Annotated in this window: 51 protein-coding genes and 1 pseudogene (2 of these 52 running past the window's edge); 38 read left to right on the top strand and 14 right to left on the bottom strand. The window is 48.9% G+C overall.

The features are described 5' to 3' along the window. From HFE64_07070 to vanR, 3 genes are all read right to left on the bottom strand, one after another. Positions 1-653: the 5' portion of a D-alanyl-D-alanine carboxypeptidase gene (locus HFE64_07070; protein MCI8633223.1), read on the bottom strand. The gene continues 130 nt to the left of window position 1, outside the view; the window shows 653 of its 783 coding nt (coding positions 1-653); the start codon lies at positions 651-653; its stop codon lies off the left edge, out of view. A 305-nt stretch (positions 654-958) separates the two neighbouring features. Continuing rightward, the gene (locus HFE64_07065) at positions 959-2,029 is read right to left on the bottom strand and encodes a GHKL domain-containing protein (GenBank protein ID MCI8633222.1); all 1,071 of its coding nucleotides are present in this window, start codon (positions 2,027-2,029) and stop codon (positions 959-961) included. A 61-nt stretch (positions 2,030-2,090) separates the two neighbouring features. After that, positions 2,091-2,792, bottom strand: a complete 702-nt coding sequence (gene vanR / locus HFE64_07060) for a VanR-ABDEGLN family response regulator transcription factor (GenBank protein MCI8633221.1) — start codon at positions 2,790-2,792, stop codon at positions 2,091-2,093. A 200-nt stretch (positions 2,793-2,992) separates the two neighbouring features. Here vanR and HFE64_07055 point away from each other — a divergent pair, with 200 nt between their 5' ends. The 3 genes from HFE64_07055 to HFE64_07045 are packed head-to-tail and all read left to right on the top strand — an operon-like array spanning position 2,993 to position 7,071. Next, the gene (locus HFE64_07055) at positions 2,993-4,351 is read left to right on the top strand and encodes an MATE family efflux transporter (protein ID MCI8633220.1); all 1,359 of its coding nucleotides are present in this window, start codon (positions 2,993-2,995) and stop codon (positions 4,349-4,351) included. After that, complete coding sequence (locus HFE64_07050; GenBank protein ID MCI8633219.1) at positions 4,351-5,463, top strand: metallophosphoesterase; 1,113 nt, start codon at positions 4,351-4,353, stop codon at positions 5,461-5,463. The genes HFE64_07055 and HFE64_07050 overlap by 1 nt, the downstream gene beginning before the upstream one ends. Before the next feature lie 6 nt (positions 5,464-5,469). Next, a complete protein-coding gene (locus HFE64_07045; GenBank protein MCI8633218.1) occupies positions 5,470-7,071 on the top strand; it encodes an amidohydrolase in 1,602 nt (533 codons plus the stop codon). A 409-nt stretch (positions 7,072-7,480) separates the two neighbouring features. On the opposite strand, the gene HFE64_07040 is transcribed toward HFE64_07045, so the two are convergent. The 4 genes from HFE64_07040 to HFE64_07025 form a co-directional block, all read right to left on the bottom strand. Continuing rightward, positions 7,481-8,299 carry a pyridoxamine kinase gene (locus HFE64_07040; protein ID MCI8633217.1) on the bottom strand — a complete coding sequence of 273 codons (819 nt, stop codon included), beginning with the start codon at positions 8,297-8,299 and terminating at the stop codon, positions 7,481-7,483. Then, the gene (locus tag HFE64_07035) at positions 8,296-9,405 is read right to left on the bottom strand and encodes a glycoside hydrolase family 32 protein (protein ID MCI8633216.1); all 1,110 of its coding nucleotides are present in this window, start codon (positions 9,403-9,405) and stop codon (positions 8,296-8,298) included. Before HFE64_07035 ends, HFE64_07040 begins: the two co-directional genes overlap by 4 nt. 2 nt (positions 9,406-9,407) lie before the next feature. Then, positions 9,408-11,879 carry a glycoside hydrolase family 2 protein gene (locus tag HFE64_07030; GenBank protein MCI8633215.1) on the bottom strand — a complete coding sequence of 824 codons (2,472 nt, stop codon included), beginning with the start codon at positions 11,877-11,879 and terminating at the stop codon, positions 9,408-9,410. Between the two features lie 110 nt (positions 11,880-11,989). Next, the gene (locus HFE64_07025; GenBank protein ID MCI8633214.1) at positions 11,990-12,415 is read right to left on the bottom strand and encodes a hypothetical protein; all 426 of its coding nucleotides are present in this window, start codon (positions 12,413-12,415) and stop codon (positions 11,990-11,992) included. A gap of 128 nt (positions 12,416-12,543) precedes the next feature. On the opposite strand from HFE64_07025, the gene HFE64_07020 reads away from it, so the two are divergent. The 13 genes from HFE64_07020 to HFE64_06960 all read left to right on the top strand — a co-directional run bounded on the left by HFE64_07020 (position 12,544) and on the right by HFE64_06960 (position 28,413). Beyond that, entirely contained in the window at positions 12,544-15,870 is a 3,327-nt protein-coding gene (locus HFE64_07020; GenBank protein MCI8633213.1) for a hypothetical protein, read from the top strand. 19 nt (positions 15,871-15,889) lie between these two features. Further along, positions 15,890-16,900 (top strand): deoxyguanosinetriphosphate triphosphohydrolase, encoded by a 1,011-nt coding sequence (locus tag HFE64_07015; protein ID MCI8633212.1) that lies wholly within the window; start codon positions 15,890-15,892, stop codon positions 16,898-16,900. A 125-nt stretch (positions 16,901-17,025) separates the two neighbouring features. Beyond that, a complete protein-coding gene (locus tag HFE64_07010; protein ID MCI8633211.1) occupies positions 17,026-18,831 on the top strand; it encodes a DNA primase in 1,806 nt (601 codons plus the stop codon). 28 nt (positions 18,832-18,859) lie between these two features. Beyond that, complete coding sequence (gene rpoD / locus HFE64_07005; GenBank protein MCI8633210.1) at positions 18,860-19,933, top strand: RNA polymerase sigma factor RpoD; 1,074 nt, start codon at positions 18,860-18,862, stop codon at positions 19,931-19,933. 39 nt (positions 19,934-19,972) lie between these two features. Further along, the gene (locus HFE64_07000; GenBank protein ID MCI8633209.1) at positions 19,973-20,665 is read left to right on the top strand and encodes an SAM-dependent methyltransferase; all 693 of its coding nucleotides are present in this window, start codon (positions 19,973-19,975) and stop codon (positions 20,663-20,665) included. Then, on the top strand, positions 20,637-21,428 hold the full coding sequence (locus tag HFE64_06995; GenBank protein MCI8633208.1) for a Nif3-like dinuclear metal center hexameric protein: 792 nt from the start codon (positions 20,637-20,639) through the stop codon (positions 21,426-21,428). Before HFE64_07000 ends, HFE64_06995 begins: the two co-directional genes overlap by 29 nt. Before the next feature lie 9 nt (positions 21,429-21,437). Then, complete coding sequence (locus HFE64_06990; GenBank protein MCI8633207.1) at positions 21,438-23,102, top strand: nucleoside kinase; 1,665 nt, start codon at positions 21,438-21,440, stop codon at positions 23,100-23,102. Between the two features lie 38 nt (positions 23,103-23,140). Then, positions 23,141-25,282 carry an AAA family ATPase gene (locus HFE64_06985; GenBank protein MCI8633206.1) on the top strand — a complete coding sequence of 714 codons (2,142 nt, stop codon included), beginning with the start codon at positions 23,141-23,143 and terminating at the stop codon, positions 25,280-25,282. Next, the gene (locus HFE64_06980) at positions 25,279-25,494 is read left to right on the top strand and encodes a hypothetical protein (GenBank protein ID MCI8633205.1); all 216 of its coding nucleotides are present in this window, start codon (positions 25,279-25,281) and stop codon (positions 25,492-25,494) included. The genes HFE64_06985 and HFE64_06980 overlap by 4 nt, the downstream gene beginning before the upstream one ends. A 3-nt stretch (positions 25,495-25,497) precedes the next feature. Beyond that, a complete protein-coding gene (locus HFE64_06975; GenBank protein ID MCI8633204.1) occupies positions 25,498-25,995 on the top strand; it encodes a hypothetical protein in 498 nt (165 codons plus the stop codon). Between the two features lie 126 nt (positions 25,996-26,121). Further along, positions 26,122-26,382, top strand: coding sequence for a YlmC/YmxH family sporulation protein (locus HFE64_06970; protein MCI8633203.1), 261 nt, complete (start codon positions 26,122-26,124; stop codon positions 26,380-26,382). Positions 26,383-26,512: 130 nt separating this feature from the next. Beyond that, positions 26,513-27,685, top strand: a complete 1,173-nt coding sequence (locus tag HFE64_06965) for an efflux RND transporter periplasmic adaptor subunit (protein MCI8633202.1) — start codon at positions 26,513-26,515, stop codon at positions 27,683-27,685. 23 nt (positions 27,686-27,708) lie between these two features. Beyond that, on the top strand, positions 27,709-28,413 hold the full coding sequence (locus tag HFE64_06960; GenBank protein MCI8633201.1) for an ABC transporter ATP-binding protein: 705 nt from the start codon (positions 27,709-27,711) through the stop codon (positions 28,411-28,413). 960 nt (positions 28,414-29,373) lie between these two features. On the opposite strand, the pseudogene HFE64_06955 reads toward HFE64_06960, so the two are convergent. After that, positions 29,374-29,448 (bottom strand): annotated as a pseudogene (locus HFE64_06955) (endoglucanase). Positions 29,449-30,208: 760 nt separating this feature from the next. Between HFE64_06955 and HFE64_06950 the strand changes: the two are divergent. The 3 genes from HFE64_06950 (at position 30,209) to HFE64_06940 (ending at position 33,901) form a co-directional block, all read left to right on the top strand. Continuing rightward, positions 30,209-31,531 (top strand): FtsX-like permease family protein, encoded by a 1,323-nt coding sequence (locus tag HFE64_06950; GenBank protein MCI8633200.1) that lies wholly within the window; start codon positions 30,209-30,211, stop codon positions 31,529-31,531. After that, positions 31,524-32,324, top strand: a complete 801-nt coding sequence (locus HFE64_06945; protein MCI8633199.1) for an HAD family hydrolase — start codon at positions 31,524-31,526, stop codon at positions 32,322-32,324. Before HFE64_06950 ends, HFE64_06945 begins: the two co-directional genes overlap by 8 nt. Before the next feature lie 125 nt (positions 32,325-32,449). Then, entirely contained in the window at positions 32,450-33,901 is a 1,452-nt protein-coding gene (locus HFE64_06940; GenBank protein MCI8633198.1) for an MATE family efflux transporter, read from the top strand. Here the strand turns inward: HFE64_06940 and HFE64_06935 are convergent. Further along, positions 33,898-34,848, bottom strand: a complete 951-nt coding sequence (locus HFE64_06935; GenBank protein ID MCI8633197.1) for an FAD:protein FMN transferase — start codon at positions 34,846-34,848, stop codon at positions 33,898-33,900. The genes HFE64_06940 and HFE64_06935 overlap by 4 nt on opposite strands. A 103-nt stretch (positions 34,849-34,951) precedes the next feature. Here HFE64_06935 and HFE64_06930 point away from each other — a divergent pair, with 103 nt between their 5' ends. After that, a complete protein-coding gene (locus tag HFE64_06930) occupies positions 34,952-35,761 on the top strand; it encodes a polysaccharide deacetylase family protein (GenBank protein MCI8633196.1) in 810 nt (269 codons plus the stop codon). Here the strand turns inward: HFE64_06930 and HFE64_06925 are convergent. Next, complete coding sequence (locus tag HFE64_06925; GenBank protein ID MCI8633195.1) at positions 35,707-36,135, bottom strand: helix-turn-helix transcriptional regulator; 429 nt, start codon at positions 36,133-36,135, stop codon at positions 35,707-35,709. The two genes, HFE64_06930 and HFE64_06925, sit on opposite strands and share 55 nt — an antisense overlap. Before the next feature lie 165 nt (positions 36,136-36,300). On the opposite strand from HFE64_06925, the gene HFE64_06920 reads away from it, so the two are divergent. Next, positions 36,301-37,578, top strand: coding sequence for an MFS transporter (locus HFE64_06920; protein ID MCI8633194.1), 1,278 nt, complete (start codon positions 36,301-36,303; stop codon positions 37,576-37,578). A 367-nt stretch (positions 37,579-37,945) separates the two neighbouring features. Here HFE64_06920 and HFE64_06915 read toward each other — a convergent pair whose 3' ends face one another. From HFE64_06915 to HFE64_06905, 3 genes are all read right to left on the bottom strand, one after another. Next, positions 37,946-38,860, bottom strand: coding sequence for a DUF1002 domain-containing protein (locus tag HFE64_06915; GenBank protein ID MCI8633193.1), 915 nt, complete (start codon positions 38,858-38,860; stop codon positions 37,946-37,948). A 37-nt stretch (positions 38,861-38,897) separates the two neighbouring features. After that, positions 38,898-40,505, bottom strand: a complete 1,608-nt coding sequence (locus HFE64_06910) for a DEAD/DEAH box helicase (protein ID MCI8633192.1) — start codon at positions 40,503-40,505, stop codon at positions 38,898-38,900. Between the two features lie 288 nt (positions 40,506-40,793). Beyond that, positions 40,794-41,270: a peptidylprolyl isomerase gene (locus HFE64_06905; protein MCI8633191.1), complete on the bottom strand. Its 477-nt coding sequence runs from the start codon at positions 41,268-41,270 to the stop codon at positions 40,794-40,796. Between the two features lie 147 nt (positions 41,271-41,417). Between HFE64_06905 and HFE64_06900 the strand changes: the two genes are divergently transcribed. The 13 genes from HFE64_06900 (at position 41,418) to aspS (ending at position 55,069) form a co-directional block, all read left to right on the top strand. Next, positions 41,418-43,721 (top strand): bifunctional (p)ppGpp synthetase/guanosine-3',5'-bis(diphosphate) 3'-pyrophosphohydrolase, encoded by a 2,304-nt coding sequence (locus HFE64_06900; protein MCI8633190.1) that lies wholly within the window; start codon positions 41,418-41,420, stop codon positions 43,719-43,721. 32 nt (positions 43,722-43,753) lie between these two features. Further along, a complete protein-coding gene (locus tag HFE64_06895; GenBank protein ID MCI8633189.1) occupies positions 43,754-44,209 on the top strand; it encodes a D-tyrosyl-tRNA(Tyr) deacylase in 456 nt (151 codons plus the stop codon). Then, complete coding sequence (locus HFE64_06890; protein ID MCI8633188.1) at positions 44,209-44,850, top strand: MBL fold metallo-hydrolase; 642 nt, start codon at positions 44,209-44,211, stop codon at positions 44,848-44,850. Before HFE64_06895 ends, HFE64_06890 begins: the two co-directional genes overlap by 1 nt. After that, the gene (gene hemZ, locus HFE64_06885) at positions 44,844-46,304 is read left to right on the top strand and encodes a coproporphyrinogen dehydrogenase HemZ (GenBank protein MCI8633187.1); all 1,461 of its coding nucleotides are present in this window, start codon (positions 44,844-44,846) and stop codon (positions 46,302-46,304) included. The genes HFE64_06890 and hemZ overlap by 7 nt, the downstream gene beginning before the upstream one ends. Then, a complete protein-coding gene (locus HFE64_06880) occupies positions 46,298-47,128 on the top strand; it encodes a hypothetical protein (protein ID MCI8633186.1) in 831 nt (276 codons plus the stop codon). Before hemZ ends, HFE64_06880 begins: the two co-directional genes overlap by 7 nt. 105 nt (positions 47,129-47,233) lie before the next feature. After that, positions 47,234-47,449, top strand: a complete 216-nt coding sequence (locus HFE64_06875) for a small, acid-soluble spore protein, alpha/beta type (GenBank protein ID MCI8633185.1) — start codon at positions 47,234-47,236, stop codon at positions 47,447-47,449. A 74-nt stretch (positions 47,450-47,523) separates the two neighbouring features. Beyond that, positions 47,524-48,807, top strand: a complete 1,284-nt coding sequence (locus HFE64_06870; GenBank protein MCI8633184.1) for a trigger factor — start codon at positions 47,524-47,526, stop codon at positions 48,805-48,807. A gap of 125 nt (positions 48,808-48,932) precedes the next feature. Further along, positions 48,933-49,520: an ATP-dependent Clp endopeptidase proteolytic subunit ClpP gene (clpP, locus tag HFE64_06865; protein MCI8633183.1), complete on the top strand. Its 588-nt coding sequence runs from the start codon at positions 48,933-48,935 to the stop codon at positions 49,518-49,520. Positions 49,521-49,534: 14 nt separating this feature from the next. Beyond that, positions 49,535-50,839: an ATP-dependent Clp protease ATP-binding subunit ClpX gene (gene clpX / locus HFE64_06860; GenBank protein MCI8633182.1), complete on the top strand. Its 1,305-nt coding sequence runs from the start codon at positions 49,535-49,537 to the stop codon at positions 50,837-50,839. Next, complete coding sequence (locus HFE64_06855) at positions 50,836-51,441, top strand: YihA family ribosome biogenesis GTP-binding protein (GenBank protein MCI8633181.1); 606 nt, start codon at positions 50,836-50,838, stop codon at positions 51,439-51,441. Before clpX ends, HFE64_06855 begins: the two co-directional genes overlap by 4 nt. Beyond that, positions 51,422-51,931 carry a DUF4364 family protein gene (locus HFE64_06850; GenBank protein ID MCI8633180.1) on the top strand — a complete coding sequence of 170 codons (510 nt, stop codon included), beginning with the start codon at positions 51,422-51,424 and terminating at the stop codon, positions 51,929-51,931. Before HFE64_06855 ends, HFE64_06850 begins: the two co-directional genes overlap by 20 nt. A 2-nt stretch (positions 51,932-51,933) precedes the next feature. Continuing rightward, entirely contained in the window at positions 51,934-53,253 is a 1,320-nt protein-coding gene (locus HFE64_06845) for a histidine--tRNA ligase (protein ID MCI8633179.1), read from the top strand. Between the two features lie 19 nt (positions 53,254-53,272). Beyond that, complete coding sequence (aspS, locus tag HFE64_06840) at positions 53,273-55,069, top strand: aspartate--tRNA ligase (protein ID MCI8633178.1); 1,797 nt, start codon at positions 53,273-53,275, stop codon at positions 55,067-55,069. Positions 55,070-55,146: 77 nt separating this feature from the next. Here the strand turns inward: aspS and HFE64_06835 are convergent, their stop codons facing one another. Then, positions 55,147-55,389, bottom strand: coding sequence for an HPr family phosphocarrier protein (locus HFE64_06835; protein MCI8633177.1), 243 nt, complete (start codon positions 55,387-55,389; stop codon positions 55,147-55,149). 139 nt (positions 55,390-55,528) lie between these two features. Here HFE64_06835 and mtaB point away from each other — a divergent pair, with 139 nt between their 5' ends. The 4 genes in view from mtaB to HFE64_06815 are tightly spaced (at most 15 nt apart) and all read left to right on the top strand, a layout consistent with a single transcriptional unit that may run on beyond the window. Continuing rightward, a complete protein-coding gene (gene mtaB / locus HFE64_06830) occupies positions 55,529-56,890 on the top strand; it encodes a tRNA (N(6)-L-threonylcarbamoyladenosine(37)-C(2))-methylthiotransferase MtaB (GenBank protein ID MCI8633176.1) in 1,362 nt (453 codons plus the stop codon). Then, positions 56,883-57,167, top strand: coding sequence for an IreB family regulatory phosphoprotein (locus tag HFE64_06825; protein MCI8633175.1), 285 nt, complete (start codon positions 56,883-56,885; stop codon positions 57,165-57,167). Before mtaB ends, HFE64_06825 begins: the two co-directional genes overlap by 8 nt. Next, on the top strand, positions 57,164-57,592 hold the full coding sequence (gene ruvX / locus HFE64_06820; protein MCI8633174.1) for a Holliday junction resolvase RuvX: 429 nt from the start codon (positions 57,164-57,166) through the stop codon (positions 57,590-57,592). The genes HFE64_06825 and ruvX overlap by 4 nt, the downstream gene beginning before the upstream one ends. 15 nt (positions 57,593-57,607) lie before the next feature. Then, positions 57,608-57,671, top strand: the beginning of a protein-coding gene (locus HFE64_06815) for a hypothetical protein (protein ID MCI8633173.1). The gene runs 296 nt beyond the window's last position; only the first 64 of its 360 coding nucleotides appear in the window; its start codon is at positions 57,608-57,610; the stop codon falls past the right edge of the window.

Here is a 57,671-nt window from a genome sequence, read left to right as displayed (position 1 = left end):
CAAAGACCTGCCTCGTCAGTATAGCCGGTTTTTCCGCCAAGGATTTCCGGGGCAGAAAGCTCTGCATTTTGCATGCTTTCAGAAAGCGTGCTGTAAAAAGTAAAGCCATCTGGGTGCATCTCCGTAGGAGCTACGGAATAATACTGGCTGAGCAGCGCCTCGCGAAAAGTATTATTTTGCAGCGCATAGCGCAAAAGTAGGGCTAGGTCCTGCACGGTGGTGTAGTGGTCTGCGGCATGAAGGCCGGTTGTGTTGGAAAAATGGGTATCGTTCATCGAAAGCTCCTGAGCGCGTGAATTCATAAGCTCGATGAAGGCTTCTTCTGTACCGGCAACAGCTTGGGCAGCGGTCAAACAGCATTCAGCACCGGAAGGGAGCAGGATGCCATAAAGGAGGTCACGCAGGCAGACTTCCTCTCCAGGATCAAAACCAGCTAAGGAAGCATCCTGTGCATATAGATCGTCAAAAATCCAATCTGGAATGACGACGCTCTGATCCAGGTCTTCACCGGATTCTACGAGGAGCAGGGCGGTCATCAGCTTAGTCAGCGAGGCAGGATAGATGCGGCTGTCATCCTGATAGGCAGCGAGGATTTCACCATTTTCAGCATTCAGAAGAATGGAATGGGGGCTGTAAAGCTGCGATAAGTCCAAGGGACTTGCTGCTGGCTCCGGAAGGGCGGAAAGCGAAAGATGGCTTTGGCCTGTGGCCGGAGGAGTATCGGCAGCGGGGGAATGCGGCATAAAAAGCGGCATGAGATAATAGAAAAGCGCTGCTAGGGTGATCAGGGGAAAACCGAAAAAGAAGAGACGACGAAGGAAAAAACGTCGTTTTTTACGCTTGTGTGCCATGTATTGATCAAGGTTCCTTTCATAAAAAATCCGTATGACTGTTTTGAGTATAGCAATCATACGGATTTTTTACTTTAATGGGACCTTGTGAAATCATTAAGATATTGTTAAGGCTGAGCCGGGAGGAGGATATGGAAGGTAGTGATTTCATTTTCGCTGGAGGCGGAAATGGTGCCGCCGTGCAGGGTAATGATCTCTTTGGCGATGGCAAGGCCTAATCCGCTGCCGCCCGTATTGGTGGAGCGGGCTTCGTCTAAACGGAAGAATTTTTCAAAAATGGCTGTCAGCTTGTGCGGCGGAATGGTGCTGCCCTGATTTTGAAAGTCAATACGGACCGTTTGTCCTTCGGCGTATGCGGAAAGCCGAATGGGCGTGTTGGGATAGCTGTAGCTGATGGCGTTTTTCAAAATATTGTTGAATACGCGCGCTAGCTTTATGGAATCGCCATACAGAGTTAAGTTTTCGGAAACATTTAACTGAATCGTATTGCCGTGGGCGCTCAGGAGCGGATAAAATTCATCAGCCATCTGAATCAGCATATAATCGAGATTAATGGTCTCTTTTTCTAATGTGATCTGCTGCAGATTATACCGCGTAATATCAAAGAATTCATTGATAAGGGCTTCCAGCCGATAAGCTTTGGTGAGCGCAATATGGACGTATTTGGCTTTTTGCTCAGCGGGCATGTCACCAGCCTCGTCCAGCAGGCTCAGATAGCCAACGACGGAGGTAAGAGGCGTTTTTAGATCATGCGCCAGATAAGTAATCAGATCGTTTTTACGTGCAGCTTCTTCCTTGAGGAGCTGCTCATGCCGCTGCGAGGAGGCCTTGATCTGCATCATCTGGGCACAGATCTGAGCATATTCCTCTGGCAGGGGGACCTGCTCTGTTTCTTGGTTCATGATCTGGTCAATCAGCTGGCTGATTTTAAAGGTCTGTGTTTTTAAAGAACGCCGCGACTGCCAATAGGAGGTCAGCATCAGCGTACTGAGCCAGCAAAGGACCAGCAGCGGAAAGAGCCGGAGCAGCAAAGACTTAATGGCGCTCCAGTTGGGCTCTGTGACATAATATTCCTTGCCGGGCTCATAGTTATAGCTATAGGACTGAAAATAACGCTCAGAAAGCCAGTCTAAAACAGTACCGTTTAAAACGCTGTCAAAGAGATAGAGGATGCCCATGCAGCATAAAAAGGCAAACAAAAGGATCAGAAAAATGCGCAGCAGGCGAAAAGAGGATGTTTTAGCTTTCAATTTTATATCCGCACCCCCAGACTGTTTTGATGTACTTGGGATTTTCAAAGGAATCCCCCATTTTTTCTCGTAAATGCCGGATATGAACGGTTATGGTGTTATTATTTTTAGTATAATACTCATCCTGCCAGATCTGATGGAATAGATCCTCGGCGCTGACAACGCTGCCCTGCTGGCGCAGAAGAATTTCTAAAATGGAAAATTCAGTTGGCGTTAAGGAGAGGGGGCGTTCATTTAAGGTACATTCATGCGTGCGGCTGTTCAGTACGAGACCGGAGCAGGTAAACACATCCGTATCGGCAGGGATGCCGGATTGATAGCGCTTGTAGCGCCGAAGCTGAGCCTTTACGCGGGCGACCAGCTCCAGAGGGAGAAAGGGCTTGGTCATATAATCATCAGCGCCAAGCGTAAGGCCTGTGATTTTGTCAATTTCTTCTCCCTTGGCCGTCAGCATAATAATGGGGTACTGATAGGTCTGGCGGATTTTTTGACAGAGATCAAAGCCGGTCATATCTGGCAGCATCACGTCTAAAATGGCCAGATCGAGCGAATGGGTATGCTGCTGTATATATTGCAGAGCCTGCGCAGCGGTGTAGGCGCGCAGGACAGTGAAATTTTCATTTTCTAAATATACGGCGATCAGATCCGTAATTTCTTTTTCATCATCTACGATTAAAATGGTGTCGCTCATTTTATATTCCTCCTAGGCTATGTCCGAGTATAGCATATTTTAGTTGCCTTGAAAAGAGAAGAAGAAGAGAAAGAAGGTGCAAATCAAGCTTCAAGCTGAGTTTCTTAAAAATATTTTAAAAACCTCTTGACTTAGAGCTTGCTCTAAGTGTTATACTAGTCAGCGGTGTAAAAATTTGAGTTGATGATAAGGAGGAAAACATGGCATCGAATCATAGTACATTGATGACAGAGGGCTCTATTCAAAAGAAATTGATTGCCTTTGCCATCCCGTTGTTTTTGGGAAACTTATTTCAGCAGCTTTATAATACAGCTGATTCATTGATTGTAGGAAATTTTTTGGGCAGTGAGGCCTTGGCATCGGTTAGCTCCTCTGGCAATTTGATTTTTTTGATGGTTGGATTTTTTAATGGAATTGCCATGGGGGCCGGCGTGGTGATTGCGCGTTATTTTGGGGCACGCGACAGTGAAAACATGCAAAAGGCCATCCATACAATCGTTGCGTTTGGTATTGTTGGCGGTCTAGCGCTGACAGCGCTGGGCGTCTGGCTTGCGCCTCATATGCTGATCTGGATGGGGACGCCGGAGGACATTCTGGCCGGATCCACTTTATATTTTAGGATCTATTTTCTGGGCTCGCTGCCCTTTGTGCTCTATAACTGCTGCGTAGGCATTTTGCAGTCGGTGGGGGACAGCCGTCATCCCTTATATTACTTGATTCTTTCATCCATTGTAAACATTGTTTTGGATCTTTTATTTATCGGCGTATTTCATATGGGCGTCGGCTCTGCGGCGGCGGCAACAGTAATTTCGCACTTTGTCAGCGCGATTATGTGTTTCTGCAAGCTGCTGAGAGCGCCGGAAGAATACCGGGTCGTCCTGAAAAAAATCCGCTTCCACAGATTCCAGCTCAAGCAAATTGTGTATAATGGCCTCCCGACAGGCTTTCAAAATTCCATTACCGCATTTGCCAATGTAGTGGTGCAGTCCAATATCAATTCCTTTGGAAAAATGGCCGTGGCCGGGCAGGGAGCGTACAGCAAGATCGAAGGCTTTGCCTTTTTGCCCATCACCTGCTTTGCAATGGCACTCACGACCTTCATCAGTCAAAATCTGGGAGCGAAGCAGTATGACAGAGCGAAAAAGGGCGCCAAATTCGGTGCGTTTTGCTCCATCATTCTGGCAGAATCCATCGGGCTGATCATCATCTTGCTGGCGCCGCAGCTGATGGCGCTCTTTGACAGCACAGCCGAGGTGGTCGCTTTTGGCGCCGGGCGCGCCCGGATCTGCGGATGGTTTTTCTGTTTCTTAGCGCTGACGCACTGTATGGCCGGGATTATGCGCGGTGCCGGGCGTCCGATGGTATCGATGATGATTATGATGGTCTGCTGGTGTCTGATCCGCGTTACGTTTATCACCATTACCATTCATTTTATCCCTTCGATCAATGTAGTTAACTGGGCATATCCGCTTACATGGTTTTTAAGCTCCGTTGTCTTTTTATTCTACTTCTTTAAAGGAGATTGGATTCACGGGCACGGTGTGAAGACAGAAAGCTGATGAGACTATTATTTTTTCTGATTCCGGCGCTTTTATTAGCGCCGATCATGATCTATCTGTATTTTTATGCTAAGCGGACGCTGCACTTTTGGGGAGCGCCGACAGAAAAAAGGTGGCTGCGGCTGCTTCTCATGGCGGCCTGTTTGCTGCTGGGCATCCTCAGCAGCAATCTGTGGAGCAGCATGGTCATGATCATCCTGCATCTGTTTTTAAGCGGCGTGCTGGTCGACCTGGTTTACTGGCTGCTGCGCCGCCTGGGCTTTAAAAAGGAAAAAATCTACCGAAGCGGACTGCTGCCGGTGATACTCACGCTGGCGGTACTTGGCTTTGGCTACTGGAATATGGGTCATGTTGTGGAAAAGCCGTATACAATCTATACCGAAAAGCCAATTCGTGAAGAAGGCTACCGCATAGCCTTTCTTTCAGACCTGCATTTTGGCCTTTCTATGGATACAGAAAAGCTGGCCGCTTACGCGCAGAAAATTGCTGAGGCTAAGCCGGACATGGTACTGCTGGGAGGCGATATCGTGGATGAGAGCACAACGCAGGAGGAGATGCAGCAGGCATTTCAGATTCTGGGAGCCATTCCCAGCACATACGGCACGTTTTATGTATATGGCAACCATGACCGCGCTTTATACAGCGCAGATCCCTATTATACAGCGCAGCAGCTGCAGCAGGCTATGGCAGGCGCCGGGATTCGCGTACTCTCAGACGAGGCAGTTTCCTTAAACGAAGAATTTACGCTGGTAGGGCGTGAGGAGGTCTCCTATGCGGCCCATGGAAGCGGCGTCCGCGCGCAGAGCGCAAAGCTGCTGGAGGCAGTTGATCCTTCGGATTTTATCTTGCTGCTCGATCACCAGCCGCGGGAGCTGGAGGCAAACCAAGAGGCCGGAGTCGATCTGCAGCTTTCCGGTCACACGCATGCAGGCCAGATCTGGCCTGCCGGGTGGCTGAGTGATCTGTTTCATTTTAATGAGATGACATATGGACAGCGCCAAACGGAAGGCTTTCAGATCATCGTTTCTTCCGGCATGGCCGGCTGGGGCTATCCGATCCGTACAAGCGGCCGCTCAGAATATGTGATGATTTCACTGCAAAAGAAAGGGTAAAGATAGATGCTGGATGTAGTCTTATATAATGGATCTGTGTATTCGATGGAGAATGGGCAGGTGTATGAAGCCATTGGAGTAGAAGGAGATGAGGTGCGCTTTCTGGGAAGCGACGAGGAAGCGGCACGGCTGCCGGCCGGGCAGAGGATTGACCTGCAGGGCTGCGCTGTACTGCCAGGTTTCAATGAGGGTCATATGCATCTGGCTAGCTATGCGTTTACGTATTGTAATGCGCCGCTTTTTGACTGCCGCTCGGTGGAGGAGTGTCAGGAGGCGGTGCGCCTTTATTTGCGGAAGCATCCGGAAGCTTCGTGGGTGTATGCCAGAGGCTGGAATGAGGATTATTTTATGGCAAAGCGGTATCCGACGCGGGCGGATCTGGATGCAATCAGCACCGAAATCCCGATTTTGATGGTGAGGGTCTGCGGACATCTGGGCGTCTGCAACAGCGCCGCCTTTGAGCGAATCCGCGCGCTGAGAGAGGCACAGGAATGGCAGGAGCAGATGCAGGAGGAGAGCGGACTGCTGTATGAAGGGGCCTGCGAGCTGTTTTATCGGATTTTGCCAAAGCCGACGCAGGCCTATGTCGAGGAGCTGCTTTTAGCTGGCATGAAGGCTTTGAATCGCTGTGGAATTACGACCTGCCAGACGGATGATTTTGTGGCCATTCCGGGGGCAGACTGGCGGCAGATGATCGAGGCATATCAGAGCCTAGAAGCCAAGGGACAGATGACGGTGCGTGTGTATGAGCAGTGTATTTTTGAGAATTTGACGGGGCTGCAGGCGTTTTTGCAGGCGGGCTACCGGACGGGGCAGGGCGGAGAATATTTTAGGATTGGACCGCTGAAGCTGATTCAGGACGGATCGCTGGGAGCAAAAACAGCGCTGCTGAGCCGGCCATACAAAGGGAGCAAGGACGAATACGGACTGGCAGTGTTTACCCAGCAGGAGCTGAATGCGCTGATCGATACAGCGCATGAGGCAGGCATGCAGATTGCGGTGCACTGCATTGGCGACCGGGCGATGCAGATGACGCTGGATGCTTTGGAGAGAGCGCAGAAACGAATGCCGCGCAGCGATTGCCGCCATGGACTGGTGCATGTGCAGATTTCGAGCCGGGAAATTTTGGAAAGGATGAGCCGTGACGGAGTCATTGCGTATATCCAGCCGGTCTTTATTGAGTATGATATGGATATGGCAGCGGCGCGCGTGCAGGAGGCACAGCAGGAATGCATCTATGCGTGGAAGAGCATGGAGGAGCTGGGCATTTTGACGGTGGGCGGATCGGATGCGCCGATTGAAAGCTTTGATGTCTTGAATAATCTGTATTATGCGGTGACAAGAGAAAAGCTGGCCGGCGGCCCGAAGGGGGGCTGGAAGCCGGAGCAGAAGGTGACGGTGCCGGAAGCTGTCGCGATGTTTACGACGCATGCGGCAAAGGCCTGTTTTCAGGAGGAGCGGATCGGGAGACTGCTGCCTGGTATGAAGGCAGATTTAGTTGTGCTTTCTCAGGATCCCTTTACGACAGAACCGCATGCTTTGCCGAAGATACAAGTAGAAGCCACGATGACAGGCGGACGGGTCGTGTATCAGAAGGAGAAAAGATAAAGCGGAGCTGTTCGCTGGATGGGTCACAAATGTAGGGTAACAAAAATAGCGGAAGAATTTCCGCTATTTTTATTTCCGAAACAGTACGATACTATGTTTGTGCAGGGAGTGCACGTTACGCAAACCTGGTTTTTTGATTTTTAACGTGTCTTTCGGTGATTAGATCCGTTATGCTGTGCCAATAACAGCGCATTTAACGGGTCAAAATAGAGAATAGAGCCGTTAAATATGGACATAGATGCGATACTTAACGGGCACAATCCTCCAATTGCCCCGTTAAATCATTTCAGATAGGGGTCTGTCAACGGAGAAAAAATAGAAAAGATACGTTAAATAGCTTAAAATAGCTTCTGACAACTTCCCAAGATCCATGTAGGGACGGACCGCTGCGCGTTACGTGCGCCGCCTCCTACATCCTCTCAATGAGCCAAGGCAGGGCCGTTTCAAAGCGAAGTCCATGCCAATGGTTTTGGCCATCCTCACTAAAAAAAGGCTGCGTATTCTGAATGCAGAGCGCCGTGAAATCCGCGGCCAGCGTAAGCGCATGAGGCAGAGGAGAGCCGCGCAGCAAAGCGCCGCAGCATACGCTGGCAAACAAATCGCCAGTACCGTGATAATGCCCGGAAATGCGGGGTTTAAACACGGAGTGATGACTGCCATCCTCACACAGGCACATGGCCCCCAGCGTCTCCTTTTCACCGGCAAGGCCGGTAATCACGACGTTTTTTGCGCCTTGGGCGCGCAGCTCGGTGAGCAGGCGCTCAGGAGGCAGCGAGGGATCATAGGCATATCCGAGCAGAGCGCAGGCCTCAGTCAGATTGGGCAGGATAAGATCAGCACAGCAGCAGAGGGATTGATAGGCTGCGATATAGGCCGGCGTAATGCGGCTGTACAGCGCGCCGTTATCGCCCATGACAGGATCGACAATGAGGCGGGCCTGAGGCTGCTGAGCTAGAAAAGAAAGAACAAAGTCAAGCTGCGTTTGGCTGCCCAGATAGCCAACATATATGGCGTCGAAGTGAAGGGACAGACTTTGCCAGTGATCAGCGGCGGCCTTCATCTGCTCAGTTAGATCCTGAAAAGTAAAATCGGCAAAGCCGGTATGGGTGGATAGGAGCGAGGTGGGCAGCAGCGTGGTTTCAATGCCCATGGCCGAAAGCACGGGCAGCGCAATCGTAGAGGAGCATTTGCCATAGCAGGCCAGGCTCTGAATGGTCAGAAGCTTCATGAGAAGACCTCATCATCCAGCCAGGTGCTGGCGGCCCATTCGCCGTCGTTGACAAAGACCTCTACGGCCTTTTGATCCTCTAAGATCTGAATGCTGCGAATCGCCGGAAATGTTTTAGAAAGGACAGTGCGCCGTCCGTCGGAAAGCAGCAGGCGATTTCCTTGGATGCTGACATAGGGGGAGGCAGTGCGCAGCAGAGACTCCGCTTCGGCAACCGGCCTTGTCAGCAGGCGACCGTTTTCGATCTGCAGCGTGCGGGCAAGAGACAGAGCACCTGCATGAGCAGCTCCGGCAGGCAGCGGCTTTTGCCAGTGATACATCCATCCAATGAGAATCCGGCGGCCGTCTGGAGCGGCTAAGGTCTGCGGCGCATAAAAATCTGGACCAGCCTCGATCTGCACATGCTGCTGGGGAGTAAAATGTACGCCGTCAAAGCTGCCGACCATAAAGTGGGTAGCATATTCCGTCCGGCCCATGTGAGAAAACATCAACACATACTGGCCATCCAGAAAGAAAAAGTCAGGGCATTCAATGACGGTTCCGTACTGGCGGCCCTCTATCAGGATGGACACAAACGCCCAATGGATCAAATCATCAGAGCGAAAGAGAAGCACCTTTCCCATGCCGTCCTGACCGCTGCCGCAGACCATATAGTAATGGCCGTTTATTTCAGTCACCTTAGGGTCGCGAAAATCCCGGTTGCCGCAGGGAGCGCCGCTGTCAATCGGACATGCGCGCAGGATGGGATTGCCGGCATATTTAGTGAAATGGATGCCATCCTCGCTCACCGCCATGGACTGCGTCTGACCAAGGCGCATACCGACGGAGGTGTAAAATAGATACAGCTTGTCATCCTTTACAATGGCCGAGCCGGAAAAGCAGCCGCCGTTATTTTCATACTCCTGATCAGGGCGGAGCGCGACCGGAAGCTCCTCCCAGTGAATCAAATCACGGCTGACCGCATGTCCCCAGTGCATCGGCCCCCATTTAGGCGCATAAGGAAAGTGCTGAAAGAAAGCATGGTACTGTCCGCGAAAATAGACCAGCCCATTCGGATCATTCATCCAGCCGGTCTGCGGTTCAAAATGATGTTCGAATCGTTTCATGATCATCGCTCCCTTCCGATTGAGGCTGCGGTCTGCACCGTCAAATCAGCCATCAGCTGCTCAGCCGTAACCGCAAGATTCTCGGTCTTTGCAGTCAGCACGAGAGGAGCAGCACTGGTCATATCAAAATAATTGTCTGACAGCAGCAGATCATGCGCTGTAAAATCAAGCTCCACACTCTTGGCATAGGAATCAGCCGATACATACAGCGTAAACTGACCGCCCGATCCCTCAATGCGCACCTGAACCGGCGTCTGCTTAAATTGAAAATGCTTAGGTTTGCAAAACAGAAGGGAAGAGTGCGAAATCAGCTGCCCAGCCTGATCATAGAGCGCATAGACCAGCAGGCGCTCTGTTTCCTTTCCTTTTAAGGCCTGCGTGAGATCCAGCTGAGGAAGGTCAGCGGCGCTAAGCGCCAAAATAGACGCCGGCAGCTCGCCCTGTTCATAGACAGTAAAGTCGCGGTCTATTACCTGCCAGCGAACGCTTCCGCTAAAGGCCTCACGGGTTTCGTTGGAGAGGGAAAGCGTCACTAGATAGCCGTTTTCATGCGCGGACAGCAGAACCGGGGCAAAGAAGCGCTTCGCGCTGTACATGAGCGCTTTCCAGCGGCCGTAATAGTCAACCGAGGCCCAGGAAGCCACCGGCCAGCAGTCATTAAGCTGCCAATAGATGGCGCCCATGCAGCGCCCGCGAAAGCGCCGGAAATGCTCAACGCCATAGCGGATCGCATCCGCCTGCAGGAGCTGCGAGGTGTATACGAGCGAGGAAAAATCATAGGGATACAGATATTTATCAGAAGCATATGAAAGAATCTTGGTATTGCCGCTCCGGCATTTTTGATGGCTTTCCATGACCAGAGAAAACGGATTCATATCCTCCGGTTCGGCAAAGGAACGAATCGTTTTCATATTAGGAAAGGCTTCAAAGCCAAATTCAGAGCAGAAGCGGAAATAATACTGGCGATAGCTTTCAAAAGGAATGCTGCCATGCCACGCGCCCCAGTAATGGGCATCCCCGCGGTTTTCGTCCTGAGGGCTGTCAAAGCCGCCGACGGAAGAGGGCGAGGAGGGCCAGTAAAAGATATCAGGGCAGTGCTCTGCACACAGATCCGGCAAAATGTGCTCATAAAGCTGCAGATAATCCTGCTTGGCCAGAGCGCTGTCGCGGCAGCCTTCCCATTCCAGCACGGCCATTTCCATTTCATTGTTGCCGCAAAGAAGGCCGAGGCTGGCATGATCACGCAGCCGGCGGATGTTATCGATAAATTCCTGACGGATATTGTCTGTAAATTCCTGACTGAGCCATACATTCACACAGGCAAACATAAAGTCCTGCCAGACAACGAGGCCGTATTCATCACAGAGATCAAAAAAGTCATCGGAGGGGTACTGTCCGCCGCCCCAAACGCGGATGGAGTTAAAATTCGCCCTGATGCAGCTTTGGATCAGCTTTTCTGTGCGCTGGCGCGATAGCCGGCCAATGAGAGAGTCCTCAGGCACGTAATCGGCACCCATAGCAAACATTTTGAGACCATTTACCACAAAGCAAAATTCATTGCCCCACTTGTCAGCGGCTGTGCTGACAGTCAGCGTGCGCAGGCCGATACGGCGCGTCCAGACGTCCAGCGGCTTGTCCTCCTGCAAAAGCGTTACCGTAACTGTATAGAGCGGCTGCTCGCCATAGCCATGGGGCCACCAAAGCTGGGGATTGGGAATTTCAATTCGCCCCTGACCGGCAGCGGAGAGAAAAGCCTCCTGGCGGCAGCCCGGTCCCTCCACCTGTACGGAAAAGGAGGTTCCCGGAGTGGATTGCTCGGTAGCAATCTGCAGCTCTAAGGCAACAGAGGTGGATGAGGTTCCGGCTGTGCCGGCCTGCGGCGTATGGTGCTGATGGATGCGCACATCCTGAATGCGGTCAGCTGCGTAGCTAATCCAGCTGACAGGACGGAAAAGCCCCATGTCGGGCAGCTTCGGCGCCCAGTCCCAGCCGAACATGCAGCTGGCCTTGCGGATATGGGCAAAGCCATCCATAGTATCAGACTGTCCCCAGACAAAATGACGGCTCTGGCGCTCCTGCATATAGCGAGTCGGGGAATGCAGCACGATTTGCAGCTGGTTCTGGCCGGGCTGCAGAGCGCTGGCAATATCAAATTCCCATGTGCGGTGCATGTTGAAGGCCTGTCCGATCTGCCGGCCGTTTAGAAAAATGGTGGCGATGGTATCGATGCCTTCAAAGCGCAGCTTTTGGAAAGGATTTTTGATAAGCTCGGGCGGTGCTTCAAACGTGGTCTCAAAGGTGTAATCCTGCTCAGAAAGAGCTGTGAGCGCATACTCCTGGTCGCGGTAAAATGGATCCGGGATTTTGCCGGCCTCGAGCAGAGTGCCGTACATGGAAAAGGGAATCCGGCAGGGCAGAGAGCCATAAACGGGATGCTTCATGACCCAGTCGGACAGCATGATGGTATGTTTCATAGATGGATGTCCTCATTTCTGCGCCGCAGCGCATGTTTTTGCTTATTGTAATCGATTTTGCAAGTAAATTCAAGGGCAGGAAACGGGATCCTGCCCTTGCTATGTCAGACCTATTGAACCGTGGCCTTGTCAACGGTCAGCTTCATGGCCTTCAGCAGATGAGCCGCCGTTTCGGAAGAGGCGCTGTCAATCTGCAGGGCCTCCATCTGCGTGCCCTCTGTCAGCTGCTGGCCGATGGAAGCCGCCGTGGGCTGTACCAGCGGATAGACCGATTGGACCGTATCCGGAATGTCATAGCTGACAGCCTCGATACCGGTTTCGCTAAACGTCATCTGTACAGTAATGCAGCCGGTTCCCAGAGGGACGGAGGTTGTATAAGTACCCGGATAATACTCAGTATCAGCGGATGCGCTGCCAGAGGAAGAGCCGCCCAGCAGCTTGGTCAGCAGAATCACCAGCGCAATCAGAACGGCCAGAGCAATGCCGGCGTACATCAGCAGGCGGTTTAGCTTGAGAGACATAATACGAACAGACATAGTTAAAATCTCCTGTTTTATAATCTGCTTCAATATATGAAGAAATAAGCCGGGCTATGCTTGCCAAGCGTCTTAAAAACGTTTATAATTCTCATTACAATGCAGATAAAACGAGAGGAGGGGCCGGATTGCCGCTAGAGCTCATTTTAGGAGCCGCCGCAGGCGGAAAAACGACGAGGCTGCAGCAGGAGATCAGCCAGATTGCTGCAGAGGATGCGCAGCGTCCGCTGATTTATATCGTGCCAGAGCAGACAACGCTCAAGGTGCAGCAGCAGCTGATTCAAAAAATGCCGGGGCGCAGCATGCTGGGCACAGAAATTCTGAGTTTCAACCGCTTGGCGCATCGCATTTTTGCAGAAACCGGCATGCCTCCGGTAAAGCTTTTGGATGACATGGGCAAGTGTATGGTGCTGTATAAGCTGGCCAGAGATCATCAAAAAGAGCTGGTATACTATGGCAGCAGCGTGGGGCAGCAGGGGTTTATTGGGCAGCTTAAGCTTATGATGACGGAGCTGTTTCAATACCGGCTGGATGAAGAGGCGTTGCAGCAGCTGATCGAGCAGCAGCCGCAGGAAAGTATTCTCGCGGCTAAGCTGCAGGATATTGCGCTTTTATGGAAGTATTTTAAAGCCTACGGAGAAAAGCAGACCATCGCCTCGGAAGAGGTGCTGGACCTTTTGGCAGGACGCATTGCGCAGTCGGCTCTCATTAAAAATGCCTGTGTGTTTGTGGATGATTTCAGCGGCTTTACGCCGCAGCAGTACCGGATTCTAACCGGACTGGCCTTATATGCTAAAAAGCTGACGGTGGCCATTACGATAACGCCGGCGGCTTATAAAGCAGTGCAGGCGGCAGAGGACTGGCGGGAGCTGCCGCGGCAATTCTTTTTTACAACGCAGAAGACGGTTTGGAAGCTGCAGCAGATGAGTGAGCAGTACCGGATCCCGCTGCGCGTCAGCTGGCAGCAGGAGGATAGGCGCAGTCAGCAGCTGCAGCACGTGAGCAGAGAGCTTTGCAAAACGGTGCCGGTGCCCTATGAAGGAGAGGAGAGACGCGTGTGCGTGCAATCGGCGGCCAATCAGGCGCAGGAGCTGCAGTGCGTATTGCATGAGATTTTGTATCTGGTGCGTGAAAAGGGGTATGCTTACCGGGATATGGCGGTTGTGGCTGCTGATATCGATCGCTATGCGCCAGCGCTGCGCCGGCAGCTGGAGCTGTATCAGATTCCGGGATTTATTGATGAAAAGGCGGATATTACCGGCAGCCCCTATGTTCAGTGGCTGCATGCTCTGGGAGAGTGGCCGGAAAGCGGTTTTTCAGGCGAGGCGCTGCTGGCCCTGCTGAAAACGGGGCTGACGGAGATTGCGCGGGAGGAGCTGGATATCCTTGAAAATCAGGCGCTTAAGGAAAATTGGCGGGGGGCGCAGCGGATTTTTGAGGCGCTTAGGATGCAGGAGAAGCAGGGCTTAACCGAAGAAGAAGCGGCCTTGTGGAAAACGCCCTATTGCCAATTGGCGGATCAGTTGGAGCAATTTGTAAAAAGTACAAGCGGCAGGCACAGCGCGGCAGAATTTACGAAAGCCTATCAGGCGCTTGCCAGAGCCCAGCATATAGAAGAAAAGCTGGCAGAACAGGCAGAGCGCCTGGAACAGGCCGGGCAGCTCTTAAAGGCGATGGAATACGGAAGGATGTTTGAGCTGATCGAAACGCTGCAGGAGCGGCTATGCGAGGCGATGGGATCTGTAGAGATGGATATCCGGGAGTATGCAGCCATTTTGGATGTGGGGCTTTCGCAGTCCAAGATGGGGCAGCTGCCGCCGTCGATGGATGAGCTGCTGATTGCGGATATCGGCCGTTCTAAGCTTACAGGATATCGGGCCGTGTTTTTTATTGGACTGCAGGAGGGAAGCTTTCCTAAGATAGGAGGCACCCAGAGCCTTTTGACGCAGAAGGAACGGCTACAGGCGGGCGCAGAGCTTGAAATTGCACAGGGCGAAAAAGAAAACCTGATGGAGCAGTATTATCTTTTATATGCCGCAGCAGGAAAGGCGCGGGAAAGGCTGTATTTTTTCTGCAGCGACGGCAGCAGCGACGGCAAGGCGTTTGGGCGCTCTGCGATATGGAAGCGGCTGGTCCGGCTGGCAGGCAGTCATGCGGAGGGGGAGAAGAGAAAGAAGGTCTCGCGGCCGCTGCCCTTTTTGTATGAGGAGCCGTCTCCTTTTTCCGGCGCTGCCGGCAAGTGGCTGATGGCACATGGATATGAAAGGCAGCTGTATCTGATGGAGGCAGGGCGCATGGCGCGTCAAGAGAAGCGCCTGCTTTCGGCGGGGGTAGCGAGGAGGCTGATGGATCCGGCGCAGCGGCTTTTGAGTATTACGCAGCTGGAGCAGTATGCCAGATGTCCGTTTTCTTATTATCTGCGGTACGGGCTGTATCTGAAGGAGCGTGAGGTGCCGCAGGTGAGGAGCCTGGAGGATGGCAATGTGCTGCATGATATTTTGCAGGAGGCAGGGGAATATCTGTTGCAGGCGCTGCAGGAGCGGGAGGCGGAGCAGCTGGCGGAGCAGCTGGCGCAGCTGAAGCAGGAGGAATACCCGGTTTATCAGACGACGGGGCGGTATCGGTATTACTGGAAAAAGCTGACCAAAACAGTGGCGAGGGCGGTTCAGATCCTGAGCGAGCAGACGGCGCTGGGGGATTTTACGCCGGCGGCTTTTGAATGGCGCTTTGGCGCGGGGCGCGCGGAGGAATTTTCCGGCGCTGCGGTGGAGGTTCCACTGGAGGATGGAAGGTCTGTGCGCCTGCAGGGAAAGATCGATCGGATTGATCTGTGGCAGGATCAGGATCAGCGCTATGTGAGAATTATTGATTACAAATCCGGACAGACGGCGTATGATCCGGAGCAGCTATATGCGGGCCTGCAGCTGCAGCTTCCGGTATATCTGGAAGCGGGGCAGGCAGCGTATAAGGCTAAGCCGGCCGGATTTTTCTATTTTCATTTGATTTCGAATATGCCAAAGAGCGAGGGCGGCGCAGAGGCGGAGCTGAAGAGGCTGGTGCTGAAAAACAGCCGGCTGGACGGGCTCTTTTTAGATGATCCGCAGGTTATTGGGCATATGGACCATGGACTGGAGGAGGATCCGCTGGTTGTGAGGGCGGAGCTGACTAAGAGCGGTGCATTTCATAAGCGGAACCAGACGGCGAGCGCTGCACAGTTTGAGCAGATTAAGAAATTTACCCATCGCAAGGTGCGAGAGCTTGCGCAGGATATGAGCACGGGCAAAATCGCGCAGGAACCGGTGCAGCTTGGGCAGAAAACGGCTTGCTCCTTCTGTGAGTACCGCAGGGCCTGCCCGTTTGATGAGCGCCTGCCGGGGTATGAGACGCGCAGGGCGCAGAAGCTGAGCGCCGAGGAGTTTTGGGAGCGACTGGCAAAGGAAGAGCAAGAAAAATAGAGCAGGAGGGAGAGCTGACATGAATATCAGAGAGCAGCAGGAGGAGCGGGAAAAGATTTTACTGCCAAATCCAAGATCATGGAGTATCCATAGCCGCGGACGGGATTTCCCGGATACGCCCTGTGACCTGCGGACCTGTTATCAGAGGGACCGGGACCGGATTCTGCACTGCAAATCCTTTCGGCGGATGAAGCATAAAACGCAGGTATTTATTGCGCCGGAGGGAGATCATTACAGGACGCGGCTGACGCACACGCTGGAGGTAGCGCAGATTGCCAGGAGCATTGGCCGAGCGCTGCGCCTGAATGAGGATTTGATCGAAGCGATTGCTTTGGGGCATGACTTAGGGCATACGCCGTTTGGCCATGCAGGTGAAAGGGTGCTAGACCGCCTGTCAGGAAGAGGATTTTCTCATGATGAGCAGGGCGTGCGGATTGTGGAAAAGCTGGAAAACGGGACGGGGCTGAATCTGACCTGGGAGGTGCGCAACGGCATTGCGAATCATTCGATGAGCCGGCACCCTGCCACGGAGGAAGGAAAGGTGGTGCGCCTGTCGGATAAAATTGCTTATATCAATCATGATATTGACGATGCGCTGCGGGGGCATGTGATCGAGGAGGGGGATCTGCCGGCAGAGCCGCTTAAAGTGCTGGGGCATAGCTTTCCTAAGCGGATCGACCGGATGATTCACAATGTGATCGAGACCAGCCTGAGGCAGGAGGAGACGATGATGTCCGCGGAAATGGAGCAGGCCATGATGGAGCTGAGAGCGGCGATGTTTCAGACGGTGTACCATATTGGCTCAGAGGCTAAAAAAGAGGAGAGAAAGGCGGAAAAACTGATTGAAAGCCTGTATATTAGGATGAAGGCAGAGCCTTCATGGCTGCCAATTGCGGCCCAGATGAAGCTCAAGGCAGGAGAGGAAGAGCTGGAGGTGCTGATCTGCGACTATATATCGTCGATGTCTGATAATTATGCGATGCGGGTGTATCAGGAGATGTTTATGCCAAAGAGATGGGATGTGCTGTAAGCCATCCCTTTTTTGCGGTAAAAAACAAATTTGTAAAAGTTTTTACAAAAATTTAAGAAGAGAAAAAAGGAAATCGGCCTCCTTTGTCGAATTATATATAAAGACTTGAAAAAAGGAGGGGCAGCGTGTATTATCCGGATGATCTGATTCGAGAGATTCGAGAAAGCAATGATATTGTCAGTGTGATTTCTGAGTATATGACGCTGACCAAAAAAGGAAATAATCATTTTGGCCTTTGTCCTTTCCATGGTGAAAAAACGCCGTCTTTTTCTGTCAATGAAAGGGAGCAGTTCTTTCATTGCTTTGGCTGCGGCGCCGGGGGCAATGTTTTTACATTTCTCATGCAGATGGAAAATATGACCTTTGTAGAGGCGGTGCAGCATCTGGCAGAGCGGGCGCATATTGCGCTGCCGGAGGCAGAACTGTCCCCTAAGGAAAAGCAAAGATATTTGAGGCGGGAGCGAATGATGGAGGCTGCTAAGGAAGCGGCAAGGTTCTATTATTATCAGCTCACACGGACACCGCCGGGCGAGGCAGCGCTTCGCTATTTAGAGAGCCGGCAGGTAACAGAAGAATTCAGGAGGCGTTTTGGACTTGGCTATGCGCCGGTAAGCCGGGAGGGGCTCGCTTCCTATCTGAAGAAAAAGGGATATACGGAGGACGAGCTGCTGGGAGCCGGTTTACTGTCGGGGAAGGAAGGGCGTGTATATGACCGGTTTTTTAACCGGCTGATGTTCCCTATTTTCGATGCCGCCGGCCGGACCATTGCTTTCGGTGGTCGAGTTATGGGGCAGGGAGAGCCAAAATATTTGAATTCGCCGGAAAGTGAAATTTTTAATAAACGAAGAAATCTTTACGGGATGTCTCTGGCAAAAAAGAGCCGGCGCAATTTTATTATGATGGTGGAAGGATATATGGATGTACTTTCCCTGCATCAGGCTGGATTTGATAATGCAGTCGCGAGTTTGGGGACGGCGCTGACAAAGGAGCAAAGCCTGCTGATTAAGCGCTATTCTGATCAGGTGGTGCTGTGCTATGACAGCGATGGCGCCGGTACGAACGCAGCGCGCAGAGCGATTCCGATTTTAGAAGAGGCGGGTCTTAAAGTAAAAGTGATTCATGTTCCCGGCTCTAAGGATCCGGATGAGTTTATTAAAGTAAGCGGCGCGCAGGCCTTTGAAAAGGTAATTCAAGAGGCGCTGGATCCGGTCGACTTTGAAATGATGGTGCTGATGAAGGAGCATGATCATGATACCGTGGAAGGAAAGGTGCAGACGCTTCATGATATGGCGAAACGACTGGCACAGATTCAAAGCGATATGGAGCGTGAGCTTCATATCCGGGACGTGGCCGGTAAAATGCAGGTTTCGGAAGGAAGCCTGAAAGCGGAGGTGGAGGAGCTGCGGCGCAGTGACGGACTTCTGGAGCATCGCAGCAATGTAGGGCGGTTGCGCAGAGAAGGAGGCGGTGAAGCCTTCAAAGAAGGAAGTGCAAAACGTCAGCTGCTGGCGGCTTTGATCCAAAGACCGGATTTATATCCGTCGCTGGTGCCATACGTAGAATCCGCGGATTTTCAATTGGTTCAAAAAGAGGAAAAAGAAAAGCCCGGGGAGGATGAATTTTATGCTGCAGTGGCAGACTATGTTTTTGACCAGCTTAGGCAGAAAAAGACGCCGCAGCTGGCGGATGTGATCAGCTGCTTTGACAGCGTTGCAGAACAGGAAAAGGTTTCAGCGCTGGCCTCGTTTAAGCTGCCGGAGGACAGGCTGGCACTTGAAAAGTTTTTAACAGAGACCGTGCGTTCGCTTAAGCTTGAGCGGATGGAGGAGACAATCCGAAGAGGTGACGATCTGGCCGCACTGCAGGCGGCGATCAATCAGAAAAAGGCTCTGCAAGATTTAAAAATTACGATACCCATGACTCATTCATAAAACAGAAATGAGAAGAAAGGATGTTATTATGCAGCCGAGTGATACACAGGTTAAATTTCGCGAAAAACTAAAGATGCTCGTGGAAACCGCGAAGAAAAAGAAAAATGTTCTGGAGCAAAATGAGATCGTGGAAGCGTTTCAGGATATGAATCTAACGCCGGAAGGAATTGAAAAGGTATATGATTTTCTGGAAGGGCACAGTATCGATGTGATTGGATTCATTGAGGAGGCGCCGGAGGAAGAAGAGATTGATTTAACGCTTCCGGAGGGAATCCGCATTGACGATCCGGTCAGAATGTATTTAAAAGAAATCGGAAAGGTTCCGCTCTTGTCAGCTGACGAGGAGATCGAGCTGGCCAAAAGAATGGAAAATGGAGATGAGGAAGCTAAAAAACGGCTGGCAGAGGCGAATCTGCGTCTGGTGGTGAGTATTGCCAAACGCTATGTGGGCCGCGGCATGCTGTTTTTGGATCTGATTCAGGAAGGAAATCTAGGACTGATCAAGGCGGTAGAGAAATTTGACTACCGTAAGGGATATAAGTTTAGTACCTATGCGACATGGTGGATCCGTCAGGCCATCACCCGTGCGATTGCGGATCAGGCGCGTACGATCCGGATTCCGGTGCACATGGTGGAGACGATCAATAAATTGATTCGGGTTTCTCGTTCACTGCTGCAGGAGCTTGGCAGAGACCCCTCGCCGGAGGAAATCGCCGAAGAGCTGGATATGCCGGTAGCAAAGGTGCGCGAAATTCTGAAAATTGCGCAGGAGCCAGTCTCGCTGGAGACGCCGATTGGAGAAGAGGAAGACAGCCATTTGGGGGACTTCATTCCGGATACCGAGATGATGATTCCGGCCGATGCCGCCGCCTTCACGCTGCTGAAGGAACAGCTGCTGGAGGTGCTTGGCACGCTCACGGAGCGGGAGCAGAAGGTGCTGCGCCTGCGGTTCGGACTGGATGACGGTCGGGCGCGCACGCTCGAAGAGGTAGGTTCGCGGTTTGGCGTGACCAGAGAAAGGATTCGTCAAATCGAAGCAAAGGCATTAAGAAAGCTCCGTCACCCAAGCCGGAGCAAAAAATTAAAGGACTTTTTGGAGTAAATGAGTTTATCCGTTCGATTAGAGGAAATAGCCGCGTGTATGCGGCAAAGTAAGGCCATAGCGGACATCGGAACCGATCATGCCTATCTGCCGATCGAGCTCATCCAAAGAGGCATCTGTAAACGGGCATTAGCCTGCGATGTGCGCAGCGGGCCGCTGCAGCGGGCAAAGCAGCATATACAGGCAGCAGATTTACAGGGGCGCATTGAAACGCGCCTGTCGAATGGATTTGCACAGATTGAGCCAGGGGAAGTGGATGCGGCCATCATAGCCGGCATGGGCGGTTTATTGATCTGCGAAATTTTGAAGGCAGAAAATGCGCGTCCTAAGAATATATTAAAAGAGATGCAGCAGCTTATTCTGCAGCCGCAGTCCGATTGGGACGCTGTCAGATATACATTACATAGCCTTTCCTTTCAGATTGAAACGGAGCGGCTGGTGCTGGACAGGGATAAATATTACTGGATTTTTGTGTGCAGCCAAGGATGCCAGCGATTTGAAAAGCGGTGGCAGTATCGGTATGGGCAGGCACTTGCTCATAAACCGACAGTGATTTTTAAAGATTACCTGCAGCAGGAAGAAGAAAAAATGCGTAAGATTTTAGCGCGACTTCTTCAAGAGGCAGAAGCCGGCAGTGACAGCGCAGGCCGGCGGCAGCAGGAGCTGAGAATGCGGATGCAGGAAATACAAGAGGCGAGAGAGTATGAAAAGCAAAGTGAGGGATCTTGTTGAATTTATGGAGCAGTGGGCGCCGCTATCCTATGCAGAAAGCTATGATAATCCAGGCCTTTTGCTAGGGCGTCTGGATAAAAGTATTGAAACGGTTATGGTGGCCGTAGATGCCAGCGAAGCGGTCGTGCAGCAGGCTCTGCAGCAGCAGGCGGATTGTTTGATCACGCATCATCCGCTGATTTTTCATCCGATTAAAAGAGTAACAGATGAAGATAGAACAGGACGGAGGCTTTTGACACTAGCCGAGCATGGGATTGCGCTGTATAGCGCGCATACGAATCTGGACACAGCTCCTGGAGGCAATAACGATTATGCGGCGGCCCTTCTGGGGCTTGAAAAGGTCAGAGCTGTTGCAAGGCCGGGCGAGCAGGCCTGCCTGAGGCTTGGGCAGCTGCCGGCTCCGCTCTCTCTGGAGGCTTTGGGAAAGCTGGTCAAGGAGCAGTTTTTCCTTCCGTATTTGCGCCTAATCGGTGAGGCGCAGCAGGAGGTGAGCCGCGTAGCGCTCTGCACCGGCAGCGGGATGGATTTTATGTCGTTAGCGCTCGAGGAGGCAGCGGATGTACTGATTACAGGAGATATTGGCTATCATGAGGCAGAGGAGGCAAAGGCTAAAGGATTAGCCCTGATAGATGCCTCGCATTTTGGCACAGACCGCCTATCTGTCAAGTGGACGGTACAGACTTTGCAGCAATGGGCGCAGGAGACAGGACGTGCCCTTCGCATCTATGCAGCGGAGGAGCCAGCGATAGATTGGATTCGATAAGGAGGGCATATGATACAGATACAGATGGCCGGCGAGCCGGCAAGGCTATATCCTTCGGGCATTAGCTGGCAGCAGATCGCAGCAGAGCGCGAGCGCGGGCCGGCAGAGGCGCCCATCATGTGCGTAGAAAGCGGGCACCAGCTATATGAGCTCAGTGAATCCGTAAAGCGCGACTGCACAGGAAAATGGATTACATTAAGCGATATAGAAGGATACCGCATCTATGTAAGGACGCTGCTTTATCTTTTCATTACCAGTGCGCAGCAGGTCCTGGGACGCGATAAAAGAGCCGTCGTGCTACATTCGCTGGGCGGCAATCTCTATATCGAAGTGCGGCAGGCGCAGGAGACCTATCTGCTCAGTGAGCGCCAGATCGGCGCCATTTTAGCGAAGATGCGGCAGCTGGTCAGACAGAATGAGCCAATTCATAAGCAGACCTACACGATGGATGATGCAATGAATGTATTTGCCGAAAAAAACCGACAGGACAAAAAGCAGCTGCTTCATTATCGCGCCAGCTCCAATATCAATTTATATAGCCTATGCTCGGAAAAGGACTATTTTTACGGCGGCATGCTGCCGTCTGCCGGAGCGCTGCAGTGGTTCAATCTGATTCCCTATGAAGAGGGCGTGATGCTGATCACACCGCAGCGTACAGCCCCGTACAGCCTGCGCAGCTTTACGCCGCAGCCAAAGCTTTTCGGTGTCTTCCAGCAGTCCAAGCGCTGGAGCCGCATCCTGCAGGTAGAGAATGTAGGCGCGCTGAATGAATGCATTGCCTCAGGAGAGATTGAAAATCTGGTCCAAATCTCGGAAGCCCTGCATGCAAAGCAGATTGCGGAAATGGCTTCCCGCATAGCGGGCAAACAGACGGTTAAGCTTGTTTTAGTGGCCGGTCCTTCATCGTCGGGCAAAACTACGTTTGCACAGAAGCTGGGCATCCAGCTGCGGGCCGAAGGCATGCGGCCGCATCTGATTTCGATGGATAATTATTTTATTAACCGCGATGAGGTGCCGTTCGGAGAGGATGGCCTGCAGGATTTTGAGGCGCTGGAGGCTGTGGATACAGCACTTTTCAATGTGCATATGCAGCAGCTGCTGGAGGGGCGGTCAGTGGAGCTGCCAGTATATAATTTTAAAACAGGCAAGCGGGAATTTCGAGGCGATATCTTAAAGCTGGGAGATGCCGATGTACTGATTGTGGAGGGAATACACTGCCTGAACGAGGAGGTCAGCAAGGAGATTCCTAAGGCGCAGAAGTTTAAGATTTATATTAGTGCGATTACCATGCTCAATATTGATGATCATAATCGTATCCCGACAACAGACGGGCGGCTGCTGCGAAGAATGGTCAGGGATTATCAGCACCGGGCTACATCGGCAGCGGATACGATCCGCAGATGGCCATCGGTGAGAAATGGAGAAGAAAGAAATATTTTTCCGTTTCAGGAGGCAGCAGATGAGATTTTTAATTCGGCGCATATCTATGAGCTGGCCGTGCTCAAAACCTATGCGGAGCCGCTTTTGTTTAAAATTCAGAAAGAGGAGCCTGAGTACAAAGAGGCAAGGCGCCTGATTAAGTTTTTGGATTATTTTCTGAGCGTGAGCTCTGAGGTAGTGCCGGAGATGTCCATCATCCGAGAATTTATTGGCGGCGGAATTTACCGGCAGTAGGAGCAAAAGAGCAGAGAAACTATGGAATGGAGAAGTTTATGGAAATACAGCTAAAGCAGACGCTAGAGGAAGAGAAGGCATTCCTGCAGGATGTGCAGGCGATGATCCAGAAGCAGATGGAGGAGCGCTTAAAGGATTTAGGCACCTTAAAACAGGAAATCGTGGATTACCGCAAGTTTTTGTTTGAGGAAATTCCGCGGAAAAAACAGTATCAGTTCAATCAGGAGGATCCGGTGAAGGAGGCACATTATACGGCCACCTATCAGCGCGTCCAGCAGCTGAGCCGCATGTATTATCAGCCATATTTTGGCCTCATTGATTATGTGGATCATATGGCTGATGATGAAGAATACAGCTACTATATCGGCAAGTCCGGTCTTTCTGAAGAGGGCGAACCCATCATTTTGGACTGGCGTACGCCGGCTGCATCGCTTTTCTATCAGCAGAGGCTGGGAGAGATGGTCTATCGGGCGCCTGCCGGAGACCGTCAGGTCGATTTGAAGCGCCGCAGGCAGTATATTATCAAGAATGCGGTGCTTAAAGGCATGTTTGATTCGGAGATCGATATCAAAGACGACATTCTGCAGATGGTTTTATCCGGCAGCAGCGGCAGCCGTTTAAAAGAGGTCATTGCCACCATTCAAAAGGAGCAGGATGATATCATCCGGGAGCCGCTTGAAAATAATGTGCTGCTTAATGGGGTGGCTGGATGCGGTAAAACAACCATTGTGCTGCACCGCATCGCGTATCTGCTTTATAATTACCGTGAACGTTTAAACAACAATATTTTAATTATCGGTCCTAATCAGCTTTTTATGGATTATATCTCGGATGTGCTTCCTGATCTGGGAGAGGCAGAGGGAAGCTTCCAGTATACCGTCAAGGAGCTGGCGCTTCGGCTGCTGCGTCCGCAGAGAGAGGTGCTGAAAACAAGGGATTATTATGAACGGATGCTGACGGGCAAAGACAAGCGGTTTATGCAGGAGGCCCAGTACAAATCCTCGATGGCCTTTAAGGCCCAGCTGGATAAGGCCTTTAAGGAACTGGAAGAGCAGCAGCAGGCCGCTGAGGATCTGATATTCCAGAATCAGACGCTGATGTCGGCCGAGGAGCGCAATCAGCTCTTTTTCAAAACGCAGCAGCGGCTGCCTTATATCCGCCGCTGTGAAAAGATTAAGCGTATGATCAGAAGCCGGCTGAGAGATCTTAGAAACGATACCATCAGAAGGCTTAAGGCAGCGTACCGTTACAAAATTCAGGAGGCCAAAAAGAAGGCCGATTATTACCTGGTAAATGATCTGGAGATCGAACAGGTAGATGCGATCCATCAGTATTTGCGGGAAGTGTATCAGTTCACCAAAGGGCTGCGCAGTCTGTATGTGCTGCCGGAGCAGGAGGCGTGGTATGCACAGGCCGTGCAAAAGCCGGAGGATGCGCCCTGGACAGAGGATGATCTGGTCGGCTTGCTTTATGTCAAGACAAAGCTGGAAGGAAAGGGAGCCTACCCCATTCGGCATTTAGTCATCGATGAAGCCCAGGATATATCAGCATTTGGATTTTATGTTCTCAAGCAGCTGACCGGCGCCGAGAGCTATACAATTGTAGGGGATACCCGGCAGAAGATTAAAGGCAGTGCCCACAACAGTATGATGGATCAATGGGAGAAAGCGCTCAGCCCCGCAGAGCGGCAAAAGCTTCATGTGTATGAGCTGGATTTAAGCTATCGCAGTACGAAGGAAATCATCGAATATGCCCGGAGACTTCTTAAAAGAGAGAATGCGATGAGAGCAGTCGAAAGAAGCGGAGAACCGGTGCGTCATCTGATATTTCAGACGCCAGAGCAGCTGACAGAGCAGATCGTGCAGGAGGTCAAGAGGCAGCAGGCAGCAGGCATGGAGCGCTGCGCCATCTTGTGCCAGACCATTGCGGAGGCGCGCATCATCGACTCACTGTTAAAGGATAAACTAGAGGCTCAGCTTGTGAGTACAGAAAAGGATTCCACGGAAGCATCGCTTTTGATCATGCCGGTCTATTTTGCAAAGGGCTTAGAATTTGATGGTGTGGTCGCGGTCGAGGCCTCCAAGCCGAAAGAGGATGGTCTGCTCTCCTATATTTTGTGCAGCAGAGCGCTGCACTGCCTCGCGCATATTACAGCAGAGGATAAGGATTCTGAAAAATGAAAAATAGAATCATGCGTATCGGGCTAGCGATCGCCGCCCTCATTTTAGCTCTTGGGATGCTCTTTTGTATTCTGCGGCCTGCCTATGTGAAGGAAGCGGTGCAAATCCTGTTGAAAAACGAGCTTGTCATCGAACCGGAAGGAAGCGGTGACATGTCTGAGGATCCTGTGCCAGAAGAGGAAAGCGCAGAGGAGTCAAGTGTGGGGGAGTAATCTATGCTGGTAATCTTAGGTCTTTTGTTTTTATATATCGATGTGTGGATGGGCGGAGTTGATTTTTTCCCGGATCTTTTTGGATATATTCTTTTGTTTATTGCTGTTTTTAGAGGATGGCAGTATCAAAAGATCTACTCTTCCCGAATTTTGCTGCTGAGCATCGCGGTAGCGGCAGTGGCCGTCATCACGGGAGCGGAAAGAACATCTTATCTGATTTCGATTGTGCTTACTCTTTTAACGGCTATCGGACAATTTTTGCTTGTACGTAGCCTATATCAGGCGCATAAAAGGCTAACTGGCAGCAAGGAGAAAAGTGAGCAGGATCAGCTGATGGAAACGGCGCTGATTCTGATCCTGATATGCGAGATATGCAGTCCTATTTTAAGTTTGGTGCCGGTACTCCCTTATATATTGCTGGGGCTTGAGTCTTTAGTCGGAATCCTCATCATAGTTAAGATGCACAGACTTCTTCATTTTACTAAATCACTGCATTCATAATAAATAGATAGGCCCCTGATCAGAAAAAATGGTCGGGGCCTTTTTGTATGCAGATTCATATAAAAGGGAATGAGAGGTCTTTAAAAGCACATATAATGAAAATAAAAAAGAGGTAGATGTATCATGATACGATTTTCAGAACTATCCTGCAAGGATGTAATCAATGTGCGGGATGGTAGCCGTCTTGGTCATATTCAGGATTTGGAGATCAATGCCTGCAGCGGAGAAATCTGTGCTGTGATGGTGCCGGAGCCCGGAAAGCTTTTTGGCTTTTTCGGAACGCAAAGCGAGTACTGGATTGAATGGAAACAAATTTGCAAGATCGGAGAGGATATCATTTTGGTCGATGTTGACCCGTCCAGATGCCTGCGGGAATGTCATGATTAAGTTGAAATATACAGAGTTAAAGCAATTTTAAGAATTATATTCAAAAATTTTACACTTTAGAGCAGTGCAATTAAGCAGGGAATATGCTACAATGCTTTTAGCAAAGTATGCTTCGAATAGGAGGATTTCGATGAAAAAAAAGGTATGGCTTATGATAGGAGGCGCTGCTCTGGGGGCCCTGATTATTGCAATCAGCTTTTTCTGGATGCGCGGCTCCGGAGAGGCTGCATCGCAGGATGCAGTATTTGTCACACAGATATCAGAACTAATGGGGCTTAACCAAGCGCAGCAGGGTCTTCAGAATCGGTATGCCGGCGTGGTTGAACCGCAGAAAACATTGGAGATTCGTCTAGAGGACGGCAGAACAGTGGCAGAGCTTTTTGTCAAGGAAGGCGATGAGGTCAAAGAAGGCGATGCTCTTTTTCGCTATGATACAGAGGAACTCAGTATGTCGCTGGAGCAGCAAAAGCTAGAGCTGGAAAGGCTGGACAACAGCTTGGAGAGCCAGCGTCAAAAAATTGCAGAGCTGGAACGGGAAAAGGCAAACGCTCCCAGTGATCAGCAGCTGCAATATACGATGCAGATCCAGGAGAGCAATGCCAATCTGAAGCAATCAGAATATGAACGCAAAGTCAAATCCATGGAGATTGAAAAAACACAAAAGAGCATTGAGCAGGCCATTGTTACGACAACGATGGCAGGTGTTGTGCGTTCTATCGAAGAAAATGGCACAACAGATGAGTATGGAAATCCGAAAAGCTTCATGACCATTCTGGCGACGGGGGAATATCGCGTAAAAGGCCTGATTAATGAACAAAATATCTATATGATTCAAGAAGGGCAGGCCGTCACGGTTCGTTCCAGAGTGAGAGAGGATTTGGTATGGAGCGGATCCATTACAGAAATTGATACAGAAAATGCAAGTCAGGGAAATCAGAATAATTACTATGGCGGTATGGGCGGGGATACCTCTTTGCAGTCGTCTAAATATCCCTTTTATATTGTGCTGGATTCCTATGAAGGCTTGATGCTGGGGCAGCATGTTTATATTGAAGTAGGAGAATCAGTGCCGGTTCATACGGAAGGCATTTGGATTTATGAGGGCTACCTTATGCAGGAAGAAGACGGCAGCTATACGGTATGGACAGAAGACGGAGGCAAGATTCAAAAGCAGGCGGTTACGCTGGGACAATATGATGAAAGCATGGGCCAGTATGAAATCCTTGAGGGTCTGACACAGGAGAGCTATATCGCATGGCCGGATGATACGGTCAAGGAAGGTGCGCCAGTAGCGATAAGCTGATTGCATCGGAAGGGAGATTGAAGATGGTAAAGTTGGAAGGAATTACCAAAACATATCAGCAGGGAAAATTGCCGGTTCCGGTGCTTCAAGCGATCGATTTGGAGGTGGGCGAAGGAGAATATGTCGCCATCATGGGACCTTCCGGATCAGGAAAAACAACCTTGATGAATTTGATCGGATGTCTGGACCTGCCTACGACAGGCCGGTATGAGCTGGACGGGCGGGATATACAGAGCCGAAAAGAAAAGGAGCTGGCTGAAATTCGTAATCAATTGATTGGATTCGTTTTTCAGCAGTTTAATCTTCTGCCGAAAGAGACAGCATTATCCAATGTGCAGCTGCCGCTGGTTTATGCCGGCGTCCCCAGAAAGGAAAGAGAGCCGATGGCTAAGGAGGCGCTGGAGCGCGTAGGTCTTGGCGAGCGTCTTAACTTCAGGCCTAATCAGCTTTCCGGAGGACAGCAGCAGAGAGTAGCGATTGCCAGAGCTTTGGTGAATCATCCTAAGGTTCTCTTAGCGGATGAGCCTACCGGTGCACTGGATACAAAAGCCGGTATTCAGGTTATGAAGCTTTTTGAAGAACTAAATAGAGAAGGCGTTACAATTATTATGATTACACATGAGCCGGAAATTGCAGAATGTGCGAAGCGCATTATTGTACTGCGCGATGGAAAGATCATGGAAGAACGAACAGGCCGGGGCTATGTACAGGAGGAAGACTATGAGTAGAAAAAAAATCATTACCATTTGTCTGTCCGCTTTGCTCTGCGTGAGCATAGTAGCCGGAGGAATCGGGCTGGCAGTTTCCCGCGGAAGCGCTAAAGTAGCCAAGGTGCTGCCGGTGAGTATGCTCAGCGGAGGCGGGATGGACGATTCGCTTATGACCAGCGGGTATATTCAGACAGCCAAGACACAGGAAATCTATCTGGATGCCACAACACCGGTTAAGCAGGTGTATGTGGAAGAGGGGGCTGAAGTTCAGATTGGAGATCCTATTTTGACCTATGACAGCACTTTAAAGGAATTAGAGCTGGAAAGACAAAAAATCAGCATCGACTCAGCAGAGCTGTATCAGCAGATGCTGGCGCAGGAAATTGAAAAACTGAAAAATACCCCTGCCTCATCGGTTTCTTCTTCTATGACAGGCATAGGCGATCAGCAGGAATCCGGTGATCATTCAGATTCTTCTGCCCCAGATGAGTCTTCAAAGCCGGAGCCGGATGTACCGCAGCCGCCGCAGGAGCCTGCGGGCAGCGGTACAAAAGAGGATCCACTGCGCTATGAGATCAAGGATGAGAAACGAGAAATTACGGCGGAGGAATGGGAAACTTTAAAAGGAAAGTTCGTTCGTTTTTCCATACAGGAAGAGGGAAAAGAGGCCTATGCGCTCATTGCGGATTTAACGGCTGCAGAATCACTCCCGGCAGGCAGTACCTTCTCTTTGCAGGTAGAGCGAAGAGTCATTCGGGATACGGTTACCATTTTAACAGTTTTGCAGCAGGAATGGCCGGCTTCCTATGAGCTTCATTATCCGTTAAATGGAACGATGAGCACACAGGATCTTCATTTTAATGGGATTACGCATCCAGAAGTGGATGCAGCGCTGACGGCAAATGAAGATGGCGTGGTGATGATTTCTTTAACACAGGGCGGCATTTATCTGCTCACAGCGGATAAGGCGCCGGTAATTCCAGAGCCCGAACCAGAGCCAGAGCCTGAACCCGAACCGGAGCCTGAACCGGACCCGATTCCGGATCCTGTGCCCGGCGGCTATACAAGAGAAGAACTCGATCGGATGATCTCCGAGAAAGAGCTCGAGTACACCGAAAAAGGAATTGATTTAAAGCTGGCTAAGATTGCTTATCAAAAGGCAGAGCGGCAGTTAGCGGATGCTACAGTAAAAAGCACAGTAAACGGCGTTGTAAAATCAGTGGGCGACCCGGAAAATCTAATGGGAAGTCCGTATATTGTCGTCACGGCTGATGAAGGATTTTATGTGACGGGGACCATGGGAGAGCTGCAGCTTGAAAAGGTACAGGCAGGTCAGGCCATTGTGATCAATTCCTGGATGACAGGCATGAGCTATACAGGACAGATCACAGAAATTTCGGATTATCCGGAAACGGACGGATATTACAGCTATTCGGAAGGAAACCCCAATGTCTCTTTCTATCGCTTCACTGCTTTTATTGATGAAACAGAGGGGCTAAGCAATGGTGAAGGCGTGAGCATCAGTATTCAGGGAGAATCAGAGAGCGGAGAAACAGAGTCGGCGCTTTTTATCCCTAATATGTATGTGCGGACCGAACAGGGCGAAAGCTATGTGATGAAGCAGGGCGAAGATGGAAAGCTGATCAAACAGCCCGTTATAAAAGGAAGAAGCCTGTACGGCTATTATACAGAAATCAAAGAAGGACTCAGCATGGAGGATTACATTGCTTTTCCGTATGGCAATCTGGCAAAAGAGGGACTGAGCACAGAGATTGCCCAAGAAAATTATTATTAAAGGAAGGAGCCACATACTATGATAGAAAATATCCGATTATCCTTCCAGGGGATTTGGTCGCATAAAATGAGATCCTTCCTGACGATGCTGGGAATTATCATTGGCATTGCTTCTATTATTGCGATTGTATCGACCATAACAGGTACCAATGAGCAGATTAAGCAAAACCTGATTGGCTCGGGTACGAACACGGTCAAAGTCAAGCTTTATAGAGGCAGCTATGAGCTGGATCCTACCTATGAAACGATTCCATCGGAGATTCCTGTGATCACAGAGGACGTCAGAGGGCAGATTGTAGATTTAGATGAAGTGCAAAATGCAAGTCTGTACCATACCCGCTCGGAATATAATGCTGTTTATCATATGGATATTGCGCTGAGCGGAGGCAATGTGCTGGGAATTGATACAAATTATATGGACGTCTTTGGATATCGTCTGGAAAAAGGCCGGGGTTTTGAACAAAAGGATTATACAGAGGGCCGCAAGGTGGCTATATTGGATCAGGCCGCAGCGGAGGCACTGTTTCAGGATGAGGATCCCATTGGAAAAACGATTGAGATTCGCCAAGAGCCCTTTACGGTGATTGGCGTTGTGAATTTGTCGAAATCGTTTCAGCCAGTGATTCAGACCGAAGAGGAATATTATATGTATATGGGGCAGGGAAACGCAGGCAATGTGATGGTGCCGGATTCTATGTGGCCTGTTCTATATCAGTATGATGAGCCGCAGACAGTTGCGGTTAAAGCAGCTTCAACCGATGATATGACGCAGGCAGGCAAAAAAACAGCGGAAATCCTCAATGCTAATGCCGGACTTTCTGCCGTAGAAGCAGCGGCAGCGGACGAGGTGATGACTGAGGAGGAGCAGGGCGCCGGGTATACAGAGGGAAACAATCTGCTATATAAGAATGAGGATCTGCTCGAGCAGGCCAAACAGCTGCAGGAGCTGAGCAATTCTACGAATCAGCTTTTGATCTGGATTGCCAGTATTTCTCTTTTGGTAGGCGGCATTGGCGTTATGAACATTATGCTGGTATCCGTCACAGAACGAACACGGGAGATCGGGCTGAAGAAAGCCTTGGGAGCACAGAAGAGTAAAATTCTGGGTCAATTTTTGACAGAGGCAGCGGTGCTCACCAGCATTGGAGGCGTTCTGGGAATTTTTACCGGCCTCATTTTAGCGAAGGTGATCGCGGTTATGACGGAAACGATGACGGCGATCAGTATTCCTTCTATTGTGATCTCGGTTTTATTTTCTGTGATTATCGGCATTGTATTTGGATTGATCCCGTCTGTAAAGGCTTCTAATCTGAATCCGATTGAGGCGCTGCGGTATGAGTAGGATACAATGTATCGTGAGCGATATGGATGGTACACTTTTGCCGAGCGGTCAGTATGCTTTAGAAGAAAACGTTCTGCATACGGCCGCTCAGGCCATTCAAAAGGGCCTCTTGATGGTTGTTGCATCAGGAAGGCCCTATATGAGTTTAAAGGGGCTCTGGGGCCCCTTGCAGGAGCAAATGATTTTTATCTGTGCCAATGGCACGCTCATGCTGCAAAATGAAAGGGTTCTATATCAAAATCCGTTAGAAAGAAAAACGGCACTGGCGATTGCGCAGGACATTGAGCAGCAGGCAGACTGTGAGTTTTTAATTACATCGGCTCAGTATTGCTATATAAAGCCGAAAACAGAAAGATATCGGCATCGTATGGAAGAGCTAGTGCGTTATCCCGTTCAAATTGTGCGTGATCTACAAGAGATCCCGGAAGCTTGTTTGCAGGTTTCTGCTTTTAGGGAAGGGGGAATCGACAAAGTCAGTGCGGACTTGGCAGAGCGGTGGGATCAAAAGGTTCAGGCAGTGGTCTCGGGCAGGTCTTGGATGGACTTTACGGCTTTAGGCGTTAGCAAGGGCAGTGCGCTGCGAGAGCTCATGAAGCAAAAGGGATTTTCTAAAGAAGAGGTAGCAGCCTTTGGAGATAGTTATAATGATATCTCTATGTTTCAGGAAGCAGGTCTGGCATTTGCCATGCAGTGGTCTCCGGCGCCGGTAAAGCAGCAGGCAAGCCGAGTTACTGCCGATCCAGTTCAAGAAATCAATCAGATGCTGAAGGAAAGCAAGGAAGAAGTTTTTTAAATATATTTTAAAAAGTGCTGGACATTTAAGAAAGATTCCTATATACTATACTAGTATACTAAATTGAGGTGCTAGAATAGGAGGATAAAATGGCGGAAGCACAGGCAGAAGAAAAAAAAGTTAAGATGATTAAAACAGCGCTGGATGAAGTAGAATTTGGAGATGACAGCGCTGAAGGTTTTGGTAAAAACGAAAAGGTTTCCAATACACTTCCCCCTGAGGTTACATCGGGGATGCTATATAAAGATATTGTCAGAATTGCATGGCCGTCTTTTGTGGAGCTTATGCTCACGCAACTGGCGTCTATGGTGGATCTGATGATGGTAGGATCGCTGGGAGCGTGGGCATTAACAGCCGTAGGGCTGACAACACAGCCTAAATTCCTGCTTATGACCATGTTTACGGCTATGAACGTAGGTGCAACCGCTATGGTGGCGCGGTATCGGGGAGCCGGCGAACAGGCGAAGGCCAATATGATCTTAAGACAGGCGATTTTGCTGACATTTGTATTTTCCACGCTGGCCTCTGTACTTGGCTACATATTTGCAAGACCGATGGTCATCTTTATGGGCGCTAAGGATGAGCTGGCGTTAGAGGGAGCCGTGACATATCTGCGGATTCAGATGATCGGATTTGTTTTCATGGCGCTGACAACTACAGTGACAGCCTCGCTAAGAGGCGTGGGCGATTCAAGAACCGCTATGATATACAATATGACGGCTAATATTGTCAATGTAATTTTTAATTACCTCTTGATATATGGACATTTTGGATTCCCGGAAATGGGAGTTGCAGGCGCCTCTTTGGCGACAATTATCGGACAGTTTGTTGCTTTTACGTATGCCTTTTTCTATATTATGAGAGGAAAGCGGTATTTGCATCTGAATGTCAGAGAAGGCTTTAAGCCAAACTGGCAGGAGCTTAAGAAAATTTTCCAGATTGGCTTCCCGGCTATGATTGAGCAGCTGGTGATGCGTGCCGGTATGATTATCTATACTAAAACAGTTGCTTCTCTGGGAACCATTGCTTATGCAACTCATCAGGTATGTATGAATATTCAGGCGCTTTCCTTTATGAGCGGTCAGGCCTTTGCTGTTTCTGCGACTTCCTTAGTAGGACAAAGCTTAGGGAAAAAGCGGCCGGACATGGCACAGGCATATTGTAAGCGAACACGAAGAATTGGATTTATCATTGCATTGGGCATTGCCTGTGTATTCTTCTTCTTCGGCGGCAATATTGTGGCCATGTACAATAATGAAGCTGAGATTGTCAATATGGGAGCTAAGATCTTAATGGTTATGGCCTTTATTCAGCCGTTCCAGTCCTCTCAGTTTATCATTGCCGGCGGATTGCGAGGTGCCGGTGACACCAAGGCAACTGCAATCGTGACCTTTATTACGGTATTATTGGTGCGTCCTGGATTTGCAATTTTTGCCATTCATGGCTTGGGAATGGGATTGGAAGGCGCATGGATTGCGATGGCGCTGGATCAGATCTTGAGAACTACCTTGATTTTTGCACGGTTCCGATCCGGAAAATGGAAACAGATCAAATCATTAAATAAAAAAGCAGCTTAATCTAAATAGATGACGACTGCGTCATAGGACTCCGCTAAGGCGGTGCCTTCTTCCTCCGGTAATAAGAATAAAGCGGTGGAAAGAAGGTCAGCCATAGCGGAGTCTTCGTGTATTACCGTGACGGAGTGATGATAGACGGAAGGAAAAAGGGTATCCGGATCAATGATGTGATGATATTTTATTCCCTCTACTTCATAGAACCGCTGATAATCACCGCTGGTGACAGCGCATTGATTCTGAAGCTGTTTTGTACAGGCATAGGTGCCCTCTTCGCCAGAGGGGTCCTGCAGGCCAATGGTAAATTGATCGCGGCCGGAAGGGGCTCCGTATGCACATAGGTTGCCGCCCAGATCCAGTAAAAAATTTTCAACGCCAAGTTGCTTTAAAAACGCGACGGCCAGACGCCCGGCATACCCCTTAGCTAAAGCGCCTACATCAAGAGAGGCTAGAGGATCTGAGATATAGACCGTGCTTTCATCAGCGTCTAGTTGTAGCGAGGTTATCTGAGTATGCTGCTTGGCGTTGGTTAGGGATGACAGATCGGGAACGGTATTTTGTTCGCGTCCCAGATGCCAAAGCGCTGTGACGGCGCCAAGCATCACATTAACCCGCTGCTGTGAGACCGTGTAGGCATCCTGACAAAAATACAGAAAAGCCATCAGCTGATCAGAGACCGTGAGCTTTTTTTCGCCTGCGGCGTGATTGATACTGTAAAGATTGGTGATATGGTCATAGGGATGGTAGATGTCGGTTTCCTGATGAAACTGCAGCAGAAAGGCATGCAGTTTTTCGGAAACGGTCTCAAATTCAGCAGTGCTGAGTCCGTAAGCAGTAAAACGGCAATAGGTATCAAATAAGTCATAGTAGACAGAGGTTTGGGCCTGCGGCTTTTGGCAGGCGGTTAACAGCAGTATACCGATTAAGAAAAGGGAGCATAGTTTTTTCATAGAAAGATCCTTGTTGTATTTGAAATTTGAATGACAAGATGGACAAGAAAAGCGCATATAGCTTAAACAGCAGAATAAAAAATGAGGAATGACTATGTTTTGGGTGATTACAAAAAGAACACTGGGGTTTATGCTGTGCGGCGTACTGCTTTTTATTGCCTGTGCGGTAGCCGTACTGGATGGCTGGAGGCTGCAGACGCTGGAGGTATCCAGCACAGGAGTGCGCGAGCTGCCGATCTATAGCGTAGAGACGCCGGAAAAGAGAATTGCCATTACCTTTGATGCGGCGGCAGGAGCTAGTGATACGGATGCGCTGCTTGGCATTTTGGCGGCTCACCAGGTTAAGGCAACGTTCTTTTTATGCGGGTGCTGGATTCGTAATCATCCAGAGGAAACGAAGAAGATCTATAATGCTGGTCATGAAATCGGCAATCACGGCGATCAGCATCTGGATCCGGTTAGCTTAAAGGGAGAGGCATTAAAAAAAGAAATCGAGGATCAGGAGGCTGAGATGCAGCGCCTTTTAGGAGCGGCGCCTGTTTTGTACCGGCCGGCGTATGGATCCTATAATAATGAGGTGGTGCGCACAGCCAGAAATTTAGGATATGAGGTCGTCCAGTGGTCGGTAGACAGTCTGGACTGGAAAGAATACGGCGTAGCGGAAATCCAGGAGAAGGTGCTGAACCATAAGGAGCTTAAAAACGGCGCGATTATTTTATTTCATAATGATACGAAATATACAGCGCAGGCACTGGATGAGCTGCTGAGCCGTTTAGAGGAGCAGGGCTATACGATTGGGTGCGCGTCTGAGCTTCTGTATCAGCCGCCGTATGAGCTTGATCATACGGGGCGGCAGTTTCAGGGCTTAGCACAGGTTTCTTCTGTGACTTTTTCAGAAGAGACGGAAGAGTAGGAGAGAGGCTCCTTTTGTTTGACACGTGCTTTAATTTGATCCAGCAGATGAAAAAAGTGGCGCATTGCATGAAGTGCCATCTGCTGCTCTTCCGTAGAATGCTGTAGGAAAAGATCACAAAGTTCTTTTAAATAAGGATTTTTAGCAGGGTATAGGCCGGTTAAATCATCGAGGCTATAGCCCAGTAGTGTGCTAATTCGGATCAAAGACTCTAAGCTGGGTCTTGACCCACCTTCTATGCGGGAAAGGTGAGTGAGACTGCAGTCTACTTTTTCAGCAAGCTGTTCCTGGGTTAGCCCCAGCTCTTTGCGGCGAATTTGGATCCGACGCCCCATATCTGAAAAATCATAATCAAAGTTTGATTTTTTGCGCATATCAGTTAGCTCCTTAAGATCAAAAGTATATAAGCTGCTTGTAGTATATCCCAGATTTCACCATATAGGAATAGCATATTATATCATAAAAACAGAAAACTTGACATGAAATGTCAAAATGATATAATAAAAATATTACAAATCAATTTAATAAAGGAGTTTCCCATGGATACGAAAAAGTTTAGCCGAGAAGAAAAAAGCTGGATCATGTACGACTGGGCCAATTCTGTATTTGCAACGATTATGATGGCGGCTCTGTTTCCTATCTATTTTACAGGAGTGGCAGGAGAAAGCGGAGATATTTGGTGGGGCTACGGATCTTCCGCTGCCACGCTGGTCATGGCAATTCTGGCCCCGATTGTAGGCGCCTTGGGAGACCGAAAAGGAAATAAAAAGAAAGTTTTTATCGTGTTTTGGATTTTGGGAATGCTGGGGACGGCAGCCTGCGCACTGATTACAGATTGGCGGCTTTTGCTGAGCGCCTATGTAGTAGGTGCGATTGGCTTCAGCGGCTCGTGTCTATGTTATGATTCATTTCTGACGGATGTAACGAATGAGGAGCGGATGGACAGAGTTTCGGCGTGGGGCTATGCGATGGGATACATCGGAGGCAGCACGATTCCCTTTTTGATTGCAATTGCGCTGGTCATGCTTCACGATAAAATAGGTCTGTCGAATGCAGAAGCAGTGCGGATTTCTGTTGTGATTACTGTAGTATGGTGGGGACTCTTTTCCATTCCTTTTTTACGCCATGTAAAACAGAAATATCATACGGAGAGTAAGGGCAAGGGTGTGCTGCAGGAGACCTTTCACAATATTGCCCACACAGCCAAAGCAATTTGGCAAGATAAACGTCTGCGCTTTTTTGTGATTGCCTATTTCTTTTATATCGATGGCGTAGGGACGATTATCAAAATGTCTACCGCCTATGGAACGAGCTTAGGATTAGGCTCTACCGGCATGGTATTAGCGCTGCTGGTGACGCAGATCGTCGCCGTACCCTTTGCGATTTGGTTTAGCAAGCTGGGCGAAAAAATCGGCGGCATCCGTGTGATCCTGATGGGTATCGGCGTATATACACTGGTATGCATTCTAGGATTTATCATGGGCTTTGGTATGGAACAGGCATTTTTAACAAATCATCAGGCACTTGTGATTTTCTGGATTTTAGCCGTTTTAGTCGGCACCTCCCAAGGAGGAATCCAGGCAATGTCCCGTTCCTATTTTGGAAAAATGATTCCCAAAGAAAGGTCCAATGAGTATTTTGGCTTCTTTGAAATTTTCGGGAAATTTGCATCCGTCATGGGGCCGCTTCTTTATTCCGTGATTTCAACAATTACAGGCCGCTCCTCTTATGCCATTTTAAGTATTATCCTATTATTTGTGATCGGCGGCGGGATTTTACTGGCAGGGCGCAAAAGGATAGAACAGACAGAAAAATAGAATCAAAGGAAAGCGACAAAGACGTTGCTTTGCTATCGCATTCTGTAAGCCTTTTCTTCCGCCGCCAATGGCGGAAATGGACGATATAGCTCAATTTTTTATGCTAACCATGGCTGAAGAAACAATCTATAGCTGAAAAAACTCAGCCACAGCTCATTTACTGACCATATGTGGCTGAGTCTTTTCAGCCACATATGGCGGAAGACAGCAGAATAACAGAATTTTTTACGTCAATTGGCAGATTTACGCCAAGCCTGGCGTAAGCCTGAAGCGGTGGAATTTTTTCCACCATTTTTTTATTTTTGCTGATTTTGGCGGAAACCATCTGCATTTAGCTGAATAAAGTTAGGCAGCCGCCGGTGAACAATTAGGAGAACCAGGATTTAATCTGAGCCCAGAGATCAGCAAACCAATCGCCGATTTTTTGGAAAAAGCTGCGGGCTTCTTCTGACTGAGCGCCTTGAATCAAATCGTTAAAAAGCTGATTGGCGTTGGTTTCAATGCTTTTGGCAACCTGTTTCCAATCAATATCAAGATCTTTCATTTTATCAAATAAAGATACTAACCGCTGAAAAAGCTCGTCGGAAATCGTGATGCCGTGTTTTTGGAGAACTTCGCGGATGATGGCCTCGACCTCTTCGGTTGTTTGAGGATTTTTTTCACTGATTTCCAGCTTAATATCACTGATAATATCCGAGACCGTTTCCTGTGCGTTTGGATCGCCTTGATTTTCAGCAAGCTCTTGGCTGAGGTCAGTAGAGACAAGAGCCTCTTCATTGACGGCAGCCTTCACATCCTCATCGATCGTCTGACCGGTAAGCTTTTCAAAGCCCTTCATGATACCGGTCAGAGCTGCTGTACCGGAGACATCAAAGGGAGCGGATACTAAGATATCGGCATCGGTGATCCCCAGCGTGGTCAATGCATCCGCATAGCTTTGGGGGGTTACATACGTAATATGATTCATTTGAATACGCAGTCCAGAGCCGGGCTCTTTATAAGTGATCATGACGGAGCTGATCGCTTTGGTGCCAATCTGTCCGGAGGGAATTAAAGCATCGAGCGCTTCATGCTCCTCTGCATTGGAAATGGTGAGTAAAACGGTTTGTTCGGTAGCGCCAAACTGAGATAAAAGGGCACTGCGTTCTTCATCATCCAAATCTTCTCCTAAAATGGCTACCGTATCACCGGCAGCGGCATCTGCCATTGCAGGCAAGGAAAAGCAGGCAAGGGTTAGCGCCAGTGTCAGGATACCTGTTAAAAGTTGTGTCAGTCGTTTCATACTATAACCTCCTATTCTTCACACTTAAAAATGTGTATCAACGCTTTTCAGCAAGCTCAATTTTTACTTTTTTTCCCTTAATTTCATTTCCATTCATGATTTCGATTACCTCTGCAGCCAGGGAAGAAGGAATTTCTACAAAGGAAAAGGTTTCTAAAATATCAATATGTCCCAAAGCAGAACCAGGAATGCCGCATTCTCCGGCGATGCTGCCGACAATATCCTTGATGCGGATTTTATGCCGCTTGCCCAAATTGAGATGCAGCTTGACCATCGAAGCATTTTGAAAATCATCAGGGCTTACCTTGGTCGGCATTTTGGAAAAGGTATCTTCCGAAGAAGAAGAAGGGGCATCAGGCGTGTAGAGAATATGAGCCAAAAGAGCAGAGGCAATTTCCTCTGCAGAGTACCCCTCCTGCATTAGATGCTGTACGGTGCCTTGATATTTGGCATTTTTTCCCTCTTTAATAAGAGAGCGAAGCTGATCTAAGAGATGGACTCTATGCGCCTCCTCTATCTCCTGAAGCGTGGGGAGACGGCGCGGATTGATCATAGATCCGGTATACTGCATGATCTGCTGCAGTCGGCTAAGCTCGCGGCCGACAACAAAGCTATAGGCAGTACCGCTGCGTCCTGCGCGGGCCGTGCGGCCGATACGGTGAACATAGGCCTCCGGCTCCTCTGGAATATCATAATTGATGACAAGCTCAACTCCTTGGATATCCAGACCGCGCGCTGCAACATCCGTTGCAATTAAAATGGCAATTTCTCCCTTGCGGAAGCGTTTCATCACAAGGTCGCGCTGACTTTGCCGCAGATCACCATGCAGGCCGTCAGCGGGGTAATCCTGCTTCTGAAGAAATTCTGTGAGAGCGGCCACCTGTTTTTTGGTATTGCAGAAGATCAGACAGCCGGCCGGACGCGAGAGATCAAGCAGGCGGCGCAGAGCCTCTGGTTTCATTTTAGCCTTCATTTCAAAATAGACCTGTTCAATCTGATCTACGGTAAGCTGATCCTGCGGAGTGGTGCGGATCTCGATCGGCGCTTCCATATAAGAGGCAGCGAGCTGACGGATCGGCTCCGACATAGTAGCAGAAAAGAGAACCGTTTGTCTGGGCGTCGGCATTTGAGAAAGAATAAGATCGATATCCTCCCGAAATCCCATATTCAGCATTTCATCTGCTTCATCCAGAACAACCATTTGTACCTGATCCAGACGAAGTGTATGGCGGCGAAGATGATCCAGAAAACGTCCGGGTGTGGCGACAACAATAGATACGCCTTTCTTCATCTCCTGAATTTGGCGGCTGATGGGCTGCCCGCCATAGATCGGGATGACGCGGATGCCTGATTTATATTTGAGAAGCTTGCGCAGCTCCTCTGTTACCTGAAGACAGAGCTCACGGGTAGGACAGAGCACGGTAGCCTGCATTCGGTTATCATCAGGGTCGATCAGTTCAATTAACGGAATGCCAAAGGCGGCGGTTTTGCCGGTGCCGGTCTGGGACTGCCCGATTAAATCAAATCCCTTTATCAGCTTTTGAATTGCCTGACTTTGGATTTCGGTGGGAGCGCTATATCCAAGATCGCGGATGGCGGCTATGATATCCTCATCAATACCGAGGGAAGTAAAAGTCTGCGTCATATTTAATCTCCATTCCGAAGCGCTTTAGCATGAGGGCGTGGTTTATAAAACGCCGCACCGCGCTTCTGTGAGCTTATTTTATCATAGATGGAGGCGGAAAGATAGTCTTCTTTGCGGAAAAGAAAAACGCGCCAGAGGGGATCCGACGCGCCTTTCTCTCTTTTTTGTGTAAGAGGGGATCTTTCATAAAAAAGAAGGGGATGCTTGTATTGTACTAAAGATAAATGAAATTAAAATGAAGAGACTGTAACAATTCTTTGAAAATTCGTTGCGGTCTTGTATCGTACTTTATGCTTCGGTGTAGGTCACCTCGGTCATGACCTGCGGCTCAAGGGGCATATCGCGAAAATCCGTTTCGCAGCCAGCGATTTCATCTACGACCTCAATGCCTTCAACGACCTTACCAAAGGCAGCATAGGCACCGTCCAGATGAGGAGCGTCCTGATGCATAATGAAAAACTGAGAGCCTGCGGAATCAGGATTCATAGCTCTGGCCATAGAAATAACGCCGCGCGTGTGTTTTAAGCTGTTTGGCACACCGTTCTGGCTAAATTCGCCCTTGATAGAGTATCCGGGACCGCCCATACCAGTGCCCTCGGGATCGCCGCCCTGAATCATAAATCCAGAGATGACACGGTGAAACGTGAGCCCATTGTAAAATCCTTTTTGGACTAAATCAATAAAATTTTGCACAGTCAGGGGCGCAATCTCCGGATAGAGCTCCAGCTTGATTTGCTTACCGGTATTCATAGTGATGGTAATCATGATAATCCTCCTAAAAATAAATCAGCTTTATAATGGGGATGCCATGCAGCATCCTACAAAAGATTATAACAAAATTAGGAAAAAGCTGCAAGAAGTCTTTCAGGAAGCCAAGTGGTTTCTCTTCTGGATAGAAAAATGTTGAAATCAATGGGTAAACTGTATATAATAGGTTTATTATCCCTATGGATCGTCGAAGCAGGAGGAAGGTATATGGATCCTTTATATAATCAGTTAGTAGAACATATTCTTAAGTATCATCCCTCAACTGACCTGACGCAGGTTGAGAAGGCTTATTTGCTGGCAGAAAAGGCGCATGAGGGACAGAAGCGCCAATCGGGAGAGCCATATATTATTCATCCGCTTCATGTGGCCATCATTTTGGCGGAGCTGGAGCTCGATCTGGAGTCCATCATAGCGGGATTGCTGCACGATGTGGTAGAAGATACGGAAATTACGCTGGAGGATGTCCGCAGGGAATTTGGCGATGAGGTGGCGCTTTTAGTGGACGGTGTGACTAAACTAAAGCAGCTGACCTATAAAACTAATGATAAGCAGGAGATTCAGGCAGAAAATTATCGAAAAATGTTTTTGGCCATGGCCAAGGATATCCGTGTAATTCTGATTAAACTGGCGGACAGGCTGCATAACATGCGGACGCTCAATTATAAGGATGAAAACAAGCAAAAGGAAAAAGCGAGAGAGACGCTCGATATCTATGCGCCTATTGCTGAGAGATTGGGTATCAGCAAGGTGAAGGTCGAGCTCGATGACCTCTGCTTAAAATATCTTCATTCGGATGTGTATCATGATCTTTCTAAGCAGTTGCATGTCAAATTAGAAGAGCGGCAGCATTATATCGACGGGATTGTGGCCGAGATTCATGAAAAGCTGTCGGAAATGGATATCAAGGCCTCCGTTTACGGACGTCCTAAGCATTTCTTCAGTATCTATAAAAAAATGGTGAACAAGCATAAAACGCTGGATCAGATCTATGATCTGGTTGCCGTGCGGGTGATCGTTGACAGCGTGAAGGACTGCTATGGTACGCTGGGCGTGATTCATGAAATGTATCTGCCCATGCCGGGCCGTTTCAAGGACTATATTGCCATGCCTAAAACCAATATGTATCAGTCACTGCATACCACATTGATGGGGCCAAACGGCAGTCCGTTTGAGGTGCAGATCCGTACATGGGAAATGCACCGGACCGCTGAGTACGGCATTGCCGCTCATTGGAAATACAAAGAAGGCAAAACAGGCGCCGAGGATACCAGCGAGCTGGAAAAAATGAAATGGCTGCAAAAAATTTTGGAGTGGCAAAAGGATCTGGATGATAATCATGAGTTTATCAGTGCGCTCAAGGATGATTTAAACATATTTCAGGAAAGCGTATATTGTTTTTCGCCGCGCGGCGATGTGATTAACCTGCCTGCCGGATCCACGCCTATTGATTTTGCCTATCAGATTCACAGCGCTGTAGGCAATAAAATGGTGGGCGCCAGAGTCAACGGCAAGATCGTGACGCTGGATTATACGCTGGGAATTGGCGATCAGGTTGAAATCATGACCTCGCAGAACTGCAAAGGCCCCAGCGCCGATTGGCTGAATATTGCGAAAACCTCGCAGGCGAAAAACAAAATCAATCAGTGGTTTAAAAAAGAAAAGAAGCAGGAAAATATTATCAGAGGCAAAGAGCTGATTGAAAAATATATTAAAATAAAGGGCCTGCCCCCAGCACATGAGCTGTTGCAGCCGGAGTGGATGGAAATCGTGCAGAGAAAGTACGGCTTTAAGGACTGGGAATCCATTCAGGCAGCCATCGGTCACGGCGGATTAAAAGAAGGACAGGTTGTGAACCGCCTGTATGAAGAATATAACAAAAAGAAAAAACGAGAGATCACGCAGGAGGAGTTTTTAGATCAGCTGACGCAGCGGGCGGCAGAGCGAAATGAAAACAAGCCCTCTGCCAATGAAGCCAAGGTTCATAAGGGAAAGAGTGCGATTATTGTTAAAGGGCTGGATGATGTAGCCGTCCGTTTTTCAAAATGCTGCAATCCAGTGCCTGGCGATGAGATCATAGGCTATGTAACCAGAGGCCGGGGTGTATCGATCCACAGAACGGATTGTCCTAATATTATCAATCTGCCAGAGGAAGAGAGAAAGCGTCTTCTGGAGGCGGAATGGGGCGCAGCCGCAGAAGGAAATAATACTTTTATCGCGACCATTCAGGTGATTACGACAGAGAAAAAAGGACTTCTGATGGATATCAGCAGCGTTATCAATCACGAGGATATCAATATCGATTCGCTGGCAGTTAGAAGGACCAAAAACAATCAGGAAAATATATTTTCTATTTCGGTGGAAATTACGGCCAAAAGTCAGCTTGAACAGCTTGTAAAAAAGCTGCTTCAGGTGCCGGGCGTGTATGACGTGCTGCGCGCTAATGCATGATGAAAAGATAGAAGGGAGATAAAGAAAAGGGTATGCGGATGGTTTTACAAAGGGTGAAGCAGGTCACCTTGACAGCAGACGGGGCCTTTCATGATCAAATGCAGCAGGGGATCCTGGCTATGATCGGGATCCAGAGCGGAGACGAGGATGAAAAGGTAATGAAATATATGCTGGATAAGCTGCTCCAGCTGCGGATTTTTGAAGACGAAAATGGGAAAATGAATCAATCAGTGACCGACAAGGAATACAGCGTTTTTTTGGTTTCTAATTTCACGCTTTATGGAGATTGCCGGCATGGCCGCAGGCCCGGATACAGCAGCGGAGCGCCTGTGAATGAGGCCGCAGCGATCTATAACCGATTTGTGGAATATGCCAAAGAGCATGCGGCCGTGCCCGTGCATACCGGGGTGTTTCAGGCTGATATGCAGATCGCAGCCGAGCTGGACGGCCCGGTAACGCTGCTTTTAGACAGCGATAAGGAGTTTTAATGCAGATAGAAAAAATAGAAGTAGGAAGCTACTGTGCTAACTGCTATTTCGTATCGGATGAACGGACGCGCCGGACGCTGATCATAGATCCGGGAGCGGAAGCCGAGCAGCTGATCCGTCATATTGAGCACCGGCAGCTATTGCCGGAGGGGATTGCCATTACACATGGTCACTTTGATCATGTCGGCGCCGCGGCAGCCCTTTCGCAGAAATGGCACCTGCCCATCTGGATTCATGGTCAGGAGATAGCCTATATGCAGGAGCGCTCTCATCCGATCATGAGTATGGGGGCAGAGGTGCTGGATGAGCTGCTTGCGGCACTGCCGCAAAATGGACGGTATGTATCGGATCAGGAGGCGTTTGAGGCGGCCGGCCAAAAATGGCAGGCCATTGAGGTGCCTGGCCACACGGATCACAGTCTGTGTTTTTATCATGCGGAAGCGGGGATATTGTTTAGCGGTGATACGCTTTTTGCCGGTTCGGTAGGAAGAACGGATCTGTATCATGGAGAGGCTGCGGAGCTGATACGGCAGATTCGGGAAAAGCTGCTTCGGCTTCCGGATGAAACGAGGGTGCTTCCGGGACATGGCATGGAAACGACGATTGGCAGAGAGCGGAAGGAAAATCCGTTTTTATGGTAAAAGAAGGAGAAGCGGTGGAGAAAACATTTTATCTGGTTGCGCCGGCGCAGCACCATTATGAGCTGAGTACGTTGATTCGTCAGGTACTTCCTATGACGCGGGTTTTAGATGCGCCGCAGGAGGGCGTTAGAGGGATTATTCTTTCTGAGGGAGAGACAAAGGCCAGTCTTTATGATGAGCAGGGGCTGCTTTGCAGAGAGGCCTGCTTAAAGGAGCGGTCGCATATTTATCAGGGAGAGGCGGAAAAGAACTGGGCAAAGCGGGTGATACTGGAGGTGCTGGGATGTTCTTTGCCGTGGGGGATTTTGACGGGGGTCAGGCCCTCTAAGGTTGCCTATGCTTATTTGGATCAGGGGAAGAGCCTGACGGAGACCGAGCAGATTTTGCAGGATGCGTATCGGCTGCGGGAGGATAAGGCAAGGCTATGCGCCGCCGTCGCGGATAAGGAGCGGCAGCTTTTGCAGAATCATACCGGCACAGATGTGAGCGTTTATGTAGGGATCCCCTTTTGCCCGACGCGCTGCTCATATTGCTCCTTTGGAAGTCATGATCAGCGGGCTTATGATAAATGGGCTTCATCTTATACAGAGGCGCTTTTAAAGGAGATGAGAGAAAGTGCCAATCTCCTTGAGGGGAGGCGGATCCAAAGCTTTTATATGGGCGGAGGAACGCCGACAACGCTGACGCCGGACGCGATGAAGGCGGTGCTGGCGGCAGCGGATGAGCTGTGCGATTTTTCAAGGCTGAGGGAGGTTACCGTTGAGGCGGGGCGCCCGGATACGATTACGCCGGAAAAGCTGCATGTGTTAAAGGAGATGGGAGTGACAAGGATTTCGATCAATCCCCAGAGCATGGTGCAGCGCACGCTGGATCTGGTCGGGCGCCGGCACACGGTGCAGCAGGTGCAGGAGGCCTTTTATATGGCGCGGGAGGCTGGGTTTCATATGATCAATATGGATTTTATCGTAGGCCTTCCGGAGGAGACAACGGAGGACGTGCTGTATTCTATGCAGCAGGTTAAACAATTGAGGCCGGAGAATTTAACGGTGCATACACTGGCGATTAAGCGTTCATCCCGGATGAATGAAGAGGGCCAGGCAAAGCAGCTTCTGAAGGACTCACATGAAACAATTGACCAGATGATTGGCATTACGGCAAAAGCAGCGGCAGAGATGGGAATGCAGCCGTATTATATGTACCGGCAAAAGAATATGGCGGGGAATTTTGAGAATGTAGGATACAGCATACCGGGAAAGGAAGGGCTGTATAATATTGAGATTATGGAGGAGAGACAAACCATTCTGGCGTTTGGGGCAGGCGGTGTGTCTAAAGTATATTTTCCGGAGGAGAACCGTCTGGAGCGGGTTCCTAATGTAAAAGGAGTGGAGGAATATATCCGCAGAATTGATGAAATGATACAGAGAAAGCAGAAGGGAGGGCTTGCGGCATGCTAGAGCGAAGGGAGTTCAATAAGGCAATTTCGGAGAGGCCGCTGCTTCTGCGGGAGATTTTGCAGCAGGCTTTTGCGCTGCTGAATGAACGTTTTGGCGCTTTTATTTTGCTGATGATTGCAGTGTATTTGCCGGTGCAGCTTTTGACGCAGTATACGCTTTTGCAGATCGATCTGTCAGGAGAAAACCTGGAGGAGCTATGGAACCAGCTGCTGGGCATTTATAAAGGGGAAATCGGCCTTTCGTTTTTGGAGATGGCTGCTGTGCTGGTTACGGCAGTGATGGTACATAATCAGATTTTTGATGAGGAGAGGCTGGCGTTTGGCACGGCCTTTTATCGGGGGCTTAGAATGTGGCTGCGGGCAGCGTTTACGGTTATGCTGCTGATGCTGCTTTTATTCAGCACAGGAATGGCCGCAGGGCTGCTGCTGATGATGCCGGGAATGCTGCTTTTAGCTTTTCCTTTGATTTTGCTGGGAGCCGTGATGTATAACCTGCTGCATGGCTTTATCTGTAATGCGGCGGCGCTGCGCGGGCGCTTTGGATTTGACGGCTTTCGCTATGTAGCCTTTGTTTTAAAGGGACGGATGGGAAAGGCAATTGGAAATTATGCCGTTATTTTACTGCTTACAGGCGGTGCTTTGATGGTATGTAACTATATGCTGAGCAGTATAACCGCTCAGATCACCATTCCTTTGCTTTCCTTTGCTATTCAGGTGATTTTTTCAGTGCTGCTTTCAGTCTGGAATATATACGGATATATTGCGCTTTCAATTCTATTTTTGAATTTGGAGGAGCTAAAGCGCGGAAAAACGGCGGTTGACTAGCAAAACAGGCAGGACGCTGTATAAATTTGGTTTTTTTGTGGAACACTTTGCACGGAGGCAAGAAGAAATACGGAAGGCCAAACGTTTTATAAAAGGAGAGTTACCATGAAAAAACGGAAAATACCGCAGACGCAAAAGGAAGTAGAGGGACTTAGGCCGCAGGAAAAAATGAAATATGAGATTGCCCAGGAGCTGGGGCTCTTTGAAAAGGTACAGGCAGTAGGCTGGAAGGGACTGACGGCCAAAGAGACCGGACGGATCGGCGGACTTCTGGCTAAACGAAAACGACTCATATCGGAAGAAAAACATGTTGACACTTAACAGGGTCATACTGTATAATGCTAATTTAGGAATCAATGTCATTGTACAATTAGATACATCAGGAGGATATCGAAATGAATCATCAGGTAGAGCAGCTGGAAAACAGCATGGTTAAGCTTACTCTGGAAATTAGCCCGGAGCAGTTTGAGAAGGCGATGGATGTCGCTTATAATAAAGCGAAAAAGCAGATTTCGCTTCCCGGCTTCCGCAAGGGAAAAGCACCCCGTAAGCTGGTCGAAAAGGCATACGGCAAAGAGATCTTTTATGAAGATGCAATCAATGCAGTGCTGCCCGAATTATATGATGAGGCCGTGAAAGAGCTGGAGCTGGAGGTTATGTCCAGACCGGAAGTGAATGTAGATACGATCGAAGAGGGAAAGCCGATTCAGGTTACCTGTGAGGTAGCGGTTAAACCGGAAGTGAAGCTGGGCGAGTATAAAGGCCTTGAGGTAGAAGCAGAGGATGCTTCTGTATCGGATGAGGATGTAGAGGCAGAAATTAAGAGAGCTGCCGAACGCAATGCTCGTATGGTTGAGATTACCGACAGAGCTGCGCAAATGGATGATATTGTGACGATTGACTTTGAAGGCTTTATGGATGGAACTCCTTTCGAGGGCGGCAAAGGAGAGAACCATGATCTGAAATTAGGCTCTCATAGCTTTATCGATACCTTCGAGGATCAGCTGGTAGGAAAGAACATAGGGGATGAGTGCGAGGTCAACGTAACATTCCCAGAGGAATATCATCAGAAGGATCTGGCAGGCAAGCCGGCTATGTTTAAAGTGACGGTAAAGAAAATTCAGTACAATGAAGTGCCGGAGATCAATGATGCGCTTGTAAAAGAAATTTCTGAGTTTGATACGCTGGAGGCATACAAGGCTGATACCAGAAAAACATTGGAAGAGCGCAAAGCAAAGCAGGTGGAGGAATCCCGTAAAGCAAAGCTGCTTGGCAAGGTAGTAGAAAAATCGGAAATGGATATGCCAGAGCCCATGGTGTTGGAGCAGTGTGATCAAATGATCAATCAATTTGCGCAGACGCTTCGTTATCAGGGAATGGATATGCAGAAATACATGGAGATGACGGGCAGCAATTTAGAAGGTATGCGTCAATCGGTTCGTCCGGAAGCAGAGCGTCGTCTGAAAGAGAGCTTGGTGCTGGAAGCGATCGCGAAGGCAGAGAATCTGGAGGCGACACAGGAGGATGTGGACGCAGAAGTGGAGTCTATGGCTAAGATGTACGGCATGGAGGCAGACAAGCTGAAGGCCGCCATTACCGAGGCAGAAATTGAGAGTATGAAAGCTGAGCTAAAGACAAAGAAGGCTTTGGAGTTTATTGCAGAAAACGCAAAGGCCTGATAGAGAAGGAAAGAGCCGCGCAGGATATGATTACAAGAAACGACTTTGGCTTAAAGTCGTTTCTTGTGCATATAGGAAGATGTCGGCAGCGGTATTTTATAGGATAAAAGAAAGGAATAGAGAATATGAGAAATGCATTAGTGCCATATGTCATTGAAGAAACAAGCAGGGGTGAACGGTCCTTTGATATCTATTCAAGACTTTTAAAGGAAAGAATTGTGATGCTGTCAGAAGAGGTCAATGAGGCTACTGCCAGTCTGGTGGTTGCTCAGCTGCTTTTTCTGGATTCAGAGGATCCGGATAAGGATATTCATTTTTATATCAATAGCCCGGGCGGTTCTGTGACGGCAGGACTTGCTATTTATGATACTATGCAGCTGGTAAGAGCCGACGTATCCACAATTTGCTTAGGAATGGCAGCCAGTATGGGCGCTTTCCTGCTGGCAGGCGGTAAAAAAGGAAAACGCTTTGTGCTGCCCAATGCAGAGGTCATGATTCATCAGCCCTCCGGAGGCGCTCAGGGTCAGGCCAGCGATATTAAAATTACGGCCGATCATATTTTAGCAACAAGAGAGCGCTTAAATCGGATCTTGGCTGAAAATACGGGCAAGCCGATTGAGGTGATTGCGCAGGATACCGAGCGGGATAACTGGCTGACAGCAGAACAGGCCGTGGCGTATGGGCTTGTGGATCAGATCATTACAAAAAAATAATATGAGGTAAACGGATGTCTTCAAAAAACGATGAGAAGAAGAGAGTAGCGTGTTCTTTTTGTGGAAAAGGTCAGGAACAGGTGCGGCGTTTGATTGCAGGGAATGGAGTATACATCTGTGATGAATGCGTGGAGCTGTGTGCTGATATTATTGAAAAAGAGTTTTCCGAGTATGAAGAAGAGTTTTATGCAGGAGATTTTCTGACGCCAAAGGAGATTAAGGGATATCTGGATGATTATGTGATCGGACAGGAGAGTGCGAAGAAGGCGCTGGCGATTGCCGTATATAATCATTATAAGAGAATCCATGCGCGCGATCGGATTCAGGATGTGGAGCTTCAAAAGAGCAATATTCTTTTGATTGGTCCTACCGGATCCGGAAAGACGTATCTGGCACAGACCTTGGCAAAAATTATCAATGTACCGTTTGCAATAGCGGATGCGACGACGCTGACGGAAGCCGGCTATGTGGGCGAGGACGTAGAAAACGTACTTTTGAAGCTCATTCAGGCCGCAGACTATGATATTGAACGGGCAGAGCATGGAATTATCTATATCGATGAAATCGATAAGATCGCACGTAAATCAGAGAACCCCTCTATCACGCGAGATGTAAGCGGAGAGGGCGTACAGCAGGCACTGCTGAAAATTTTAGAGAGCACGGTGGCCAATGTGCCTCCGAATGGAGGGCGCAAGCACCCGCAGCATGAATTTATTCAAATTGATACCAGCAATATCCTGTTTATTTGCGGCGGTGCGTTTGACGGACTGGATAAGATTATCAAGGCTAGGACAAATCAGAAAACGATCGGCTTTAATCTGGATGGCAGTACGCAGCAGACGCAGCAAGAGATCGATGCAAAGATTTTTCATGAGCTGCTGCCGCAGGATCTTTTAAAGTATGGTCTCATTCCTGAATTTGTGGGACGCCTGCCCGTGCAGGTTGCCTTGGACCTATTGGATGAGGAAGCCTTGATGCGCATTTTGAAGGAGCCTAAAAATTCATTGCTTAAGCAATATCAGACGCTGTTTGGGATGGATGATGTGGAATTGGTTATGGAAGATGAGGCACTGCGTGCCATTGCTCGTAAAGCCAATGAACGCAAAACAGGGGCTCGTGGACTGAAAGCCATTATGGAAGAGGTGCTGGATGATCTGATGTATGAGATTCCGTCCATGAATAACCTGGAAAAGGTAACGATCACGGCAGATATGGTGGATCATAAGGGAGAACCGATTTATCAGTATGGAGAAGAAAGAGAAAAGCCGAAACGGGATAATATCGGAAAAGCGCCCGCCCGCAAAGGACAGACCGCATGAATAGACAAAAAGCAGCCTTAAAAACAGTGGCTGGCAGCATAAAGCAATTTCCGGAAGAAGGTCTCCCGGAAATTGCTTTTATTGGTAAATCTAACGTTGGCAAATCCTCGTTAATCAACTCTTTACTGGGGCGCCGTTCATTAGCCAGAACTAGCTCTGCTCCGGGAAAAACCAGAACGATTAACTGGTATGAAATTGACGGGACATTGTATTTTGTGGATCTTCCGGGATACGGATATGCCAAGGTTTCCAAGACAGAGCAGCAGCGCTGGGGAAAGGTGATTGAGCATTATCTGCAGCACCGTGCATCTTTAAAAAAAGTTCTTTTATTGATTGATATCCGTCATGCACCAAGCGCAGATGATCAGATGATGATGGAGTGGCTTCGGTATTATCAGGTGCCTACTGTGATTGTGGCAACTAAGAGTGATAAAATTAAAAAGAGTCAGCTGGAGAAGCAGAAGAAAATGCTTAGGGAGGCGCTGGGGCTTCAAAATCCGGCGGATCTGCTGGCATATTCCTCAGAGACGAAGATAGGTGCAGAGGCGCTTTGGGAGCGGATTTTGGAAGGAGCGGAGCCGGATGGATCAACAGCTTTCTGAAAATAAACTGATTCTTTTATACATTATTAGAGAAAAAGAGAATATCAAGGCAACAGATCTAAGTGATTTTGTATTGTTCCGAGACTATATGGATTATTTTTCCATGCAGAATTACATTGCGGAGCTTTGCGAGGGAAATCTGATTGTGGAGATGATGGTGCAGGAAACGCTGTATTATACCCTGCATCCGCAGGGAGAAGAGGTCGTTGAATTGTTTCGGGCCCGTATTCCTCACAGTATTCGAGAAGAGATTCGGGATTACGCCAAAAATTCCTGCTTGGAGGAGTCCCCGCTGATGGAGGTGGATGCCAAAATCAATCAATTGAGCGAAGGGCGTTATGAGGTGTGTTGTCAGGTGCGGGACTATGACAGGCTGGTGCTGGATTTTATTAAAACGGCAATGGATGAGGAAGCAGCCTACCGCATTCGCAATCAATGGCTGCAAAAAGGGATGAGCGTATATTGGAATTTATTAAAGGAGTTGAATTAGTCATGAGTAGTCAAGTGCAGCCTCGTATATTATCGGGGTTTATGGAGCTTTTGCCCGAGGACCAGATCCGGTTTAATCAGATGGTCGATATCATTCGGGCAGGCTATGAGAAATTTGGTTTTTTGCCGCTGGATACGCCAACAATTGAGTTGTCAGAGGTATTACTGGCAAAAGCAGGCGGAGAGACGGAAAAGCAGATTTATCGTTTTCAAAGAGGAGATAACGATCTTTCTCTGCGTTTTGATCTCACCGTGCCGCTCGCAAGATATGTTTCGCAGCACGCAGCTGAGCTGACCTTTCCGTTTAAACGGTATCAGATCGGTAAGGTGTTTCGGGGAGAAAGACCGCAAAAGGGCCGTTTCCGCGAGTTTTATCAGTGCGATATTGATATTATTGGCAGCGATGAGCTGGACATCGTTTACGATGCGGAGATGCCGGCTGTCATTTATCATGTGTTTAAGGAGCTTGCGTTCGGCGCCTTCACAATTCACCTCAATAACCGTAAATTATTAAATGGATTCTTTGCTGCGCTCGGTCTGGAGGAGCAGGCAGCAGAGGTACTGCGCATTATCGATAAGCTGGCCAAGATCGGAGAGGAAAATGTGGTCAAGGAGCTTCAGGAGATGCAGCTGACTTCTGAGGCCATTGATGCAATCCTGCAGCTGATTCACATAGCAGGCAGCAATGATCAGATTCTGGATAGCCTGCAGCAGATGGGGATTCAGCACCCCCTTTTCCGCGCCGGCGCGGAAGAGCTCGCGCAGGTCATTCAATATATGCGGCTGCTGGGTGTGCCGGAAGAAGCATTTCATATTGATCTGACGATTGCAAGAGGGCTTGATTATTATACGGGTACCGTCTATGAAACTACGCTGAATGAGTATCCTAATCTGGGCAGCGTATGCTCCGGAGGCCGATATGATAACCTGACGGGATATTATACCAAGCAAAAGATGCCGGGAATTGGCATTTCAATTGGACTTACACGATTGTTTTCTCAGCTGAAGGAGGTGCAGGTTCTGCAGGCTGGCCGAAAGAGCTTAGCAGAGGTTCTGGTTGTGCCGATGGGGACGCAGCAGCTGCCGGAGGCTTTAAAAGCGGCGCAGCAGCTTCGTCAGGCTGATATTAAAACGGATGTGTACTATCAGCAGAAGGGGATGAAGCAGAAAATGAAATATGCTGCGAGGTTAGGAGTGCCTTATACCATGCTGATTGGCGAAGAGGAAGCACAGCAGCAGCTGGTGGCGCTTAAGGGTATGCAGCAGGGCACGCAGGAGCTTCTGTCGATAGAAGAAGCAATTGTGAAAATCAACAAGGCTTAAAGCAGAGGAGATAACGCAGATGGAAGAATCATTGAACGGCCTCAAACGAACCTGCTACTGCGGACAGATCACGCAGGCGCAGGTGGGCGAGGTACATACGGTGATGGGATGGGTGCAGAAGCAGAGAAATAAGGGCAGTCTGATTTTTATTGACTTAAGAGACAGAACCGGGATTGTGCAGGCTGTGCTGAGCGAGGAGGAAACGCCGGGACGGATTTTTGATGCGGCAGCGCAGGTGCGTACAGAATATGTGCTGGCCATTACTGGTGTTGTGGTGAAGCGCGAAGGAGCGGTTAATGACAGACTGGCAACCGGACAGGTAGAGATCAAGGTGCAGGATCTGCATATTCTTTCAGAAGCAAAGACGACGCCATTTCAGGTTTTGGATGAGGTGGAGGTTAAGGACGAGTTGCGTTTAAAATACCGATATCTGGATTTGCGGCGGCCTAAGCTGGCTCGTAATATGGAGCTTAGGCATAAAACGGCGCAGGCGATCCGGCAGTTTTTAAATGCTGAGAATTTTTTGGAGATTGAGACGCCTATGCTGATTAAGAGCACACCCGAGGGGGCCAGAGATTATTTGGTGCCAAGCCGAGTACATCCGGGGAATTTTTATGCGCTGCCGCAGTCGCCTCAGATGTATAAACAGCTTTTGATGGTGGCAGGGATGGATCGCTATTATCAGATCGTGCGGTGCTTTAGGGATGAGGATCTAAGAGCTGATCGGCAGCCTGAATTTACACAGGTGGATATGGAGATTTCCTTCGCAGAGGAAGATGATGTAATGGAGATCAACGAACGCTTGATTGCGCAGGTTTGCAGAGAGGTAGCAGGCTGGGAGGTGCCGCTGCCGCTTCGCAGAATGACGTGGCAGGAGGCAATGGAGCGGTATGGCTCAGATAAGCCGGATTTGCGCTTTGATATGGAGATTGTAAATGTAGAGGATCTAGCGAAAAAATGCGGTTTTTCAGTGTTTGAAAATGCAGTTGCCAGCGGCGGCAGTGTGCGGGGAATTTGCGCACCGGGATGCGCATCAATGCCTAGAAAACAAATCGATAGCCTGACAGAGGTTGTTAAGCTCTTTAAAGCCAAGGGGCTGGCGTGGATTGCGATTCAGCAGGATGGAACGATTAAGTCTCCTATTGCAAAGTTTTTGACAGAGGAGACGATAGTGGATCTGCAGCAGCGATTGAAGGCAGGTGCAGGCGATTTGATGCTTTTTGTAGCAGATCAAAAGGAGATTGCGCTTACGGCGCTGGGAAACCTGCGTCTGGAGCTAGGAAAGCGTCTGGGGCTTATGGATGAGCAGAGACATGAGTTTTTATGGGTAACAGATTTTCCGATGTTTGAATACAGTGCAGAAGAAAACCGGTATTTGGCAATGCATCATCCTTTTACCATGCCTAAGGAAGAGGATCTTCCCTATCTGGAAACAGAGCCGGGACGTGTACGTGCTAAGGCGTATGATATTGTGCTCAATGGCGTAGAGCTGGGAGGCGGCAGTGTGCGAATCCATCGCCGTGATATTCAGGAACGGGTTTTTAAAAGCCTTGGCTTTACGATGGAGGAGGCCTATGAAAAGTTTGGTTTCTTTATTGATGCATTTACCTATGGAGCGCCACCGCATGCTGGACTGGCCTATGGGTTTGACCGAATGGTGATGTTGATGGCGGGAGAGGAGAATCTGCGGGATGTGATTGCATTTCCTAAGATAAAAGATGCCTCCTGTCCAATGAGCCAGGCGCCGGGAAAGGTGGATGAAAAGCAGCTCGAAGAGTTGTGCCTGCAAATTCATCTTCAAAAAAAGCAAGAGTAATCCCTCTAAATAAAAACAGCTCAGTCATTCTGCGGGTACAGGCAGGATTGCTGAGCTGTTTTAGAGTGAAAATACCGTTAATGAGTCGAAGGAACCAGAAAAGAAGAAATAGTTTCTAAAATATGATCCAGATTATCTTCTGAATGAATATCCAGACGCAAGGGACGGCTGATATCAAGACTGAATATGCCAAGCTGAGATTTAGCATTTACGATATATCGATCTTGAAGCAGATCAAACTCGCCGTCAAACTGAGAGATGATGTGGTGAAATCGCCGCGCTTTGGCAAAAGAATTGATTAAAACTTTAACAGAACTCATGTGTTAGCCTCCTTTCAATCATTGCCTTTATCTTACCTGTCGGGAGGAAAACCGTCAATTCGCAAATCGCTCAAAAATCTATTGTAATTTTTCAGCATATTCGGTATAATATAAGAATCAATGTGCAGATTTATGAAGTATGGATATCTATGGAGCAGTATCTTTGAAAAATCAAGAAAAACAAACAGTCGCCATTTGCAATATGGGCTGTAAAGTAAATAGTTATGAAGCACAGGCAATGGCAGAGCTATTGACAGGAGCCGGATATCAAATTGTAGATTTTCATGAAAGGGCCGATATATATTTAGTCAATACCTGTACTGTGACGCAGATTGCCGCTAAAAAATCAAGGCAGATGATTCATCAGGCTAAAAAAAGAAATCCGAATGCACTGGTGATTGCTGCAGGGTGTTATGTAGATCGTGATGACAGCCTACTCCAAGAGGGCGTGATTGATATTGCTGTTCCCAATCAAAACAAGGGGGATTTGCTCGCGTATATAGAAGCTTTTCAAAAGGGGAAGCCTTTGGAAGCGAATCAAAAAAGGAGTCTCTGGATCACTGAAAATGAGAAAAAGGCGCGGGCATTTTTAAAAGTACAGGATGGATGCCGGCAGTTTTGTACGTATTGTATCATCCCTTTTGTGAGAGGGCCTTTGCAGAGCAGATCAATCGCTGAATGTAAAGAGGAGGCAAGGGGGTTAGCCCAGCGAGGATATCATGAGATTGTGTTGACAGGGATTCATCTGTCTTCCTACGGGCAGGATGCAGAGCAAAGCTATGACTTAGCTGACTTGATTCTGGCTGTCAGTGAGATTCCGCAGGTCAGACGGATTCGTCTTGGCTCCTTAGAGCCAAGGATGATCACGGAAGAATTCATTCATAAGGTAAAAAAGACGGCAAAGCTATGTCCTCATTTTCACTTGTCTTTGCAAAGCGGCTGTGATGCAACCCTGCGGGCAATGAACCGTAAATATTCTGCCGAAGAGTATCGTGAAGCAGTGCGGTTACTGCGGATCGCATATCCGGAAGTAGCCATCACAACGGATATCATTGTAGGGTTCCCGGGAGAGACACAGGAGGAGCATGCAGCGTCGGTCGCCTTTGTGCGGGAAATAGGGTTTGCAGAGGCACATGTATTTCGCTATTCAAAGATGGAAGGTACGGCTGCGGCAAGACGGAAGGATCAGATTGCTCCTGAGATGAAAAAGATCCGCAGCGATGAAATGCTGCAGGCTGTGGCAGAATGCAGCCAGGCATTTATGAAGCGTATGCAGGGAAAACATATGACCGTTTTATTGGAAGAGATGGATTCCCAAACGGAAACTTGGACAGGATATACGCCTAACTATATGAAAGTTGCAGTTTGCGGCTGCAAAGAGAATCTGCAGCCCGGAGAGGAAATAGAGGTTCTCATTCAGGGCTATGAAGCGATGCACAGTACCAATCATGAAGCAGCAGGATTGGAAAAAATATTAAAGGGGGTACCAATTGATGAGTGAAGAGAATTTCAATACACAATATTTTAAGATTGTCGGTGAATCGGAAGATTATGTACAAAGCACATTGATTGACGTATATACTTCTTTGGTCCAAAAGGGATATAATCCAGTGAATCAGATGGTAGGGTATATTATGTCAGAGGATCCGGCCTATATCACAAGCTATAATAATAGCCGCAGCAAAATAGCCAAATTAAATCGAGATGAGATTATCGAGGAATTGGTGCGTACTTTTGTTGCGTATCATCAGCTGGATCAGAAGGGAAAGCGGCAGTGAGAATTATAGGGCTGGATTATGGCAGTAAAACGGTGGGTGTTGCGATGAGCGACCCCAGCGGTTTTTTGGCATCTCCTGTTGAAACGATTAAAAGAGAAGAAGAGGTCAATTTAAAGCAAACGGTACGCAGAATTCGCGCATTGTGCGAAGAGAATGAAGTGCGTACCATTGTTTTAGGGCTACCTAAAAATATGAACGGATCCTTGGGGGAAAGAGCGGAGAAAACACTTGCCTTTCAAAAGCGATTGCAGAGAGATCTGTACCAGATAGAAATTTTATTATGGGATGAGCGTTTAACAACGAGACAAGCAGAGCAACCTATGATAGAAGTAGGTATGGATCGAAAAAAGAGAAAACAGGTTGTAGATCAATTGGCTGCCGTTTTGATTTTGCAGTCTTATTTAGATGCTCACCAAAATCAATAAAAGGAGGAGGAGAATTTGAATCATATTGAGTTACAGGAATTAGATTGGATTATTGTTACCGATCCGCTCGAAGAAGTTT

Source organism: Lachnospiraceae bacterium, assembly GCA_022794035.1.
In the GTDB taxonomy this organism is placed as follows: Bacteria; Bacillota; Clostridia; order Lachnospirales; family Bianqueaceae; genus CALWPV01.
Note: the sequence above shows the minus strand (reverse complement) of the source record. Positions and strands in the feature narration are given on the sequence as shown.

Excerpts from the sequence above, each read along its gene's own strand:
- HFE64_07065 (MCI8633222.1), bottom strand. The coding sequence starts at position 2,029 with ATGGGCATCCTCTATCTCTTTGACAGCGTTTTAAACGGTACTGTTTTA.
- vanR (MCI8633221.1), bottom strand. The coding sequence starts at position 2,792 with ATGAGCGACACCATTTTAATCGTAGATGATGAAAAAGAAATTACGGAT.
- HFE64_07055 (MCI8633220.1), top strand. The coding sequence starts at position 2,993 with ATGGCATCGAATCATAGTACATTGATGACAGAGGGCTCTATTCAAAAG.
- HFE64_07050 (MCI8633219.1), top strand. The coding sequence starts at position 4,351 with ATGAGACTATTATTTTTTCTGATTCCGGCGCTTTTATTAGCGCCGATC.
- HFE64_07045 (MCI8633218.1), top strand. The coding sequence starts at position 5,470 with ATGCTGGATGTAGTCTTATATAATGGATCTGTGTATTCGATGGAGAAT.
- HFE64_07040 (MCI8633217.1), bottom strand. The coding sequence starts at position 8,299 with ATGAAGCTTCTGACCATTCAGAGCCTGGCCTGCTATGGCAAATGCTCC.
- HFE64_07035 (MCI8633216.1), bottom strand. The coding sequence starts at position 9,405 with ATGAAACGATTCGAACATCATTTTGAACCGCAGACCGGCTGGATGAAT.
- HFE64_07030 (MCI8633215.1), bottom strand. The coding sequence starts at position 11,879 with ATGAAACATACCATCATGCTGTCCGACTGGGTCATGAAGCATCCCGTT.
- HFE64_07025 (MCI8633214.1), bottom strand. The coding sequence starts at position 12,415 with ATGTCTGTTCGTATTATGTCTCTCAAGCTAAACCGCCTGCTGATGTAC.
- HFE64_07015 (MCI8633212.1), top strand. The coding sequence starts at position 15,890 with ATGAATATCAGAGAGCAGCAGGAGGAGCGGGAAAAGATTTTACTGCCA.
- rpoD (MCI8633210.1), top strand. The coding sequence starts at position 18,860 with ATGCAGCCGAGTGATACACAGGTTAAATTTCGCGAAAAACTAAAGATG.
- HFE64_07000 (MCI8633209.1), top strand. The coding sequence starts at position 19,973 with ATGCGGCAAAGTAAGGCCATAGCGGACATCGGAACCGATCATGCCTAT.
- HFE64_06995 (MCI8633208.1), top strand. The coding sequence starts at position 20,637 with ATGAAAAGCAAAGTGAGGGATCTTGTTGAATTTATGGAGCAGTGGGCG.
- HFE64_06990 (MCI8633207.1), top strand. The coding sequence starts at position 21,438 with ATGATACAGATACAGATGGCCGGCGAGCCGGCAAGGCTATATCCTTCG.
- HFE64_06985 (MCI8633206.1), top strand. The coding sequence starts at position 23,141 with ATGGAAATACAGCTAAAGCAGACGCTAGAGGAAGAGAAGGCATTCCTG.
- HFE64_06980 (MCI8633205.1), top strand. The coding sequence starts at position 25,279 with ATGAAAAATAGAATCATGCGTATCGGGCTAGCGATCGCCGCCCTCATT.
- HFE64_06975 (MCI8633204.1), top strand. The coding sequence starts at position 25,498 with ATGCTGGTAATCTTAGGTCTTTTGTTTTTATATATCGATGTGTGGATG.
- HFE64_06965 (MCI8633202.1), top strand. The coding sequence starts at position 26,513 with ATGAAAAAAAAGGTATGGCTTATGATAGGAGGCGCTGCTCTGGGGGCC.
- HFE64_06960 (MCI8633201.1), top strand. The coding sequence starts at position 27,709 with ATGGTAAAGTTGGAAGGAATTACCAAAACATATCAGCAGGGAAAATTG.
- HFE64_06950 (MCI8633200.1), top strand. The coding sequence starts at position 30,209 with ATGATAGAAAATATCCGATTATCCTTCCAGGGGATTTGGTCGCATAAA.
- HFE64_06945 (MCI8633199.1), top strand. The coding sequence starts at position 31,524 with ATGAGTAGGATACAATGTATCGTGAGCGATATGGATGGTACACTTTTG.
- HFE64_06940 (MCI8633198.1), top strand. The coding sequence starts at position 32,450 with ATGATTAAAACAGCGCTGGATGAAGTAGAATTTGGAGATGACAGCGCT.
- HFE64_06935 (MCI8633197.1), bottom strand. The coding sequence starts at position 34,848 with ATGAAAAAACTATGCTCCCTTTTCTTAATCGGTATACTGCTGTTAACC.
- HFE64_06925 (MCI8633195.1), bottom strand. The coding sequence starts at position 36,135 with ATGCGCAAAAAATCAAACTTTGATTATGATTTTTCAGATATGGGGCGT.
- HFE64_06920 (MCI8633194.1), top strand. The coding sequence starts at position 36,301 with ATGGATACGAAAAAGTTTAGCCGAGAAGAAAAAAGCTGGATCATGTAC.
- HFE64_06915 (MCI8633193.1), bottom strand. The coding sequence starts at position 38,860 with ATGAAACGACTGACACAACTTTTAACAGGTATCCTGACACTGGCGCTA.
- HFE64_06910 (MCI8633192.1), bottom strand. The coding sequence starts at position 40,505 with ATGACGCAGACTTTTACTTCCCTCGGTATTGATGAGGATATCATAGCC.
- HFE64_06905 (MCI8633191.1), bottom strand. The coding sequence starts at position 41,270 with ATGATTACCATCACTATGAATACCGGTAAGCAAATCAAGCTGGAGCTC.
- HFE64_06900 (MCI8633190.1), top strand. The coding sequence starts at position 41,418 with ATGGGTAAACTGTATATAATAGGTTTATTATCCCTATGGATCGTCGAA.
- HFE64_06895 (MCI8633189.1), top strand. The coding sequence starts at position 43,754 with ATGCGGATGGTTTTACAAAGGGTGAAGCAGGTCACCTTGACAGCAGAC.
- HFE64_06890 (MCI8633188.1), top strand. The coding sequence starts at position 44,209 with ATGCAGATAGAAAAAATAGAAGTAGGAAGCTACTGTGCTAACTGCTAT.
- hemZ (MCI8633187.1), top strand. The coding sequence starts at position 44,844 with ATGGTAAAAGAAGGAGAAGCGGTGGAGAAAACATTTTATCTGGTTGCG.
- HFE64_06880 (MCI8633186.1), top strand. The coding sequence starts at position 46,298 with ATGCTAGAGCGAAGGGAGTTCAATAAGGCAATTTCGGAGAGGCCGCTG.
- HFE64_06875 (MCI8633185.1), top strand. The coding sequence starts at position 47,234 with ATGAAAAAACGGAAAATACCGCAGACGCAAAAGGAAGTAGAGGGACTT.
- HFE64_06870 (MCI8633184.1), top strand. The coding sequence starts at position 47,524 with ATGAATCATCAGGTAGAGCAGCTGGAAAACAGCATGGTTAAGCTTACT.
- clpP (MCI8633183.1), top strand. The coding sequence starts at position 48,933 with ATGAGAAATGCATTAGTGCCATATGTCATTGAAGAAACAAGCAGGGGT.
- clpX (MCI8633182.1), top strand. The coding sequence starts at position 49,535 with ATGTCTTCAAAAAACGATGAGAAGAAGAGAGTAGCGTGTTCTTTTTGT.
- HFE64_06855 (MCI8633181.1), top strand. The coding sequence starts at position 50,836 with ATGAATAGACAAAAAGCAGCCTTAAAAACAGTGGCTGGCAGCATAAAG.
- HFE64_06850 (MCI8633180.1), top strand. The coding sequence starts at position 51,422 with ATGGATCAACAGCTTTCTGAAAATAAACTGATTCTTTTATACATTATT.
- HFE64_06845 (MCI8633179.1), top strand. The coding sequence starts at position 51,934 with ATGAGTAGTCAAGTGCAGCCTCGTATATTATCGGGGTTTATGGAGCTT.
- aspS (MCI8633178.1), top strand. The coding sequence starts at position 53,273 with ATGGAAGAATCATTGAACGGCCTCAAACGAACCTGCTACTGCGGACAG.
- HFE64_06835 (MCI8633177.1), bottom strand. The coding sequence starts at position 55,389 with ATGAGTTCTGTTAAAGTTTTAATCAATTCTTTTGCCAAAGCGCGGCGA.
- mtaB (MCI8633176.1), top strand. The coding sequence starts at position 55,529 with ATGGATATCTATGGAGCAGTATCTTTGAAAAATCAAGAAAAACAAACA.
- HFE64_06825 (MCI8633175.1), top strand. The coding sequence starts at position 56,883 with ATGAGTGAAGAGAATTTCAATACACAATATTTTAAGATTGTCGGTGAA.